General features: G+C 61.0%; 58 protein-coding genes (2 of these 58 running past the window's edge). 35 read left to right on the top strand and 23 right to left on the bottom strand.

What is annotated here, in order from left to right; translation table 11 throughout:
• The 6 genes from kdpF to PMI20_RS24500 all read left to right on the top strand — a co-directional run.
• Positions 1–53, top strand: the 3' portion of a protein-coding gene (gene kdpF / locus PMI20_RS24525) for a K(+)-transporting ATPase subunit F (RefSeq protein ID WP_007899818.1). The gene continues 37 nt to the left of window position 1, outside the view; 53 of the gene's 90 nt are visible here — the last part of the coding sequence; its start codon lies off the left edge, out of view; it ends in the stop codon at positions 51–53.
• Between the two features lie 8 nt (positions 54–61).
• Positions 62–1,771 (top strand): potassium-transporting ATPase subunit KdpA, encoded by a 1,710-nt coding sequence (kdpA, locus tag PMI20_RS24520; RefSeq protein WP_007931354.1) that lies wholly within the window; start codon positions 62–64, stop codon positions 1,769–1,771.
• Between the two features lie 10 nt (positions 1,772–1,781).
• Entirely contained in the window at positions 1,782–3,881 is a 2,100-nt protein-coding gene (gene kdpB / locus PMI20_RS24515; RefSeq protein ID WP_037035951.1) for a potassium-transporting ATPase subunit KdpB, read from the top strand.
• Between the two features lie 129 nt (positions 3,882–4,010).
• Positions 4,011–4,562, top strand: a complete 552-nt coding sequence (gene kdpC, locus PMI20_RS24510; RefSeq protein WP_037035953.1) for a potassium-transporting ATPase subunit KdpC — start codon at positions 4,011–4,013, stop codon at positions 4,560–4,562.
• A 52-nt stretch (positions 4,563–4,614) separates the two neighbouring features.
• Positions 4,615–7,266, top strand: coding sequence for a DUF4118 domain-containing protein (locus tag PMI20_RS24505; RefSeq protein ID WP_007931357.1), 2,652 nt, complete (start codon positions 4,615–4,617; stop codon positions 7,264–7,266).
• 114 nt (positions 7,267–7,380) lie between these two features.
• The gene (locus tag PMI20_RS24500; RefSeq protein ID WP_007931358.1) at positions 7,381–8,076 is read left to right on the top strand and encodes a response regulator; all 696 of its coding nucleotides are present in this window, start codon (positions 7,381–7,383) and stop codon (positions 8,074–8,076) included.
• Between the two features lie 19 nt (positions 8,077–8,095).
• Here the strand turns inward: PMI20_RS24500 and PMI20_RS24495 are convergent, their stop codons facing one another.
• On the bottom strand, positions 8,096–9,136 hold the full coding sequence (locus PMI20_RS24495; RefSeq protein WP_007931359.1) for a patatin-like phospholipase family protein: 1,041 nt from the start codon (positions 9,134–9,136) through the stop codon (positions 8,096–8,098).
• A gap of 264 nt (positions 9,137–9,400) precedes the next feature.
• Here PMI20_RS24495 and PMI20_RS24490 point away from each other — a divergent pair, with 264 nt between their 5' ends.
• The 3 genes from PMI20_RS24490 to PMI20_RS24480 all read left to right on the top strand — a co-directional run bounded on the left by PMI20_RS24490 (position 9,401) and on the right by PMI20_RS24480 (position 11,496).
• The gene (locus PMI20_RS24490; RefSeq protein WP_007931360.1) at positions 9,401–9,679 is read left to right on the top strand and encodes a hypothetical protein; all 279 of its coding nucleotides are present in this window, start codon (positions 9,401–9,403) and stop codon (positions 9,677–9,679) included.
• A gap of 144 nt (positions 9,680–9,823) precedes the next feature.
• Positions 9,824–10,591 (top strand): CHAD domain-containing protein, encoded by a 768-nt coding sequence (locus PMI20_RS24485; protein ID WP_007931361.1) that lies wholly within the window; start codon positions 9,824–9,826, stop codon positions 10,589–10,591.
• Positions 10,592–10,698: 107 nt separating this feature from the next.
• On the top strand, positions 10,699–11,496 hold the full coding sequence (locus tag PMI20_RS24480) for an acyl-CoA thioesterase (RefSeq protein ID WP_007931362.1): 798 nt from the start codon (positions 10,699–10,701) through the stop codon (positions 11,494–11,496).
• Positions 11,497–11,503: 7 nt separating this feature from the next.
• Here PMI20_RS24480 and PMI20_RS24475 read toward each other — a convergent pair whose 3' ends face one another.
• From PMI20_RS24475 to PMI20_RS24465, 3 genes are all read right to left on the bottom strand, one after another.
• On the bottom strand, positions 11,504–11,866 hold the full coding sequence (locus tag PMI20_RS24475; protein ID WP_007931363.1) for an Mpo1-like protein: 363 nt from the start codon (positions 11,864–11,866) through the stop codon (positions 11,504–11,506).
• 151 nt (positions 11,867–12,017) lie between these two features.
• Positions 12,018–13,499 carry a methyl-accepting chemotaxis protein gene (locus PMI20_RS24470; RefSeq protein WP_007931365.1) on the bottom strand — a complete coding sequence of 494 codons (1,482 nt, stop codon included), beginning with the start codon at positions 13,497–13,499 and terminating at the stop codon, positions 12,018–12,020.
• An 85-nt stretch (positions 13,500–13,584) separates the two neighbouring features.
• Complete coding sequence (locus PMI20_RS24465; RefSeq protein WP_007931367.1) at positions 13,585–14,391, bottom strand: TatD family hydrolase; 807 nt, start codon at positions 14,389–14,391, stop codon at positions 13,585–13,587.
• A gap of 236 nt (positions 14,392–14,627) precedes the next feature.
• Between PMI20_RS24465 and PMI20_RS24460 the strand changes: the two genes are divergently transcribed.
• The 3 genes from PMI20_RS24460 (at position 14,628) to PMI20_RS24450 (ending at position 17,152) form a co-directional block, all read left to right on the top strand.
• Positions 14,628–16,049, top strand: a complete 1,422-nt coding sequence (locus PMI20_RS24460; protein ID WP_007931369.1) for an MltF family protein — start codon at positions 14,628–14,630, stop codon at positions 16,047–16,049.
• Positions 16,050–16,151: 102 nt separating this feature from the next.
• Positions 16,152–16,586: a DoxX family protein gene (locus PMI20_RS24455; RefSeq protein WP_007931371.1), complete on the top strand. Its 435-nt coding sequence runs from the start codon at positions 16,152–16,154 to the stop codon at positions 16,584–16,586.
• Between the two features lie 257 nt (positions 16,587–16,843).
• Positions 16,844–17,152: a hypothetical protein gene (locus tag PMI20_RS24450; RefSeq protein WP_037035956.1), complete on the top strand. Its 309-nt coding sequence runs from the start codon at positions 16,844–16,846 to the stop codon at positions 17,150–17,152.
• An 81-nt stretch (positions 17,153–17,233) separates the two neighbouring features.
• On the opposite strand, the gene PMI20_RS24445 is transcribed toward PMI20_RS24450, so the two are convergent.
• A complete protein-coding gene (locus PMI20_RS24445) occupies positions 17,234–17,863 on the bottom strand; it encodes a response regulator transcription factor (RefSeq protein WP_007931372.1) in 630 nt (209 codons plus the stop codon).
• A 146-nt stretch (positions 17,864–18,009) separates the two neighbouring features.
• Between PMI20_RS24445 and PMI20_RS24440 the strand changes: the two genes are divergently transcribed.
• The 3 genes from PMI20_RS24440 (at position 18,010) to greB (ending at position 21,071) form a co-directional block, all read left to right on the top strand.
• Positions 18,010–18,303, top strand: coding sequence for a hypothetical protein (locus PMI20_RS24440; RefSeq protein ID WP_037035922.1), 294 nt, complete (start codon positions 18,010–18,012; stop codon positions 18,301–18,303).
• A 186-nt stretch (positions 18,304–18,489) separates the two neighbouring features.
• On the top strand, positions 18,490–20,232 hold the full coding sequence (locus PMI20_RS24435; protein WP_007931373.1) for a hypothetical protein: 1,743 nt from the start codon (positions 18,490–18,492) through the stop codon (positions 20,230–20,232).
• Between the two features lie 365 nt (positions 20,233–20,597).
• On the top strand, positions 20,598–21,071 hold the full coding sequence (gene greB, locus PMI20_RS24430) for a transcription elongation factor GreB (protein ID WP_007931374.1): 474 nt from the start codon (positions 20,598–20,600) through the stop codon (positions 21,069–21,071).
• A gap of 16 nt (positions 21,072–21,087) precedes the next feature.
• Here greB and PMI20_RS24425 read toward each other — a convergent pair whose 3' ends face one another.
• Both PMI20_RS24425 and PMI20_RS24420 read right to left on the bottom strand, forming a co-directional pair.
• Positions 21,088–23,592 carry an ABC transporter permease gene (locus PMI20_RS24425; protein ID WP_007931375.1) on the bottom strand — a complete coding sequence of 835 codons (2,505 nt, stop codon included), beginning with the start codon at positions 23,590–23,592 and terminating at the stop codon, positions 21,088–21,090.
• Positions 23,592–24,275: an ABC transporter ATP-binding protein gene (locus tag PMI20_RS24420; protein ID WP_007931376.1), complete on the bottom strand. Its 684-nt coding sequence runs from the start codon at positions 24,273–24,275 to the stop codon at positions 23,592–23,594. Before PMI20_RS24420 ends, PMI20_RS24425 begins: the two co-directional genes overlap by 1 nt.
• Before the next feature lie 10 nt (positions 24,276–24,285).
• On the opposite strand from PMI20_RS24420, the gene PMI20_RS24415 reads away from it, so the two are divergent.
• The 3 genes from PMI20_RS24415 to PMI20_RS24405 all read left to right on the top strand — a co-directional run bounded on the left by PMI20_RS24415 (position 24,286) and on the right by PMI20_RS24405 (position 26,326).
• Positions 24,286–24,891 carry an arylesterase gene (locus PMI20_RS24415; RefSeq protein WP_007931377.1) on the top strand — a complete coding sequence of 202 codons (606 nt, stop codon included), beginning with the start codon at positions 24,286–24,288 and terminating at the stop codon, positions 24,889–24,891.
• Between the two features lie 56 nt (positions 24,892–24,947).
• Complete coding sequence (locus PMI20_RS24410; RefSeq protein WP_007931378.1) at positions 24,948–25,241, top strand: hypothetical protein; 294 nt, start codon at positions 24,948–24,950, stop codon at positions 25,239–25,241.
• Positions 25,242–25,357: 116 nt separating this feature from the next.
• Positions 25,358–26,326 (top strand): L,D-transpeptidase family protein, encoded by a 969-nt coding sequence (locus tag PMI20_RS24405; protein WP_007931379.1) that lies wholly within the window; start codon positions 25,358–25,360, stop codon positions 26,324–26,326.
• A gap of 126 nt (positions 26,327–26,452) precedes the next feature.
• On the opposite strand, the gene oprI is transcribed toward PMI20_RS24405, so the two are convergent.
• On the bottom strand, positions 26,453–26,704 hold the full coding sequence (gene oprI / locus PMI20_RS24400; RefSeq protein WP_003448337.1) for an outer membrane lipoprotei OprI: 252 nt from the start codon (positions 26,702–26,704) through the stop codon (positions 26,453–26,455).
• 674 nt (positions 26,705–27,378) lie between these two features.
• Between oprI and PMI20_RS24395 the strand changes: the two genes are divergently transcribed.
• The gene (locus tag PMI20_RS24395; RefSeq protein WP_007931380.1) at positions 27,379–27,660 is read left to right on the top strand and encodes a GNAT family N-acetyltransferase; all 282 of its coding nucleotides are present in this window, start codon (positions 27,379–27,381) and stop codon (positions 27,658–27,660) included.
• Between the two features lie 59 nt (positions 27,661–27,719).
• Here the strand turns inward: PMI20_RS24395 and PMI20_RS24390 are convergent, their stop codons facing one another.
• Positions 27,720–28,796: a 3-deoxy-7-phosphoheptulonate synthase gene (locus PMI20_RS24390; protein WP_007931381.1), complete on the bottom strand. Its 1,077-nt coding sequence runs from the start codon at positions 28,794–28,796 to the stop codon at positions 27,720–27,722.
• A 131-nt stretch (positions 28,797–28,927) separates the two neighbouring features.
• Positions 28,928–29,371: a PilZ domain-containing protein gene (locus PMI20_RS24385; protein ID WP_007931382.1), complete on the bottom strand. Its 444-nt coding sequence runs from the start codon at positions 29,369–29,371 to the stop codon at positions 28,928–28,930.
• Between PMI20_RS24385 and PMI20_RS24380 the strand changes: the two genes are divergently transcribed.
• The 5 genes from PMI20_RS24380 (at position 29,370) to cysB (ending at position 33,322) form a co-directional block, all read left to right on the top strand.
• Positions 29,370–29,756, top strand: coding sequence for a thioredoxin family protein (locus tag PMI20_RS24380; RefSeq protein ID WP_037035927.1), 387 nt, complete (start codon positions 29,370–29,372; stop codon positions 29,754–29,756). The two genes, PMI20_RS24385 and PMI20_RS24380, sit on opposite strands and share 2 nt — an antisense overlap.
• Entirely contained in the window at positions 29,756–30,712 is a 957-nt protein-coding gene (locus tag PMI20_RS24375) for a putative 2-dehydropantoate 2-reductase (RefSeq protein WP_007931384.1), read from the top strand. Before PMI20_RS24380 ends, PMI20_RS24375 begins: the two co-directional genes overlap by 1 nt.
• A 23-nt stretch (positions 30,713–30,735) precedes the next feature.
• Complete coding sequence (locus PMI20_RS24370; protein ID WP_007931385.1) at positions 30,736–31,641, top strand: 5'-nucleotidase; 906 nt, start codon at positions 30,736–30,738, stop codon at positions 31,639–31,641.
• A gap of 93 nt (positions 31,642–31,734) precedes the next feature.
• Positions 31,735–32,235 carry a universal stress protein gene (locus PMI20_RS24365; protein ID WP_007931386.1) on the top strand — a complete coding sequence of 167 codons (501 nt, stop codon included), beginning with the start codon at positions 31,735–31,737 and terminating at the stop codon, positions 32,233–32,235.
• 112 nt (positions 32,236–32,347) lie between these two features.
• Entirely contained in the window at positions 32,348–33,322 is a 975-nt protein-coding gene (cysB, locus tag PMI20_RS24360) for an HTH-type transcriptional regulator CysB (RefSeq protein ID WP_007931387.1), read from the top strand.
• 7 nt (positions 33,323–33,329) lie between these two features.
• On the opposite strand, the gene PMI20_RS24355 is transcribed toward cysB, so the two are convergent.
• Positions 33,330–33,812 (bottom strand): GreA/GreB family elongation factor, encoded by a 483-nt coding sequence (locus tag PMI20_RS24355; RefSeq protein ID WP_007931388.1) that lies wholly within the window; start codon positions 33,810–33,812, stop codon positions 33,330–33,332.
• 2 nt (positions 33,813–33,814) lie between these two features.
• On the bottom strand, positions 33,815–34,210 hold the full coding sequence (locus tag PMI20_RS24350) for a hypothetical protein (protein WP_007931389.1): 396 nt from the start codon (positions 34,208–34,210) through the stop codon (positions 33,815–33,817).
• A 122-nt stretch (positions 34,211–34,332) separates the two neighbouring features.
• On the opposite strand from PMI20_RS24350, the gene earP reads away from it, so the two are divergent.
• Together earP and PMI20_RS24340 are read left to right on the top strand one after the other, a co-directional pair.
• Positions 34,333–35,466, top strand: a complete 1,134-nt coding sequence (earP, locus tag PMI20_RS24345) for an elongation factor P maturation arginine rhamnosyltransferase EarP (RefSeq protein ID WP_007931390.1) — start codon at positions 34,333–34,335, stop codon at positions 35,464–35,466.
• Positions 35,467–35,514: 48 nt separating this feature from the next.
• Positions 35,515–36,087: an elongation factor P gene (locus PMI20_RS24340; RefSeq protein WP_007931398.1), complete on the top strand. Its 573-nt coding sequence runs from the start codon at positions 35,515–35,517 to the stop codon at positions 36,085–36,087.
• Between the two features lie 81 nt (positions 36,088–36,168).
• On the opposite strand, the gene PMI20_RS24335 is transcribed toward PMI20_RS24340, so the two are convergent.
• From PMI20_RS24335 to PMI20_RS24320, 4 genes are all read right to left on the bottom strand, one after another.
• Positions 36,169–37,182, bottom strand: a complete 1,014-nt coding sequence (locus PMI20_RS24335) for an alpha/beta hydrolase (protein WP_007931400.1) — start codon at positions 37,180–37,182, stop codon at positions 36,169–36,171.
• A gap of 41 nt (positions 37,183–37,223) precedes the next feature.
• The gene (locus tag PMI20_RS24330) at positions 37,224–37,643 is read right to left on the bottom strand and encodes an organic hydroperoxide resistance protein (protein WP_007931402.1); all 420 of its coding nucleotides are present in this window, start codon (positions 37,641–37,643) and stop codon (positions 37,224–37,226) included.
• A 279-nt stretch (positions 37,644–37,922) separates the two neighbouring features.
• On the bottom strand, positions 37,923–38,384 hold the full coding sequence (locus tag PMI20_RS24325) for a MarR family winged helix-turn-helix transcriptional regulator (protein ID WP_007931403.1): 462 nt from the start codon (positions 38,382–38,384) through the stop codon (positions 37,923–37,925).
• A 75-nt stretch (positions 38,385–38,459) separates the two neighbouring features.
• On the bottom strand, positions 38,460–39,410 hold the full coding sequence (locus tag PMI20_RS24320; RefSeq protein WP_025805488.1) for a LysR family transcriptional regulator: 951 nt from the start codon (positions 39,408–39,410) through the stop codon (positions 38,460–38,462).
• A gap of 107 nt (positions 39,411–39,517) precedes the next feature.
• Here PMI20_RS24320 and PMI20_RS24315 point away from each other — a divergent pair, with 107 nt between their 5' ends.
• Positions 39,518–40,267, top strand: a complete 750-nt coding sequence (locus tag PMI20_RS24315) for a sulfite exporter TauE/SafE family protein (protein ID WP_007931407.1) — start codon at positions 39,518–39,520, stop codon at positions 40,265–40,267.
• On the opposite strand, the gene PMI20_RS24310 is transcribed toward PMI20_RS24315, so the two are convergent.
• Positions 40,257–41,111 carry a LysR substrate-binding domain-containing protein gene (locus PMI20_RS24310; protein WP_162136185.1) on the bottom strand — a complete coding sequence of 285 codons (855 nt, stop codon included), beginning with the start codon at positions 41,109–41,111 and terminating at the stop codon, positions 40,257–40,259. The two genes, PMI20_RS24315 and PMI20_RS24310, sit on opposite strands and share 11 nt — an antisense overlap.
• A 97-nt stretch (positions 41,112–41,208) precedes the next feature.
• Here PMI20_RS24310 and PMI20_RS24305 point away from each other — a divergent pair, with 97 nt between their 5' ends.
• Together PMI20_RS24305 and PMI20_RS24300 are read left to right on the top strand one after the other, a co-directional pair.
• Positions 41,209–41,430 (top strand): DUF1127 domain-containing protein, encoded by a 222-nt coding sequence (locus PMI20_RS24305; RefSeq protein WP_007931409.1) that lies wholly within the window; start codon positions 41,209–41,211, stop codon positions 41,428–41,430.
• A 64-nt stretch (positions 41,431–41,494) separates the two neighbouring features.
• Positions 41,495–42,706: a winged helix-turn-helix domain-containing protein gene (locus PMI20_RS24300; protein ID WP_007931418.1), complete on the top strand. Its 1,212-nt coding sequence runs from the start codon at positions 41,495–41,497 to the stop codon at positions 42,704–42,706.
• Positions 42,707–42,753: 47 nt separating this feature from the next.
• On the opposite strand, the gene PMI20_RS24295 is transcribed toward PMI20_RS24300, so the two are convergent.
• Entirely contained in the window at positions 42,754–44,100 is a 1,347-nt protein-coding gene (locus PMI20_RS24295; protein ID WP_007931431.1) for a class II 3-deoxy-7-phosphoheptulonate synthase, read from the bottom strand.
• A gap of 161 nt (positions 44,101–44,261) precedes the next feature.
• Between PMI20_RS24295 and PMI20_RS24290 the strand changes: the two genes are divergently transcribed.
• Positions 44,262–45,017, top strand: coding sequence for a spermidine synthase (locus PMI20_RS24290; protein WP_007931432.1), 756 nt, complete (start codon positions 44,262–44,264; stop codon positions 45,015–45,017).
• A gap of 77 nt (positions 45,018–45,094) precedes the next feature.
• Here the strand turns inward: PMI20_RS24290 and PMI20_RS24285 are convergent, their stop codons facing one another.
• A complete protein-coding gene (locus PMI20_RS24285) occupies positions 45,095–45,886 on the bottom strand; it encodes a crotonase/enoyl-CoA hydratase family protein (protein WP_007931433.1) in 792 nt (263 codons plus the stop codon).
• Positions 45,852–46,187 (bottom strand): hypothetical protein, encoded by a 336-nt coding sequence (locus PMI20_RS24280; RefSeq protein ID WP_164485202.1) that lies wholly within the window; start codon positions 46,185–46,187, stop codon positions 45,852–45,854. Before PMI20_RS24280 ends, PMI20_RS24285 begins: the two co-directional genes overlap by 35 nt.
• Positions 46,188–46,306: 119 nt before the next feature.
• On the opposite strand from PMI20_RS24280, the gene PMI20_RS24275 reads away from it, so the two are divergent.
• A complete protein-coding gene (locus PMI20_RS24275; RefSeq protein ID WP_007931434.1) occupies positions 46,307–47,980 on the top strand; it encodes a DEAD/DEAH box helicase in 1,674 nt (557 codons plus the stop codon).
• 113 nt (positions 47,981–48,093) lie between these two features.
• Here PMI20_RS24275 and PMI20_RS24270 read toward each other — a convergent pair whose 3' ends face one another.
• Positions 48,094–48,861, bottom strand: a complete 768-nt coding sequence (locus tag PMI20_RS24270) for a DODA-type extradiol aromatic ring-opening family dioxygenase (RefSeq protein WP_007931435.1) — start codon at positions 48,859–48,861, stop codon at positions 48,094–48,096.
• Between the two features lie 101 nt (positions 48,862–48,962).
• On the opposite strand from PMI20_RS24270, the gene PMI20_RS24265 reads away from it, so the two are divergent.
• Positions 48,963–49,619, top strand: a complete 657-nt coding sequence (locus PMI20_RS24265; protein ID WP_007931436.1) for a thiopurine S-methyltransferase — start codon at positions 48,963–48,965, stop codon at positions 49,617–49,619.
• Positions 49,620–49,688: 69 nt separating this feature from the next.
• Here the strand turns inward: PMI20_RS24265 and htpX are convergent, their stop codons facing one another.
• Together htpX and PMI20_RS24255 are read right to left on the bottom strand one after the other, a co-directional pair.
• Positions 49,689–50,579: a protease HtpX gene (gene htpX, locus PMI20_RS24260; protein WP_007931437.1), complete on the bottom strand. Its 891-nt coding sequence runs from the start codon at positions 50,577–50,579 to the stop codon at positions 49,689–49,691.
• Positions 50,580–50,885: 306 nt separating this feature from the next.
• Entirely contained in the window at positions 50,886–52,097 is a 1,212-nt protein-coding gene (locus PMI20_RS24255; protein ID WP_007931438.1) for a pyridoxal phosphate-dependent aminotransferase, read from the bottom strand.
• A 224-nt stretch (positions 52,098–52,321) separates the two neighbouring features.
• On the opposite strand from PMI20_RS24255, the gene msrB reads away from it, so the two are divergent.
• The 3 genes from msrB to PMI20_RS24240 form a co-directional block, all read left to right on the top strand.
• The gene (gene msrB, locus PMI20_RS24250; RefSeq protein WP_007931439.1) at positions 52,322–52,714 is read left to right on the top strand and encodes a peptide-methionine (R)-S-oxide reductase MsrB; all 393 of its coding nucleotides are present in this window, start codon (positions 52,322–52,324) and stop codon (positions 52,712–52,714) included.
• Positions 52,715–52,826: 112 nt separating this feature from the next.
• Positions 52,827–53,312 carry a glutathione peroxidase gene (locus PMI20_RS24245; protein ID WP_007931440.1) on the top strand — a complete coding sequence of 162 codons (486 nt, stop codon included), beginning with the start codon at positions 52,827–52,829 and terminating at the stop codon, positions 53,310–53,312.
• Positions 53,309–53,445: the 5' end (the start) of a MarR family winged helix-turn-helix transcriptional regulator gene (locus PMI20_RS24240; protein WP_007931441.1), read on the top strand. It continues 325 nt past the right edge of the window; 137 of the gene's 462 nt are visible here — the first part of the coding sequence; the start codon lies at positions 53,309–53,311; the stop codon falls past the right edge of the window. Before PMI20_RS24245 ends, PMI20_RS24240 begins: the two co-directional genes overlap by 4 nt.

Here is a 53,445-nt window from a genome sequence, read left to right as displayed (position 1 = left end):
TGGGGCTGTTCATCTATCTACTGGTTGCGCTGTTGCGCGCGGATCGGAACTAGGAGCGGCTATGCACAGTTATGACTATTGGCTGATCCTCGGCTTCTTTGCCTTGGTGCTGCTGCCCGCGCCTTTCCTGGGGCGGTTCTACTACAAGGTAATGGAGGGCCAGCGCACCTGGTTGACGCCGCTGTTGGGGCCGGTCGAACGCGCTTGTTACCGGCTTTCGGGCGTCGATGCGCAAAGCGAACAGAGCTGGCAGAAATACACCCTGGCCCTGCTTGCGTTCAACCTGGCCGGCTTCCTGTTGCTGTTCACGATTCTGTTGTTCCAGGACCATCTGCCGCTCAACCCGCAGAACCTGCCGGGGCAGGAGTGGACGCTGGCATTCAACACCGCGGTCAGTTTCATGACCAACACCAACTGGCAGTCCTACAGCGGTGAAGCCTCCCTGAGCTACCTGAGCCAGATGATCGGTCTGACTGTGCAGAACTTCGTCAGCGCCGCCACCGGTTTGGCGGTGCTGGTTGCACTGTGTCGTGGCATCGGCCGCAAGTCGACCAAGACCCTGGGCAACTTCTGGGTCGACATGACCCGTGCCACCCTCTACGGCCTGCTGCCGCTGTGCCTGCTGCTGGCATTGTTCCTGGTCTGGCAGGGCGTCCCGCAAACCTTCGCCCAGTATGTCCACGCCGTGACCCTGCAAGGCGTCGATCAGGTGATTCCATTGGGCCCGGCCGCCAGCCAGATCGCCATCAAGCAACTGGGCACCAACGGCGGGGGCTTCTTTGGCGTCAACTCGGCGCATCCGTTCGAGAACCCGACGGCCTGGAGCAACCTGTTCGAGGTGGCCTCGATCATCCTGATCCCGGTGGCCCTGGTGTTCACTTTCGGCCACTACGTCAAGGATCTGCGCCAGAGCCGGGCGATCATCGCCTGCATGCTGGCGCTGTTCCTGATCGGTGGCGCGACCTCGCTGTGGGCCGAGTACCAGCCCAACCCGACCCTGAACAACGTTGCGGTCGAGCAGACCGCACCGCTCGAGGGCAAGGAAGTGCGTTTCGGGACCACCGCCACCGTGCTCTGGTCGGTGACCACCACCGCGGCCTCCAACGGTTCGGTCAACGGCATGCATGACAGCCTCAGTCCGCTGAGCGGCATGGTCGCGCTGATCAACATGATGGTCGGCGAGGTGATCTTCGGCGGCGTCGGCGCGGGCCTCTACGGCATGTTGCTGAACGTGCTGATCGCGGTCTTCCTCGCCGGCCTGATGATCGGGCGCACCCCGGAATACCTGGGCAAGAAGCTGCAGGCCAAGGAAGTGCAGTTGCTGGTGGTGACGCTGATGGTGATGCCGGTCGGCGTGCTGGTACTGAGCGCCATCGCCGCGAGCCTGCCGGGGCCGGTGGCGGCGGTGAGCAACCCTGGCGCCCACGGTTTCAGCCAGTTGCTGTACGCCTACACCTCGGCCAGCGCCAACAACGGTTCGGCCTTCGCCGGCCTGGGCGCCAACACCCCGTTCCACAACCTGATGCTGGGCCTGGGCATGTTGATCGGCCGCTTCGGCTACATCCTGCCGGTGCTGGCCCTGGCTGGCAGCCTGGCGCTGAAAAAGACCGCGCCGGTCGGCCAGAACAGCTTCCCGACCCATGGTCCGCTGTTCGTCACGCTGCTGACCATGACCATCTTGCTGGTGGGCGGACTGACCTTTTTGCCGACCCTGGCGCTGGGCCCGATTGCCGACCACTTGAGCTTGGCTGCCTTTGGAATGAAGGGCTGAGGACTTAATGATGAATATGCATGTTCCTGCTTCCAAGAAGGCTGTAACCGAAATGCCCGGCGCTAAAACCGCGGCTTCGAAACACACTGCTGCCGAACAACAGAAAACCTCGATCGCAGCCCTGTGGCGTCCGGCGCTGGTACAGGCCTTCGTCAAGCTCGACCCACGCCAGTTGCAACGTTCGCCGGTGATGCTGGTGGTCGAGCTGACTGCGATCCTGACCACGGTACTGTGCCTGGTGCCGGATACCGCGGTGCCGACCTTCGTCGCCGCGCAGATCGCCCTCTGGCTGTGGTTCACCGTGCTGTTCGCCAACTTCGCCGAAGCCCTGGCCGAAGGCCGTGGCAAGGCCCGCGCCGACAGTCTCAAGGCTGGCAGCGAAGGCCTGAGTGCACGCCTGAAAAAGGCCAATGGCAGCTTCCAGGTGATCCCTGCCGCCAATCTGCGCAAAGGCGACGTGGTGCGGGTCGAGGCCGGCGAGATGATCCCCGGTGACGGCGAAGTCATCGAAGGCATTGCCGCAGTCAACGAAGCGGCGATCACCGGCGAGTCGGCACCGGTCATCCGCGAGTCTGGCGGCGATCGCTCGGCGGTGACCGGCAATACCCGGCTGGTGTCCGACTGGTTGCTGGTGCGTATTACCAGCAATCCGGGCGAGTCGACCCTCGATCGCATGATCGCCCTGGTGGAAGGCGCCAAGCGCCAGAAGACCCCGAACGAAGTGGCCCTGGATATCCTGCTGATCGGCCTGACCCTGATCTTCCTGATCGTGGTCGTGACCCTGCAGCCGTTCGCCCACTTTGCCAATGGCAGCCTGCCGCTGGTGTTCCTGGTGGCATTGTTGGTGACGCTGATTCCGACCACCATCGGTGGCCTGCTGTCGGCCATCGGGATCGCCGGGATGGACCGCCTGGTGCGGCTGAACGTGATCGCCAAATCCGGTCGTGCGGTGGAAGCGGCGGGTGACGTGCATGTCCTGCTGCTGGACAAGACCGGCACCATCACCTTCGGTAACCGTCGTTGCGCGGCCATCCACGCAGCGCCTGGGGTCAATCACCAGGAAATGGCCGAGGCCACCTTGCTGGCCTCGCTGGCGGACGACACGGCGGAAGGCAAATCCATCGTCGAATACCTGCGCGGGCTTTATCCACAGCCCGAGCCGGGCGCCGAAATGCTGACCGCCGTGCCGTTCAGTGCCGAGACCCGGCTGTCCGGTGTCGACTATCAGGGGCGGGTCTATCGCAAGGGCGCGGTGGATTCGGTGCTGGCCTTCGTCGGTCTGCAACGGGGCGACCTGGCCCCGGCGCTGTCCCGGGAGATTGACAAGATTGCCCAGAGTGGCGGCACGCCGCTGCTGGTGTGCGCCAAGGGCAAACTGCTGGGGGCAATCCACCTCAAGGACGTGGTCAAGCCCGGTATCCGCGAGCGTTTCGCCGAGTTGCGCAAGCTGGGGATCCGCACCGTGATGGTGACCGGCGACAACCCGCTGACCGCCGCCGCCATTGCCGCGGAGGCCGGGGTGGATGACGTGCTGGCCGAAGCCACGCCGGAGAAAAAGCTGGCGCGCATTCGCCACGAGCAGAATGACGGTCGCCTGGTCGCCATGTGCGGTGACGGCGCCAACGACGCCCCGGCGCTGGCCCAGGCCGACGTCGGCATGGCGATGAACGATGGCACCCAGGCGGCGCGCGAAGCGGCGAACATGGTCGACCTCGACAGCGATCCGACTAAGCTGCTGGACGTGGTGCAGATCGGCAAGGAGCTGCTGGTGACCCGTGGCGCCCTGACCACCTTTTCCATTGCCAACGACATCGCCAAGTACTTCGCGATCTTGCCGGCGCTGTTCGCGGCGATTTATCCACAGCTCGGCGTGCTCAATGTCATGCAACTGAGCAGCCCGCAGAGCGCGATCCTTTCGGCGATCGTGTTCAACGCCCTGATCATCGTCGTGCTGATTCCGCTGGCCCTGCGCGGGGTGCGGGTGCAGGCGGCCAGCGCGGCCCATCTGCTGCGCCGCAACCTGCTGATCTATGGCCTGGGCGGGATCCTGGTGCCGTTCCTGGGCATCAAGCTGATCGACATGCTGCTGACGGCTTTGCATCTGGTGTAACCCCGCGACCCTGTAGGAGCCAGCTTGCTGGCGATGGCGTCAACCCAGTGCGCCAGACGCACCGCATCGCTAGCAAGCGGGTTCCTACGGAGTCCGGGTAAACCCGTTAACCGAATCGAGGATTTGATGATGTCCACAGTATTGCGTCCGGCCTTGAGCCTGATTGTGTTGATGACCCTGATCACTGGTGTGGCCTATCCGCTGGTGGTCACCGGCGTGGCCCAGGTGGCGTTCCCGAAACAGGCCAATGGCAGCCTGGTGCTCGATGGCGTGGGCCAGGTCCGTGGTTCGGCCCTGATCGCCCAGGATTTCAGCGGCGACAGCTGGTTCCACCCGCGTCCATCGGCCGGGGCCTTTGCCACGGTGTCCAGCAGCGCGAGTAACCTGGCACCGAGCAACCCGGCCCTGGCCACCCGCGTGATCGTCGATGCCAACAAGCTGGCGGTGCCAGGGCAGGGGCCGGTACCGCTGGCGTTGCTGACAACTTCGGGCAGCGGCCTGGATCCGCACTTGCCACCGGCGGCGATTAACTATCAACTGGCGCGGGTCGCGGCGGCGCGCAACCTGCCGGTCGCCACGTTGCAGCAACTGGTGGATGCTCATGTCGAGCAGCCTCTGGTCGGCCCGCCGGTGGTGAATGTGCTGGCCTTGAACATGGCGCTGGAAAAGCTCGCCCTGTAGCCAGCTGCTACAAGTTTGTATGTCGATGATTTGAGTCCAGAGAGAACAATGCATGAGTGATTCCGGCCGCGCCGACGCCCTGTTAGCCGATCTGTCCCATGACGGCCGCGGCCGCCTCAAGGTCTTCCTTGGCGCCGCCCCGGGCGTCGGCAAGACCTACGCCATGTTGCAGGCGGCGCACACGCAATTGCGTCAGGGGGTGACGGTCCTGGCCGGGGTGGTGGAAACCCATGGCCGGGCGGAAACCGAAGCCTTGCTCGGTGGTTTGCCGCAACAGCCGCTGGTGCGTTCCGAATACCGCGGGGTCATGCTCGAAGAGATGGACCTCGACGGCCTGCTCAAGGCCAAGCCCAAGCTGGTATTGGTGGATGAACTGGCCCATACCAACGCCCCCGGCAGCCGGCACGCCAAGCGCTGGCAAGATGTTCAGGAACTGCTGGCGGCCGGTATCGACATTTTCACTACGGTCAACGTGCAGCATCTGGAAAGCCTCAACGATCAGGTCCGCGGCATTACCGGGGTGCAGGTCCGCGAGACCCTGCCCGACTGGGTACTGCAGGAAGCCTACGAGTTGCTGCTGGTGGACCTGCCGCCGCGAGAACTGCTGGAGCGCCTGCGCGAAGGCAAGGTGTATGTGCCGGAGCAGGCCCGGGCGGCGATCGATGCGTTCTTCACCCAGACCAACCTCACCGCGCTGCGCGAGCTGGCGATGCAGGCCGCGGCGGCGCAGGTCGACGACGATCTGGCCCAGGGGTATCGCAAGCTCGGGCAGGCCGCGCCGGCGGTGCGCGGACGCTTGCTGGTAGGGGTCGATGGCGATGCCCAGGCCGAGCGCCTGGTGCGTCATGCCAGCCATGTCGCCCGGCGGCGGCATCTGCCCTGGAGCCTGGTGCATGTGGATGACGGCCGGGTGCCTGACGAGCAAGCTCGCCAGCGCCTGCAAAGTGCCCAGCAACTGGCCGAGCGCCTGGGCGGCGAGGTGGTCCTGCTGCGGGCCGGCGAGGTGGCCAAGACCCTGATCCAGCATGCCGCGGAGCGGCGCGCCAGCCTGGTGCTGGTGGGGCAGTCACGCAAACGCCTGCGCCGCCGTTTGTTCGGCGGCGGCCTGGCGGCGCGCCTGCTGCGCAACGCCCAGGGCCTGGAAATCAACGTGCTCGACAGCGAGGACGAACCCGGCCAGCCGCGCCTGCGGGTGGAGCGTTCGCTGGTCTGGTTCGACTACGCCCTGGCGGTCCTGGCGACGGTCCTGGCTTCGGGGCTGTCGTGGGCGGTGGCGAGCGTGCTGGCGTTGCCGAACATCTCCCTGGTGTTCCTCGCCGCGGTGCTGCTGGTGGCAGTGCGCAGCAGTCTCGGGCCGGCACTGGTGTGCGCGGCGTTGTCGTTCCTGACCTACGATTTCCTGTTCATTCCGCCGACGTTCTCCTTCGCCATCCAGCGCGAGGAAGACGTGCTGACGCTGCTGTTCTTCCTGTTGATGGCGGCCCTGACCGGCAACCTGGCGGCGCGCCAGCGTCGGCAGTTGCAGGCATTGCGCGACACCCAGGAAGAAACCAGCGAGCTGCTGGACCTGTCGCGCAAGCTCACCGCCGCCACCGACCGGCAGGCGGTGATCAGTGCCGCGGCGCAGCACCTCAATGGCTGGAAGGAACTGCAACTGTGCCTGCTCAATCGCGACGGGCAGGGTGGCTGGAAGGTCGAGACGGGTGGGCCCTTGCAGTTTTCCGAGTCCGAACGGGCTGCCGCCGACTGGGCCTGGCAACACGATCAACCGGCCGGGATGGGCACCGGAACCCTGCCTTTCGGGCGCTGGTGGTGGTGGCCGTTATCCGTCGACGAGGGCCCGCTGGGCTTGCTTGGAGTCTGTCCGAAAGAAGGCGAGGAGCTCAACGCCCAGCGTCGGCGCCTGTTGAGTGCCTTGAGCCAGCCCCTGGCCCAGGCTTTGGCCCGGGCACAGTTGGCCGAGGATCTGGAAGCGGCGCGTCTGCACGGCGAAACCGAACAATTGCGCAGTGCGCTGCTGGCCTCGGTGTCCCATGACCTGCGCACCCCCTTGACCTCGATGCGCGGCAGCATCGACAGCCTGCTGGCGCTGGGGGAGGCGATCCCCCTGGAAGACCGTCGTGAACTGCTCGAAGGCACGCGGGATGAGGCCGAGCGCCTGGATCGCTACATTCAGAATCTGCTGGACATGACTCGTCTTGGCCATGGCTCGTTGAAGCTGGCGCGAGACTGGGTGGCGCCGGCCGATATCGTTGGCAGCGCGCTGAATCGCCTGCGGGTGGTGCTGGCGCCGCTGCGGGTCAGCACCGAATTGCCGGCCGAACTGCCGTTGCTGTTCGTGCATGCGGCGCTGATCGAACAGGCGCTGATCAATGTCCTGGAAAACGCCGCGCGCTTTTCACCGGCCAACGGCCGTTTGCAACTGAGTGTCGGGACCCGCGATACCGAGCTGCTGTTTGCCGTGAGCGACGAGGGGCCGGGAATTCCAGTGGAAGACCGGCCGCGGATTTTCGACATGTTCTACACCGCGGCTCGGGGTGATCGCGGCGGGCAGGGCACCGGCCTGGGGCTGGCGATCTGTCAGGGCATGGTCGGTGCCCATGGCGGGCGCATCACGGTGGGCGAGGGGATCGATGGGCGTGGTACCTGCATCACCTTGTGCCTGCCGCTGCAGGCGCAACCCGAGTTTGAAGGAGAGGCCTGAGTGCCGGTAAAAAAGCGTCAATCCAACGAGGCCAGGAGGGCCGCATATGTTCTTTACGATCCAGAGCCACGCCTGCGCTACTCTTGCGCCACTTATTTGTCTTGAAGCGAAACCATGAGCCAGACCGCGACCATCCTGGTCATCGATGACGAGCCGCAGATCCGTAAATTCCTGCGCATCAGCCTGGTGTCCCAGGGCTACAAAGTGCTCGAAGCCGGCACCGGCAACGAAGGCCTGGCCCAGGCGGCGCTGAACAAGCCGGACCTGCTGGTGCTCGACCTCGGCCTGCCGGATATGGACGGCCAACAGGTGTTGCGCGAGTTTCGCGAGTGGTCGGGCGTACCGGTGCTGGTGTTGTCGGTGCGGGCCAGCGAGGGGCAGAAGGTCGAAGCGCTGGACGGTGGCGCCAACGACTACGTGACCAAGCCCTTTGGCATCCAGGAGTTCCTGGCGCGTATTCGTGCGCTGTTGCGCCAGGCGCCCGTCGGCGAAGCGCAGGAAGCAGCCCTGGATTTCGGCCCGCTGACCGTGGACCTGGCGTATCGCCGGGTACTGCTCGACGGTGCCGAAGTGGCGTTGACGCGCAAGGAATACGCCGTGCTGGCGCAACTGGCGCGGCACCCGGGGCGGGTGATCACCCAGCAGCAACTGCTCAAGGATATCTGGGGGCCGACGCACACCGAGGACAGTCATTACCTGCGTATCGTGGTCGGGCATCTGCGGCAGAAGCTGGCGGACGATCCGACCCGGCCACGCTTTATCGTGACCGAGGCCGGGGTGGGGTACCGTTTGCTGGGGGCGGAGGAGTGAGCGGGCTCGCGGCCCTCTTTCAGTTCAGTTCGTTCTCGTAGCGGTCCAGGGTGTCGCTGGCAATTTCCCGTCCCAGTGCGATCAGCTCCGGAGCCTTGTAGAACTCGAAGAAGCGGCACACCCGCTTGGGTACGTTGATCAGGATGTCCGGCGGGTAGCCGGCGATCTTGTACTGGGCCAGCGAGGTCTGCATGACCTCGAAGCTCTGGTTGATCAGGTCCAGCAGGGAAGCGGGGCCGACGTTATCGATAATAAACGAGCCGGTGGCCGATTTCGGGGCGCCATCGGTTTCCGGAGCCGCGGCCGGTTGCTGCGCTTCAGGCTCGGCGGATTCGATCCAGGGGTTGCCGATGTCGGCTGCCTCGCTGCGCAGTGCTTCCTGTTCGAGCAGCAGCAGTTGTTCGGCTTGCTTGCGGCGAAAGGGCAGGTGCGAGCCCAGGGAGTTGATCAGGCTGTCGAAGCGGCTCTTGAAGGCGGCGGGGCGCTGGATCACCGGCAACTGGTAACGACGCTGGTTGGTCGAGTTGAGGTTGACGGCGATGATCAGGTCGCAGTGGCTGGAGACCACCGGCACGATGGGCAGCGGGTTGAGCAGGCCGCCGTCCACCAGCATGCGATTGCCTTGCATGACCGGGGTGAACAGGCTGGGGATCGCCGCCGAAGCCCGCATGGCCTGGTGCAGACAGCCTTCCTGGAACCAGATTTCCTGCTGGTTGGTCAGGTCGGTGGCCACTGCGGTGTAAGGGATGCGCAGGTCTTCGATGTTGATTTCGCCGACGATCTTGCGGATCTGGCCGAATACTTTCTCCCCGCGTATCGCCCCCAGGCGAAAGCTGACATCCACCAGCCGCAGCACATCCAGATAGTCCAGGCTTTCGATCCAGCTGCGGTAGTCGTCCAGTTTGCCGGCGGCGTAGATACCACCGACCACCGCTCCCATGGAACAGCCCGCGACACAGGCAATGTCGTAACCACGTCTTTCGATTTCCTCAATCACCCCGATGTGGGCGTAACCCCGGGCACCACCAGAGCCCAGGACCAGTGCGACACGTTTCTTCATGACTCGATCCTTCGCCAGACAGGTTTCCACAATGCACCCATCGAGGGTCTCGGTTCAATCACTGACGGCCTCTGCGGGCCCTGGATAGAGGGATTTTTTCCAGTGTTTTGCCGCATGGGGTTATGCTCGCGCGGCTATATTTTCCCTGACGAGCCAAGGCACTTTTAGTGGCGGCGATCGTCTTACGTTCACGATTGTTTTTATTGTTCGCAATTGCTTCTTATCGTTCACGACTGTTTCCCCCCCTACTTTGAGGTGTCATTGATGAAAGCCTGGATCTGTCTACCGTTGATTGCATTGGTACTCGGTGGTTGTGCTGGCAAGACCGCCTATCGCGACAGCTGCGGTACGCAACTGGATGCGGCCTGGCATGAACTGGACCTGGCCAAGGCCGAAGGTTTCGCTGGCACAGTCAGCTATTCCAAGGCCCTGTCGCTGCTGACCGGGGCCAAGACCCAGCAGCAATTCGAAGCCTTCGAGGGCTGCACCAAAAAAGCCGAGAAAGCCCGTTTCTATATTCGTGAGTCGCGCGCCGGCCGCTGATCGCAAGGCTGTCGTTTGCCGCTAGACTGAAGAGCGCTCTTCAGTTTCCGTCTCGCAGGCGTCGTGAGCGCGCCTGCCAGTCATGCCAGGGCCCGGCCGCAGTCTTTGTGCTGCGAGCCGGGTCATTCGTTTCGGGAGTCAATGATGTCTGCCTTGGTTGATCGGTTGGTGGCGCAGGTGTTGGGGCTGGAGGTGCGCTTGCTGGCGTGCCAGGCGCGTTTGCAGGCGGTGACCGACCCCGAGGCGCTGCACGATCTGCGTACCACGGTGCGCCGCTTGCGCAGCCTGTTGCGAGCGTTGCGCGGCTTGCCTGGTGTCGAGCAACTGGAAGCGGCGGCTTCGGCGGTCGGGCAACTGACGACGCCGTTACGCGACCGTGAGGTCCTGGCTGCGTACCTGCATCAGCATGACTACCATCAGGCCGCGGAACGCCGTACCGCGGGGTTGGCGGATGAATACCGGACAGTGGCGACGGGCTCCGAACTCCAGCAACTGCTGCTGGTGCTGGATGCCTTCCCGCGTTTCCTGCGGGCGGCGCAACGTCAGGAGCTGTTGCGCGGCTTGCGCAAACGCATCGAAAAGCGCCTGTCCAAGCAATGGAAGGCACTGGACGAGGCCCTGCACGATCCGGCTCACGATCGGCACCGTTTGCGCCTGCTGATCAAGCGTGTGCGCTACGCCGCCGAGGCTTATCCCGAACTGGCCGAACTGTCGCCCAAGGCGGTCTCTCGCTTGAAGGCTGCTCAGGGCGCACTGGGCGACTGGCATGATTGCTGGCAATGGCTGGCCCAGGCCGAACGGCAGGCGGACCTGTTGCCTTGTGTTCCGGTCTGGCACACCACCATGCACAAGGCCGAGGGGCGTGCCGATCGGGTGCTCGACAAGCTGAGCGCTACCTGTTTCCGTAGCTGACTCCCGGCTGGCGGCTTATCTGTCAGTCTTTTTGGCGGGAACAAGTGCTTTACGCGTGTGCGCTGCTGGTTAAGATCCTCGAACCCTTTTCTTGATCAGAGGTGCTCATGCGCTTTTGCGATTTGCTCGATGCCGTCCGCCACCATCCGTTGGAACTGTCGATTCCAACCGAGTGGGCGCAGGGGCGGGCCAGTTTCGGCGGATTGGTGGCGGCTTTGCAGTATGAAGCCATGCGCGCAAAAGTCCCCGCCGAACGTCCGGTGCGTTCACTGGCGATCACCTTTGTCGGTCCGGTCACCCCCGATGTGCCGGTCAGCTTTGAAGTCGAGGTGCTGCGCGAAGGCAAGGCCGTCAGCCAGGTGCTGGGGCGTGCGGTGCAGAACGGTCAGGTAGTGACCCTGGTACAGGGCAGTTTTGGTGCCTCTCGGCCGTCCGAGGTGACGGTTGTCGCCGAGGAAGCGCCCAGCATGAAACATTGGGACGAGTGCCCGGAACTGCCTTACGTCAAGGGCGTGACGCCGGAGTTCATGCGCCATCTGGCAATGCGCTGGAGCATCGGTGGCATGCCGTTCACCGGCAACAAGTCGCGGGACATGGGCGGTTGGGTGCGCCTGCGGGGCGACGTCAAGGAAGAGCCCATGACTGAGGCGCATATCCTCGCACTGGTGGACGCCTGGCCGCCGGCCTTGTTACCACACCTGACCAGCCCGGCACCCGGCAGTACCCTGACCTGGACCATTGAATTCGTGCAGCCGCTGCTGGCGTTGAGCACCCTGGACTGGTGCAAGTACCGGGTGAATATCGAACATGCCCGTGACGGTTACGGGCATGCGGCCGCGGCACTCTGGAGTGCCGAAGGCCGGTTGATTGCGCTCAGCCGGCAGACGGTCACCATCTTCGGTTGAACCCCTCTCAATGCCGGTGGCGCTTGCGCCATGCACGCCACCAGGCGCCGCTGAGGACGAAGCGTGGAAAGGTCACGAATTGTTCTACCAGCAGGCGCTGGACTGCATCTTTACGGTCACTGAACGGCTCGGCGGCTTGGGCCTCCAGGCTATGGCCGTGACGCTGCAGGCCCAAAGCGGCGAGCAGGCCGACCACGCCGATGGCGACGTTGGTGAAGCTCAAGCCGAATACTCCTGAAACCAGCAACAGAAAGCCGACGATGAACAGCGGCACTGCAATCAGGTGCAACACCAGGTTGGTCGGGTTGCGGTGGTTATGCGGGTAGGAGCGCCATTGCCAGGCGGGGAGGTTGGGGTGACGTTTACCCATGACAGTGATCCTTGATTCGTAGAAGCCTATGTATCAAAGGATAGGCCCCACGCGAGGGGGCGGCGAATCAAGGCTGGCTATGGGGGCGATAGCTTGGCAAGGGTTTCGCCGCGGCAGGGAGGCTGATCCTGCTGCAACGAAACTCGCGTTTTTAAAGCTTTAATTGACCGATGGCCTTGCTCAGTTCCCCAGCCAGGGTCGCCAGTTCGTTGCTGGTGGTCGCCGAGTCGACAGTCTGTTGCACCGTGTTTTCGGTGACGTCGCGAATACTCACCACGGCGCGATTCATTTCTTCCGCCACCTGGCTTTGCTGCTCGGCGGCCACTGCAATCTGGGTATTGCTTTCACGCATCTGCGCCACGGCCGTGGTGATTTCCGCCAGCGCTGCGCCGGCTTCCTGTGCCTGCTGCACGCAATCGTCTGCCTTGAACGAGCTTTCCTGCATGAAGTCCACCGCGTCGCGGGTACCTGCCTGCAGGGCGGAGACCATCCGGGTGATTTCGTCGGTGGAGGTCTGCACCCGTTTGGCGAGGTTGCGTACTTCATCGGCGACCACCGCGAACCCCCGGCCCATTTCACCGGCGCGCGCCGCTTCGATTGCGGCATTGAGCGCCAGCAGGTTGGTTTGCTCGGCAATGCTGTGGATCACGTTGACCACGCCATTGATCTTCTGACTGTCCTCGGCCAGGCGCTGGATCATCTCGGCGGTCTGTTGCACGCCGCTGGAGAGCCCGGAGATGGACTTCTGCACGCGGCTGACCACTTCCTGGCCGCTGCCGGCGAGGACATCGGCGGCCTGGGAGCGATCCCGGGTGGCGCCGGCGTGCTGGGCGATGTGATAGACGGTGGCGGACATTTCGTTGATCGCTGTCGCGGCCTGATCGGTTTCGCTTTGCTGGCCCAGCATGCCGTGACGCACGTCGTTCATGCTCGATGCCAGGCGTGCGGCGCCGATATCCAGTTGCCGGGCGGTATTGGCGACGGTGTTGACCACCCGCTGGTAACCCGCCTGCATCGCATTGAAGGCGCTGGCCATCTGGCCGACCTCGTCCGTGCACGACAGAGGCACGCGGGCCGACAGGTCGCCGGTCTTCTCCACATGCAGCATCACATCCTTGAGGGTGTTCAGTTGGCTGAGCAGGAAACGGATCAACAGTTGCGAAGCACCGAGCATCGCCAGCATCAGAATGAACACGGCCACCGCGTACTGGCTGAAGCGTTCGCTGAACACCTGACGCAGGCTTGGCCCATGGGCAAGCACCGCAATCCGTTGGCCATCGGCCCGGGGCAGCACTTGCGCGCCGATCAGAGGGTTTTCGCCGAACAGCGGCATTTCATCGAAGGCCACCCATCCATTGGCATTGCTCAACTGCGGCAGGGAGCGCTGATCGAGGCTGGGGGTCTGGCCGGCCGCGAAGCTCAGCAGATTCTCGGCATTGGGCAGCGCTTGCCTGGAGGGCCATGCGCCGAGCAGGCTCGCCTGGGCCCTGGCGTTGTTTTGTGAGGCCTGGCTACGCGCTTGCTGCTCCAGCTGGACGGCGTACAGGACCAGTAGCAGGGTGGTCACGAAGGCGACCGCATTGACCGCCCAGAACTTGTATTTCAATGAGATATTGCTGAGCCAGGCACCCATGGAAGGTCTTCTCTGATTAAGCGGAACAGTATTGGCAAGGTGCCATTATTGTGCCGCTATGCAGAGAGTCAAATCTTGATATGCGTCAAGCAATCTCGGGCAAGGCGAAGAAGGCTCGGGCGCTGGCGGTACTGTGGGCCGCCAGCTCTTCCTGGCTCTCGCCGCGATGCAGGGCCACCTCGCGCAACACTTCGGTCAGGTAGGCCGGTTCGTTGCGACCGTTCTTCGGCTTGGGGCGCAGGCTGCGGGGTAACAGATAGGGGGCGTCGCTTTCGAGCATCAGGCGACCGCGGGGAATCTCTCGTACCAGCGGGTGCAAGTGAGTGCCACGGCGCTCGTCGCAGATCCACCCGGTGATGCCAATGTGCAGGTCAAGGTCCAGATAGTTGAACAGCGCGCGCTGTTCGCCGGTGAAGCAATGCACCACCGCGGCCGGCAAGCGGTCACGAAAGTCGCGGACTATTTCCAGCAGGCGCTGGCTGGCGTCGCGTTCGTGGAGGAAGACCGGCAGTTGCAGTTCAACGGCCAGGGCCAGGTGTTCCTCCAGCACTTTTTCCTGTTGCCCTCGGGGGGAGAAGTCCCGATTGAAGTCCAGGCCGCATTCGCCCACGGCCTTGACGCTGCTTTCCTTGAGCAGGCTGCGCAAGCGCTGTGCGCTGTCGGCATTCCAGTCGCTGGCGCAATGTGGATGAATCCCGGCGGTAGAGAACAGTTGGCGGCCACTTTCATCCAGTTGCCGCGACAGCTCGAGTGCCTGTTCGCTGCCCTCGACACTGGTGCCAGTGAGCACCAGTTGGCAGACGCCGGCGGCATAGGCACGGTCCAGTACTGCGCGATGTTTTTCGGCGAAACTTGGATTGGTCAGGTTGACGCCGATATCGATGAGTTGCATGGTGCTATCTCCGCCTGCGGCCGGAAAGCATATCAGAGCTGTAGATTTATAAGAAAAGCCAAGAACTACAACGAGTTGAAGCTGTCTCTTGATGCCGGAAGAAAGGCTGCGGTTGGTTTGCCAGCCGTGGTTGTGCCAGTCTTTCACATCTTGTCAGCGCTCTAGGCGCTCTGTTTCTGTCGCCCGCGTTTTCGCCATTGCTCGAAAACCCGGACAGTATTCTTCCCGGAGAGCGGATGACGCGACCCTCGGTTTTGCTAGCGTTGTGCTTGTCGTTGCTGCTGCCCCTGCCGGCGGTAGCACGCTTGGCTGGCCCTCCGGAAGCGGCCGTAGCGGGCAAGGTTCGCGACCTGGCGGACATTCGCAGCAGCCGGGTCTTGCGCGTGCTGGTCAACCAGAGTCGCAATAGCTCCGGTGAAGTCCAGGGCCAGGCCATCGGTGTCGAATATCACCGTCTGCGCGCCTTTGAGCAGTACCTCAATGGTCACGCTCGCGACGGTCAGGAAATCAGTCTCAAGATCATTCCCAAAGCCAAGGATCAATTGCTCGGTGCGCTGCAGCGTGGCGAGGGGGATCTGGTCGCTCCAGGAGAGTTGTTGGAGGCGCTACCGGGGCAAGCGGTAAGCCCCAGTGAACCGGTCGCCAGCAACGTGCCGTTGCTGCTGGTGGGAATCAAGGGCGAGCGGCGCTACACCCGGCCTGAACAGCTCTCCGGCAAGACCCTGGCGCTGACCACAGGCAGCGCTGCCGGGGATGCGGTGAGCCAGATCAATCAGAAGCTGGCGCTGCATAAGCTGGCGCCGGTCAAGGTCGAGTGGGTCGATCCGAGCCTGGCAGTCGAAGATGTCCTGGAAATGGTCCAGGGCGGGATCTTTCACCTGACCATCGTCGAGAAGCCCATTGCCGAGCGCTGGGGCAAAGTCCTGCCGAAGCTGCGTTTTGATCGGCAACTGGTCATCAGCGAGCCTGGCGAGGAGCACTGGTTCGTGCGGCGGGATGCCTCGATGCTGCGGGCGAGCATCGATCGTTTCCTGAAGGTCTATAAGGCTCCGGCGGATCAGGACGTTGCGTTCTTGCGCATCTATCGACGCCTGTATCAGGTGCATAACCCTTTGACCCGGGCCGATCGCCAGCGCCTGGAAAAATTGCGCCCGGTATTACAGAAGCATGCCGATGCCCAGAACATGGACTGGTTGAACCTGGCGGCGCTGGCCTTCAAGGAGTCGTCGTTGCAGCCCTCTGCCAGGAGCGGCAGCGGCCCGACCGGCCTGATGCAGATCACCCCGTCAGCCGCCCAGCGGGTAGGGGTCAATAACATCCAGACCCTCGATAACAATGTGCTGGCCGGAGCCAAGTACCTGGCGTTGATCCGGCGCAAGTTCTTTTCCAGTCCCAAGCTCAACGAGCGCGAGCGTATGGCATTTGTCCTGGCGGCCTACAACATGGGGCCGGAGCGAGTACAGGGTATGCGGACCGAAGCCCGGCGACGCGGGTTGAACCCCAATCAGTGGTTTTTCCAGGTCGAGCGCATTGCCATGGAACAGGTCGGAATGGGCGCCGTCAGCTATGTTAATAGCGTCAACAAATACTATTTGGCCTTTGACCGGGAACGCGAATCGTTGGAGCCGCAAGCGCGTAAGGTCGTCTCAAGGAAGTAATCGATAAAGTTGATTGTTATCTTGCTATTTTTGCACTTTTAACATGAGATTTTGTGATTAATATAGCGACCCATTACCCAACACTACAAAGGACTACACAGCATGAGCACACTGATCAAAACCGTACTGAACACTCGTGCAGGCTACGGCCTGACCGTCCTGCGAGTTTTTGTCGGCATCATTTTCGCCGCTCACGGCGCGCAAAAGCTTTTCGGCTTGTTTGGTGGTTACGGATTGGCAGGTACGGCACAGTGGATGGAGAGCATCGGCTTGGCACCAGGACATTTGATGGCGCTGTTGGCGGGCGGTACCGAGTTCTTTGGCGGTCTGGCGCTGATTATCGGTCTGTTGGCACGTCCTGCCGCGTTGGGGTTGAGCTTCACCTTGCTGGTGGCGATTTTCTCCGTGCACATCAGCAATGGCCTGTTCATGGCGAACAATGGTTATGAGTTCGCCCTGGCTCTGCTCGGCGGCACCATTGCGGTTCTGATCGAAGGCGCGGGCAAATTGTCACTCGATGCGGCGATTGCCAAGTAACTTCCGGAAAACACCCAAGGCCCGCTTGTAGCGGGCCTTTTTCGTTGCTGATTTCGTTATTGGGGATTCTTGACACTACCCCGTCGGCTTCTCTAGGATTGTTGCCCATGCGCCGATTTAAACAGCTACTTGCGGGGCGCCAGGTGATTCGGAATATCACCGACAGAAGCTCTACCGGCTTCGAAATACCGCTAAAGCGCTGGTTCGGTGTTGCCTCTCACCTGCCCGGCAGAAAATTGAGGCAGAGACACGACACGATGAATGCACTCCACCCTCCTGTACGTCTTGCGCCAATCACGGCGAATCTTGTTCAGCGCAATCCAAAAATTCTTCTTGGCGGCACACACCAGCCGACATTGCTGCGTTATCTCGATGGCTGGCCACGTCGCAGCACAGGCCCTTCGGCCTTTCTGATCCAGTTCATCGAAGACGGCGAGTCCTTGGCACGTTTTGCCAACGACAGTTTTGACCTTGCGGTGATACAGGCGCCCAGCTCGGAAAATGCTGCGGAAGTCATCCGGCATCTGACCCGTGTGGCTCGACAGGGGTTGATCACCCGTAGGTAAGTACCGTAGGTGATCAACCTGGCTGTCGAGGTGGGGCGATGTTTCTGAATCCCAGCTAAAGGCTGCATCGATATCGGGGGTTCAAACTACGGAGTTGCGTTTGGCCAGCTCCGCCAGCGCTACCAGATTGGAAACATTGAACCGTTTTAGCAGCCTGACCTTATAGGTGCTCACCGTCTTGTGGCTGATCAGCAACGCATCCGCGATTTTCTGATTATTCAGACCGCTTGCCAGCAGTTTCAGGACGGTGATTTCCCGGTCGGTCAGTTGGGCAATCAAGACACTCTCTTGGCAGGCGGCGTTTGTATTCTGTTGCAAGGTGCTGATTGTATCCTCGGGGAAATAGCTATACCCCGACAATATGGCTTTTACCGCATTAGCCAGTTCGTTCAGATTATCGTTCTTGCACAGAAACCCGGCCGCACCGGCCTGCAAACAGCGCAAGGCGAAGTTCTTGGAGTTGCTGGAAGTCAGCACCAGTGTCTTTATTGGCAGTCCAGCGGACTTTATATGGGAGATAACGGAAAAACCGTCGAGGTTGGGTATGTTCAAGTCCAGGATGAGCAGGTCTGGAAGATGCTTGCGTACCAGCTGGACGGCGTCGGCCCCGTTGTCCGCCTCCGCGACGATGTTGTGTTCGTGAGGTTCCAGAACGGTTCTTATGGCGAGTCGAATCAACGGATGGTCGTCGACGATGATGATACTTCCCATGCAAGGCATCTCGATATTTAGGGGGAGGGTGCCCTGCGTATGTTATCCGAGCACTCTGAAAACTAAATCAGACGAATCTGATAGTTGTCATTGTGTGGCTAAGTTATGGTTGAGCTCCGTTTTTATCTGGCCAAGCCACGCTCGCTATGCATATTATTATCTTTAGACCGACCTCTCATCTGAAAGGCTCTTGGTTATTCAACACTCTTTTGCGTCTTGATCGTTTTATCTACTGGTTTGCTCCTTCTCTAGCGATGTTGATGGGGGTGGCTGGTGTCGCGCTGTGTTTTTTTAGCTGGCAGCAACGACTGATATTGACAGGAGGGGCCGGGCTAGTACTGCTACTGCTGGCGGGAGGGTTAGTCATGCTATGGTCGAATTATGATTGGTGGCTGTTCAAGCTCAGTCCGCAGAAGGGCTTGAATATTCCTCTTAAGTGAGATCGGAGTTGCCAAGGCTGTCAGCCATAACATGGTAAATCGAAAGCGTTGACTTTTCTGGTAGTGAGTTGTCGGATAGTTCTACCTGAAGAATGGGAATTGTCCGGTTGCTGGCATGTGTTGTTAGGAGGTATTTTTTACTCCGTGTGATATGTTTTTAGATATATGACGGAGCCTAAGTCAGCGATGCTGCTACGAACTATTTCCATCGAAAACGCAGAGCAAGAAGTGCTGAATGGTGCGGTGCTCTGCAGTTTTGCAATTCCTATGCTGAGGCGTAATTTTCTTGCCTATAGCTTAAATGAGGGCGCTGAAGTCGGAGAGTCGCGAGTTTATATTGCGATGTTGCATAAAAAGGGGGGAGAGTATGCGCTGAGTTCGATTGAAAGCGAACGCGATTGGCGTCTGGTTATTCAGGTCTTCAAAGAGATAGTTACTCATGCAACGCGGCTTGAGATTCGACAACAAGGTGCTGCTGGCAGTGTTGGCACTCCCTACCATCTGATTGACCTTAAAGGCTGTGTGATACCGACGGGGAACCTTTCCGAGCATCGTTCACTCACCATCAAGAAAAATTTGGTGGTGAAACTCATATCATCAGAAGCTTCGACAGTTTGTCTGCCTGCAATTGATGACACCGAACTCAGCGTTCCAGCCCTTGATGTTTCTATTGAGACGACCTCTCAAAATCCCCCTGCTGCAAAAGATGCCACAGAGTGTGTGGACGAGGTTCCTGACTCGAACGAGTATGGTTCGCCAGAAACTGTTGAGGACCTTGAAGGGGACCTGCCTGATGATGCCCCGTCCAGATCTGAGCCGATTGGAGAACCATATGAATTATGCCAAAAGGACGCTGAAACCGAGGCTTATGTAAGGGAGGGCTCTACTGAGATCTCGTTATTGGCCGAGGATCTTCAACAGGGTATTGCTGGCTTAGCTATCACCAATGTCGAAAGTCATGTCGACTCATCCAGGAATGATGCTCTCCTGTCAGGTGTTACAACACATAGAGTAGATGCTGACCAGTCTGCTGATCCGGAGGTCGATGCCGTACGTCTGCATCAAGGTATACAGAACACACTGGCTGACTTGGCGGAGGTGGTTCGCGATTTGACTTCGGAGGATGATGTGGAATTAACCCAGGGAAATGAGTACGACCTGTCGATGTCTGACAGAGTTCCGACTTTGGTAGACAGGCAGCTTCAAACCATCCCTGATATCGATCAGTCCGGTGAAAATGCTGTGGATGCAATGCCGGATGAGTCGGACGGTTGTGAAGCCTCACTAGAGCATTCGCTGGATAAGGATCAGTTCCTGATGGATACGGCTCCCGATACCGAAGTTGTATCTCAGGGGGCGGATACCGATCATCTGCTTTTTGATGTAGAGAACACGTTGTCGAATCTTGCACATATGGCGCAGGAACTGGCACAACAAAAACTGATTGCAGTGAAGCAGCAGGAGGCCTTGGAGCTTTTAAAGGAGCAATTGCAGGAGCGAGAACGCAAGCTTCAGGAAAAGGATGAATACTTGCGCCAGTTACAAAGCCAGCTTCAACAAGAGAGGATCGCTATCGATAAATCCGCAGAGCACAACTCCAGGGTGATTGCCGAACGCAGCGTTGCGCTACAGCAGTTGGCTGAAAGTGTGGAGTCCCGAGAGCGAAGTGTTGCGCGGCGCTCTGAGCTATTGCAGTTGGAGCAACAACGTCTTGAAGAAATTTCTGTAAAACAAAGTGTTCGTGCATCCGAGCTTGAAAAACGGGACATCGGGATCCAGCAAAAAAATGCCGAGCTTGTGGAAAGATTAGCGCAGCTATCCAGTACCCGTAAAAAACTGAGCAATATTGTAAAAGGCTTCAATGAGACAGTGACCTTCAATAATAGTCTGCATAGCATATCTAGTACCTTATTCAACGACGACGAGTAAGGCGCCTCAGTTGAAATCGCAAGTGTCTATTTTAGTCCCTGGGTGTTTTTTCATGTAAGGCAATATGTGATCTGTATGAAATAGTCGGCTAGTAATGGTTGGGCAGGAGACGGGAGAAATGGGGGGCATGCATGTTCTTTGATGAGCGTTCTGATCGGACTTGCACATGAGCTTGTTTTTACCTCGCATGACCAAGGCAGTCGCTTTTCATACAGAGCCTAGAGATCGATTCATTCTAGATGGTGGATGTTCCGATGGCATGCGTCTTACTGGAAGATTTATTTTGCTCAATATTGGTTCTCAGTGCTCCGGTTGACCCATAATGCTGAACGGCTCATAAGGCTCTGCATGGGGAATTTAACCAATTGAGTACCAAACTCATTACGCAGGAAGGTTTCGAGGCTCTGAAAAGCGAGCTGGATTACCTATGGCGGGAGAAGCGTCCGGATGTGACGCAGAAAGTCACTTGGGCGGCCTCCCTGGGGGACAGAAGTGAAAACGCCGATTATCAATACAACAAGAAACTCCTGAGGGAAATTGATCGCCGGGTTCGCTACTTGCGCAAGCGACTCGAAGACATGAAGGTCGTGTCTTATTCGCCGGAACAGGAGGGTCGGGTTTTCTTCGGCGCCTGGGTCGATATCGAGAATGAAGAGGGTGAAACCAAGCGTTTCCGTATCGTCGGTTATGACGAGATATACGGGCAGAAGGATTACATCTCTATCGATTCACCCATGGCCCGGGCGCTCTTGAAGAAAGAAGTCGGCGACGAGGCGATAGTGCAGACGCCTGGTGGAGAAATGTGCTGGTGGATCAATCAGATCGAATACGTGAAATGAACTGCCTGCGAGGGGCTTACCCCTCGCGCAGTACTGTCAGTGGGCTGGCATTCAATGCCCGGCGTGTCCCGTAGACACCGGCACCGCCGATCAGCAGGGCACCGATAACAGGCAGGAGCAACAGCCAAGGATGTGGATGCCAGGGTAGGTCGAAGGCAAACCGATACAGCACCAGGCTCACCAGTTCCGATCCCAATGCCGCCAGTAGCCCGCTGACGGCTCCCAGCAGCCCGAACTCGATACGCCGGGCCTTGACCAGTAATTGTCGTTCCGCACCCAGCGCCCGTAGCAGGGCGCCCTGACGAATACGCTCGTCCAGGGTGGCCTGCAGTCCGGAAAACAGCACGGCCATGCCGGCGGCGAGTACAAACAGCAGCACGTATTCCACGGCCAGGGTGACCTGGGCCAGGATGCTGCGCAGTTGTTCGAGCAGAGCCTCCACTTGCAGGATGGTCACTGCCGGAAACGCCCTGGACAACTCGACCACCTGCTGGTCATGACCCGCAGCCAGATAGAAGCTGGTCAGGTAAGTGGCGGGTAGATCCCGCAGCGTGCCCGGCTGAAAGATCATGAAGAAGTTGGGCTGGAAGTTGTCCCAGTTGATTTCCCGCAGGCTGGTCACCCTGGCCTCGCGATTGACCCCTCCGACGCTGAATGTCATCTGGTCGCCGAGTTTGAGTTTCAAGCTTTCGGCCACCTGGGCCTCGACCGAGACGCCAGGTAAATCCCCTTCGGGCTGTTGTGCCCACCACGAGCCGCTGGTGATCTTATTGCCCGCTGGCAGATCCGCGGCCCAGGTCAGGCTCAAATCGCGCTGCACGGCGCGATCGCCACTGGAGTCCTTGCTGACGATTTCCCGGACCGGTTCGCCGTTGATGCTGATCAGCCGCCCTGGCACTACCGGATACAGCGGCGCGGAAGGGGCGGAAAGCGCCACCAGCTTGTCGGTGAAAGCTTGTTTGTCCGCGGGCAGGATATTCAGCGCGAAATAGTTTGGTGCGTTCTTGGGCAACTGGTTTTGCCAGGTGTCGAGCAATTCTCCACGTAACAGCGCAATCAAGGCCATCGACAGCAGAATCAAGCCGAAGGCCAGGGATTGCCCGGCAGCGGCCAAAGGATGCCGCAGCAGTTGGCCCAGCCCCAGGCGCCATGGCAGCGATGCCTTGGCCAGCAAGCGACGCAGACTCTGCAGGGCCAGCAGCAGTAATCCGCCCAGAACCAGGGCAGCAATGACGCCGCCGCCGAGCAAGGCAAAGGTCAACAGCAGATCCAGGCTCAGGCGCCACATGATCAAGCCCAGGGCCAGCAAGGCGGCGCCATACACCATCCAGGTGCTTGGGGGGATCGGCAGCAGGTCACGGCGCAACACCCGCAAGGGTGGGACACGCCCCAGCGCCGCCAGTGGCGGCAAGGCGAAACCGCCAAGTGCCACCAGGCCGGTGCCGATACCGGCGACAGCGGGAAGCAGCCCGCCAGGAGGCACATCGGTGGGTAGCAGGTCATGCAGCAGGTAAAACAGCCCAAGCTGGGCGAGCCAGCCGAGCAGCGCGCCGACGATGCTGGCCAGGATGCCGAGCAGGGCCAGTTGCAGGGTGAACAGCAGCATGGTTTCCCGGCGGGACAGGCCCAGGCAGCGCAGCAGCGCGCTGGCGTCGAAACGGCGGGAAGCGAAGCGCGCAGCGGACAGGGCAACCGCCACGCCTGCCAGCAGCACCGCCACCAGGCTGGCCATGTTCAAGTAGCGCTCGGCCTTGCCCAGGGCTCCGCCGATCTGGCGGTTGCCATCTCGGGCATCCTGCAGGCGCTGATTGGCCGCCAGGCCTGGCTTGATCAATTGGCGATAGGTTTCCAGGGCGCTTCCCGGACCGCGCCAGAGCTCCTTGTAACTGACCCGGCTGCCCGGTTGCACCACGCCGGTGGCGTTCAGGTCGCTCAGGTTGATCAGGACCCTGGGGGTCAGGCTATAGAAGTTGCCGGCGCGATCCGGTTCGTAAGTCAGTACCCGGCTCAGGCGCAGGGTTTTCATCCCGACGTCGATGCTGTCGCCGATTTTCAGGTCCAGCGCGGTCAATAGTCGAGCTTCGACCCAGGCTTCACCCGGTTGTGGACCACCGCCGGTTTCTTCCGTCGCGTAAGGGGCCGGGGCGCTTTTCAGTTCGCCGCGCAGCGGGTAGGCGTCGTCCGCGGCCTTGATACTGGAAAGCTGGATGCCATTGTCGGTGGCGATCACACTGGAGAACTCCACCACCTGCGCATGTTGCAGGCCCAGTTCCCGGCCGCTTTGTATCTGCTCTGGCCTTGCTGGAGAGCTGCTTTCAAGCAGCAGGTCCGCGCCGAGAAACTCCGTGGCGCGCAGCAGCATCGCGCCGTTGAGGCGCGCACCGAAATAGCCTATGGCGGTGCTGGCGGCTACAGCCACCACCAGGGCGAAGAACAATACCCGCAGTTCTCCGGCGCGGGCGTCGCGCAGAAGTTGGCGAACGGCAAGGCTGAACAGGCGCAACAGCGGCAGGCGTGCCATCAAGGCTCCAGGGGGGCGACCAGCAGGCCGGCTTCAAGGCGGATCAGGCGCCGGCAACGATGGGCCAGGCGTTCATCGTGAGTGACCAGGACCAGCGTCGTACCGCTTTCCTTGTTCAGATCGAACAGCAGGTCGCTGATGCGCTCGCCGGTGTGGCTGTCGAGGTTGCCGGTCGGCTCATCGGCGAACAGCACGTCAGGTTCGGCGGCGAAGGCGCGGGCGATGGCCACCCGCTGTTGTTCGCCGCCGGAGAGCTGGCGAGGCGAGTGACTCAGGCGCTGCCCGAGACCGACGCGCTGGAGCAGTTCGGTCGCACGCTCGCGGGCATCCCGACGGCCGTCCAGCTCCATGGGCAACATGACGTTCTCCAGGGCATTGAGGCTGTCGAGCAGTTGGAACGACTGGAAGACAAAGCCCACATGCTCGGCCCTGATTCGGGCGCGCTGGTCTTCGTCCAATGTGCCGAGGCTGCGACCTGCCAGGGTAACCTCGCCGCTGCTGGGCAGGTCGAGCCCGGCCAGCAGGCCGAGCAGGGTGGATTTTCCGGAGCCGGAACTGCCGACGATGGCCAGGCTGTCGCCTTTGTTCAGTTCCAGGCTGAGTTCGTGCAGGATGGTCAGTTCACCTTCCGCGCTGGGAACCACTTTGCTAAGGTTCCGCGCAGTGAGAATGCTTGCGCCCATGGAGAATCCGATGCGTGTGTGGTTTTTGAGTGCTGGCCTGGCCTTGATATGCATGGCCCAGAACGCAGCGGCGGGTACAGTCCTGATCGTTGGCGATAGTATCAGCGCGGCTTTCGGCCTGGATACCCGGCAGGGGTGGGTGGCGCTGCTCGAGCAACGGCTCAAGAGCGAAGGTTTCAACGATAAGGTGGTCAATGCTTCCATCAGTGGAGACACCAGCGCAGGTGGCCAGGCGCGGCTGCCGGCGCTGCTTGCAGAGCACAAGCCAGAGCTGGTGATTCTCGAGTTGGGCGGCAACGATGGCCTGCGTGGGCAACAGCCCACGCAATTGCAACAAAATCTTGCTTCGATGATCGACAGTTCCAAGGCCAGTGGTGCCAAGGTGCTGTTGCTTGGCATGCAGCTGCCACCCAATTACGGCGTGCGTTATACCCAGGCGTTTGCCGAGGTGTACAGCAAGCTCGCGAATGAAAAAAACGTAGCGCTGGTGCCATTTTTTCTGGAAGGAGTCGGCGGCAATCCCGAGCTGATGCAGGCCGATGGCATCCACCCTGCGGTCACCGCTCAGGGCAAGTTGCTGGAAAATGTCTGGCCGACGCTAAAACCGCTGCTTTGACGCTTTTCTACCGGCAGTGTTTCGGCTAATGTGGCGCCCCCGATTTGGAGCCCCCGATGCCGCGTCCCGCCTGGTCCCTGTTTGCCTACCAACTGATCGAGCCTGACGAACAGCTCGACCTGTTCGCCTGCCAGGAAGTCCGGGTGCACCTGGTGACGCGTCAGCTGGAGCTGGGCGGCTCTGCCGATCGCACGTTGTGCGGCACCTTGCTGCCCGCGCAACCGCGCTGGTCGAGTGTCGACCGGACCATTTTCCAGGACCAGCGCCTGTGTCCGTTGTGCCGGGCGATCCTCGAATCGCAAAAGCGCGGCACGCCACCGATCTGGCCAGAGTTGCGTTTCGAGCTGTAAGGCAGCAAGTTCTCGCCCGGCTCCCTTCTTGCGCTGATGCAACTGTCGCTCCCGCAGCCACGGGGGCGGGTGTACAATCACTTTTTTACTCGTTGATCATGCGAAGGATTTTCCGGATGTTGCCGCGCTTTCCTGTCGTCACCCGTTGCCTGACGCTTGCCGCCTTCTGTGTGGCCGGCCCCGTTGCCGCATTGGAACTGCCTCTACCTCCACCGGGCGAAGATATCGTCGGTCAGGTACAGGTGATCAAGGCCAAGTACGAAGACACCTTTGCCGACCTGGGCACGACCTACGACCTGGGCTATTACGAGATGGTCGCGGCCAACCCGGGAGTGGATCCCTGGTTGCCGGGCGCGGGCACCGAAGTGGTGTTGCCTACGCGTTTCATCCTGCCGCCGGGACCTCGTGAAGGCATCGTGATCAACCTGGCTGAATATCGCCTGTACTACTACCCGAAAGGGCGGAACGTGGTGTACACCTTCCCCCTGGGTATCGGCCGGGAAGGTTGGGGGTCGCCGATCGCCCATACCAGCATTGTCGCGAAGACGCCGAATCCGACCTGGACTCCGCCAGCCTCGATCAAGGCCGAGCACGCCGCCGACGGTGACCCGCTGCCAAACGTGGTGCCGGCGGGTCCGGACAATCCGTTGGGGCCATTCAAGTTCACCCTGGGCACGCCGGGCTACCTGATCCACGGTTCGAACAAGAAGTTCGGGATCGGCATGCGCACCAGCCACGGCTGCTTCCGGATGTTCAACAACAACGTCCTGGAAATGGCGAGCATGGTGCCAGTGGGGACATCGGTGCGCATTCTCAACGATCCGTACAAGTTTGGTATCAGCGCTGGCAAAGTCTATCTGGAAGCTCACACGCCGCTGGATGACAAGGGCAATCCGTCGGTCGTGGACAAGCACACCGCGGTGATCAACGCCTTGCTCAAGCGTGAAGACCTGGCCAATAACTTGCGGATGAACTGGGATGTGGTGCGCGACGTGGTGGCGGCCGAAGATGGTTTACCGGTAGAGATCGCCGTACCGACCACTGCGCCCGTAGTATCGGCGCTGCCTATCGATATGCAGCAGTAACGGCTGGAACAGTAACCCGTCGATGCCTCCGGGCGTCGACGGGTTTTTTATTGCCGCAAGAAAACCCGGGCAATAAAAAAGCCGACCCAATAAATGGGTCGGCTCGATAATAATCCCGAGGGATTATTACTTGCGGCTAGCTTTTTCCAGCATACGCAGAGCGCGCTCGTTAGCTTCGTCAGCAGTCTGTTGTGCTTTTTGAGCAGCAGCCAGAGCTTCATCAGCTTTACGGTAGGCTTCGTCTGCACGAGCCTGGGCACGAGCTGCTGCGTCTTCAGTTGCAGTCAGACGAGCTTCGGTTTCTTTGGATACGCTGCTGCAACCGGTAGCCAGAACTGCGGCCAGAGCCAGAGCAGAGAATTTCAGAACGTTGTTCATCGTGTTCCCCTTCAAGGACTTTCTATTAAGTAGCTATCTCATCCGAGTGATGAAATGGCCGGCGTACATACTACCCATTACTTGTAGTAAGTAAACTGACGTAGCGCAAGAAGCAAAAAAAATTCTAGGCGTTGAATCTTTTTCGAGCAACTTTTTATTGATCTGTATAAAAAATACGCAACCTTGTCACCCTGTTGGGAGGTTGCGCTTGTTGACCGTATCTGCCGTAGAACCCCTTTGCACGGCGCTTGCGGAGTGTAGGCTAAAGTCTATCTATATCGACTCGTCTACACTTTTGTTCAGAATCTGTGGGGCGCCTCACGCATCTTTGTCCATGTTGAGGTGACTTTAAATGGGTGGGTTCGTCTTAAATCTCAACATCCGGCGATGTTCAGGTTGTTGATCCTCAGGCGGTTTGATCGAGCGTTTTGCATGTATCTGGGAACAGGTCTGAGGACGCATCGACAGCAAACTGGCCTGATGCCAGTAGCTTGAACGCAAGCGTCCCTTGAGCATTGGTGCCAATGGTGCCTACTATTTGAAACGTGCTCGGTCATGCGAGAGCGGCAAGCTCTCCTCGGTGTCCAGACAGGCACGGGGTGGCGTAGTTGTTCCTTCGCCGGAAAAACATCGGTAAGGTAGGGGTCAGAATCCAAGACCCGCGAGGAGTAGTGATGAGCGAGGCGTTGTCCATCCACCATGACCAGGCTGGTCATCAATTCGAGACCAATGTGGACGGTCATCGTGCCTACCTGACCTATATGGACCTGGGTAAGCAGACCCTGGATATTTATCGGACGTTCGTGCCTAACGCGCTGCGTGGTCGTGGTATTGCCGCAGCACTGACCGAGCAGGCGTTGGAATATGCTGACCGCATGGGTTACACGGTAATTCCGTCGTGCTCATATGTGGAGCGCTATATGGAGCGCCATCAGCGCCACGCCGCGAAACTCTGAGCGGGGACGCCAAAAAAACGCCGGGCTTGGCCCGGCGTTTTTGTGTCTGCGATACGGGGTCAGGTACGAACCCGTTTTGGCAGGACGTCCTTGAGCTTGGCGTGCATGCTGCGCAAGGTTTTCTCGGTGCTTTCCCAATCGATGCAGGCATCGGTGATCGACACGCCGTATTGCAGTTCGGCCAGGTCCTTGGGAATTGCCTGGCAGCCCCAGTTCAGGTGGCTTTCGACCATCAGGCCGATGATCGACTGGTTGCCTTCTAGAATCTGGTTGGCCACGTTCTCCATTACCAGCGGCTGCAAGGCCGGGTCCTTGTTGGAGTTGGCGTGACTGCAGTCGACCATGATGTTCGGCTTGATCTTCGCCTTATTCAGCGCCTGCTCGCAGAGGGCCACGCTGACCGAATCATAGTTCGGCTTGCCATTGCCGCCGCGCAGAACCACGTGACCGTAGGCATTGCCCTTGGTGGTGACGATGGATACGCCGCCTTCCTGGTTGATGCCGAGGAAGCGGTGAGGGCTGGAAACCGATTGCAGGGCGTTGATGGCAACGGTCAGGCCACCGTCGGTGCCGTTCTTGAAACCTACCGCCGAGGACAGGCCGGAAGCCATCTCGCGGTGGGTCTGGGATTCGGTGGTACGTGCACCGATCGCCGACCAGCTGATCAGGTCCTGCAGGTATTGCGGGGAGATCGGGTCCAGCGCTTCGGTGGCGGTCGGCAGGCCCATCTCGGCCAGGTCCAGCAGCAGCTGGCGACCGATGTGCAGGCCGTCCTGGATCTTGAACGAGTCGTCCAGGTACGGGTCGTTGATCAAGCCTTTCCAGCCAACGGTGGTCCGTGGTTTCTCGAAGTACACGCGCATCACCAGATAAAGGGTGTCGCGGACTTCGGCGGCCAGGACTTTCAGGCGCTCGGCATATTCGTGAGCCGCCTTGATGTCGTGGATCGAGCACGGGCCGATGACGACGAACAGGCGGTGGTCGGTGCCGTCGAGAATATTGCGGATCACTTCGCGACCCTTGGTCACGGTGCGCAGGGCGGCGTCGCTCAGCGGGATGTCACGCTTGAGCTGGTCGGGAGTGATCAGGGTTTCGTTGGAGGCGACGTTAAGGTCGTTGATCGGTAAATCAGCCATCGTGTTACTCGTCAGGTCACGGGTGCCGGCCGCCAGCGATCCCCGCGCGGCGGTGCACAGCGGATTTAAGCGCGTCGGGGAGCCGAACCTTAGCGCGTTACACCGGGGCTCGACAATGGGCAGAGGCGGGTTTAATCCAGCGCTGGCTGCATAAAAGCCTGGTGAACCCGGTCATGGGAGAACTCGGCGGCATGCTGTTCGACCCATTGCTGGGCCAGGGCTTCGATCTGTCGCTGCTCAGCCTGGGGCTCATGCAGGTGGCAGTAGTGGGTGATCTGGCACACCTGCTCACTCATCCGGGCATGAAACAGGGTCTGCTCGTCGATGAAGGCGATCCCCACCAGATAGCCATGCTTGCGTCGCAGGCACCAGGCCACATAGCCGTTGTAGCGGGCGTTTTCACCCAGAGTGGGGATGCAGATTTCCAGTGCGGTGCCGCGGCGCCAGGCGCGGTGATAATTGCAAGCCATGCCGCCGAGGCTGATAGTGTGCAACCGTTGCCGCGAAATACATGCGTGCTCGCGTAAGGTCATCTCAACCGGAACATCGTCAGGATGAGGAATGAAACGTCCCATGAACGCAGACTCCGAGTGTCGGCTATGTGACATTGTTTCCCCCAGTATAGTGGTCGAATTGGAGCTGACTGATTTCGATATCGATCAGCGGCTGTTGGCGATGAGCGGTGTTTCAATGGTGATATTCACCAGTGTCGGCTGCGCCAGTTGTCGCTGGGCCCGGCAGCAGTTGCCCGGCTTCGATCTGCCGATCGAGCGGTTGTGCTGGATCGATGCGGGAAACAATGGCGGCGCGGTCGAGCGTTATCAGGTGTTTCACTTGCCGGCACTGTTCGTGGTACGCGACGGTGAGTTTTATGGGGCTTTGCAGTCGCGCCTGACACCCGGCGAGCTCAGCGAGCGACTGGCACAGGCGCTGAATCGAATTCCAGAGGAGTTGCCTTGATGGAAGCAGTCCACACGCCGCGAATCGGCATTATCGGTACCGGAGCGATCGGTGGTTTCTACGGGGTGTTGCTGGCGCGAGCCGGCCTGGATGTGCATTTCCTGCTGCGCAGCGAATTCGCCGCGGTCACCGAGCGGGGGTTGCAACTGCATAGCGCGGTGCATGGTGAGCTGACCCTGAACCCGGTCCAGGCCTATGCCAGTGCCGAAGATATGCCGCCCTGCGATTGGCTGCTGGTGGGGGCCAAGACCACCAGCAACGCCGAGCTGGCTCCGGCGATTCTTCGCGCGGCGGCTCCCGGCGCCAAGGTGCTGTTGCTGCAGAATGGCCTGGATGTGGAAGATGGCCTGCGCGACCTGCTTCCCGACTCGCTGCATCTGTTGGGCGGCCTGTGTTTTATCTGCGTGCACCGTGCCGGCCCCGGGGTGATCGAGCATCAGGCGCTGGGCGCGGTGAACCTGGGGTATCACAGTGGCCCGGCAGCGCAGGACGAGTCGCAGCGCCAGGCGATAGTGGAGGAGGGGGCGGCACTGTTCCGCAAGGCCGGTATCGGCTCCCAGGCCATGGCCAACCTGCAGCAGGCGCGCTGGCAGAAACTGGTGTGGAACGTGCCCTATAACGGTTTGTCGGTATTGCTCAACGCCAGCACCACGCCGCTGATGGCCGATGCCGACAGCCGCGAGCTGATTCAGGCCTTGATGCGTGAAGTGGTGCAAGGCGCCCTGGCCTGTGGTCACAGCATGCCGGACGGCTATGCTGAGCACTTGTTCAAGGTGACCGAAGGCATGCCGGACTATTGGCCGAGCATGTACCACGACTACCAGCACAAGCGTGCGCTGGAGTTGTCGGCCATCTATGCCGCGCCATTGGCCGCGGCCAAGGCGGCGGGATGCGAGCTGCCGAAAATGGAAGCCTTGTATCAGGCGTTGAGTTTTATCGACCGGCATAACGGTTGATCGCAGCATCGGGGGGAAGGGATATGGCAAAGGGCTTGGGCGGTAAACTGGTGGTGGCGATTTCATCGCGGGCCCTGTTCGATCTCAGCGAGAGCCATAAGGTCTATCTGGCCGAGGGGGTCGAGGCCTACCGCAAGTATCAGATCGATCACGAGGAGGAGTCCCTCGAACCGGGCGATGCTTTTCCCCTGGTGAAAAAACTCTTGAGCCTCAATGCCAGCCTCGGCCGGGCGCGGGTCGAGGTGGTGCTGGTGTCGCGTAACAGTGCCGACACCGGCCTGCGGGTCTTCAACTCGATTCAGCATTACGGCCTGGATATTTCCCGGGCCGCGTTTGTTGGTGGGCGCAGCCCTTATCCCTACCTAGCGGCCTTTGGCTGCGACCTGTTTCTTTCCACCCACGCCGAAGATGTGCGCAGCGCACTGGACGCCGGGTTCGCCGCGGCGACCATTCTTTCCGGTGGCGCCCGACGCGCCGCCAGCGCCGAACTGCGGATCGCCTTCGACGGTGACGCCGTGCTGTTTTCCGATGAGTCGGAACGGGTCTATCAGCTCGGTGGCCTGGAAGCCTTTCAGGCCAAGGAGCGCGAGTCCGCCCGCGAGCCGTTGCGTGGGGGGCCGTTCAAAGGCTTCCTCGCCGCGCTCAATCTGTTGCAGCGCGAATTCCCCGACGATGGTTGTCCGATCCGCACCGCCCTGGTGACGGCGCGTTCGGCCCCGGCCCATGAGCGAGTGATCCGCACCCTGCGCGAATGGGATATCCGCCTGGACGAGTCGTTGTTCCTGGGCGGCCTGGAGAAGGCCGCCTTTCTCGAAGCCTTCGCCGCCGATGTGTTCTTCGACGATCAGGCGGGTCATTGCGAACTGGCCCGCGAAGTGGTCGCCACCGGTCATGTACCCCACGGTATCAGCAACGAAACCAAGGTTTAGCTCAATGTTCACGGGCTTGCGCGGGACGTCGTAGTCGCCTTGGCACTGCTAAGCTGAATCAATCTCCGCCATATTGGCAGTCGAGGAGGTCATATGATTCGTTCGATGCTGTATGCCACTGACCTCGGTCTGTATGCGCCCTACGTGATGCAACATGCCCTGGAGCTGGCTCGAACATTCAATGCCGAATTGCACGTGGTTCATGCGGTGGAGCCCATGGGACTGTTTGCCGAGTCGGTGTTGCAGAGTTATCTCGACGAACAGGCCCTGAATGAGTTTCACAGCCAGGGTCTGAGCACGGTGATGGCGAATATCGAACAACGGGTACTCGACAGCTTTCGCGAAGAGTTGGGGGAGGGCATGCAGGATCTCGCGCTGATTCAGTCGGTCAGGGTCTTCCAGGGGGACCCCTCGCACGTCATTCTCGAGCAGGCGTCGAAACTCTCTGTGGATTTGTTGATCGTAGGAAGTCACAGCCATGGGGCGGGCGGTGAAACTCCATTGGGCAGGACGGCAGCCAGGGTACTGCAACTGGCCAAGGTTCCGGTTTACCTGGTGCCCTTGGTACAGCGTCGGCGGCTCGGAGATATCTGACGCGCTTGTTGGAATTTTCTGAAGAAAAGTTCTAGATTTATTCTTCGAACCATTAATATAGTTATATACCGTCGCTGATGCCCGTGGCGTCTACCTGCTTTGAGGGATTCATATGAAGCTTCAACAATTGCGCTACATCTGGGAAGTGGCGCACCACGACCTCAACGTCTCTGCTACAGCCCAAAGCCTTTATACCTCGCAACCGGGTATCAGCAAGCAGATCCGCCTGCTCGAGGACGAGTTGGGGGTCGAGGTATTCGCTCGTAGCGGCAAGCACCTGACTCGCGTCACCCCGGCTGGCGAACGCATCATCACCACCGCTGGCGAGATCCTGCGCAAGGTCGAAAGCATCAAGCAGATCGCCCAGGAATTCTCCAACGAGAAGAAAGGCACCCTGTCGATCGCCACCACCCATACCCAGGCCCGTTATGCCTTGCCGCCGGTGATCAGCAGCTTTATCAAGCAGTATCCGGATGTGGCGTTGCACATGCATCAGGGCTCGCCGATGCAGATCGCCGAAATGGCTGCCGATGGCACCGTCGACTTCGCCATCGCCACCGAAGCGCTGGAGCTGTTCGGCGATCTGGTGATGATGCCGTGCTACCGCTGGAACCGTTGCGTAGTGGTACCGCAGGGCCACCCGCTGACCAAGCTGCCGAAGCTGACCCTGGAAACCCTCGCCGAATACCCGATCGTGACTTACGTGTTCGGTTTTACCGGCCGCTCCAAGCTCGACGAAGCCTTCAGCCATCGAGGCTTGACGCCGAAGGTGGTGTTCACCGCCGCCGACGCCGACGTGATCAAGACTTACGTACGCCTGGGCCTGGGTGTGGGCATCGTTGCCAAGATGGCGGTCGATACCAAGCTTGATAGCGATCTGGTGGTACTGGATGCCAGCGAACTGTTCGAGTCGAGCATCACCAAGATCGGGTTCCGTCGCGGCACTTTCCTGCGTGGCTTCATGTGCGACTTCATCGAGAAGTTCGCGCCGCACCTGACGCGCGAAGTGATGGCCAAGGCCATTCAGTGCCACAACAAGCAGGAACTCGAAGAGCTGTTCGACGGCGTCGAACTGCCTGTCCACTAAGTCGGGCTTACTTGACCTCGGTGACAGCGAACTGTTGCCGAGCGCCCGCGACGACGATCTCCAGTTCATCCCCCTCGAACTTGCCCAGCAGGCCTTTGCCCAACGGTGAACGAGGGGTGATGACAGTCACCGGTTGCCCCACCACCTCTACCTTCAGTCCCGCCCCATCCGGCGCCAGGAACAGCCATTGTTCGTGGCCGTTTTCGTCTTCGAGGCCCAGCAGCGCGCCGACCTGGATACCAACCTGCTCGTCGTACGGGCGCAGGGTCAGGTTCTGGCAGAGCGCCAGCGCCTGCCGGATTTCCTCGACGCGCCTGGCCTGGCCGGCGGCGAGATAGGAGGCCTCGAGCCCCAGGGTGTCGTATTTGTTTTCGGCAATGTTCTCTTCGTGGGTCGCCGTCTCATAGGCGGTCTGCGCCGCACGCTGAGCGATCTCCAGATCGCCACGGAGTTTGTCGAGAATCAGTTGGTGGACCGTAGGTTTGTTCATGATCAATCGCAGAATTGCAGGACGTTGGCCCGGCTCTTTTCGCTCGGCGCCGTCTGGTCCTGTTGCAACCAGAACTGGCATTTCGGGTTGGACTGGTTGCGCAGGTTGCTGCGCGCATTATCCAGGGCCTGCTGTTGTTCGTTTTTACGCAGGTTTTCCTGGTACTGCTCGAACATGCGGTTGGACGCCGCCGATTCCGCGCTGGGCGGTTTTGCCAGCTGTTGCACGGCCTGGGCGACGGGCGCCAATTGCTGGTCGAACAGAAAACGCCAGGCCAGCCAGCAGGTCAGGGCGATCGCCAGAAAACCCAGCCACAATCCCAGGGCAATACTGCCGCTGAGTTGAAGTGCGTTTACGCTGATACGTAATGATCGACGGGATGTCGGGCGATAGGGCATGGCAGCCTCCTGGCAGGCGGTGTCGGCAAGCTGCGATTGTCGCACGAAGATTATCGGCGTTGGCTCTTCTGTCTGTGACCATTTATGCGGACAATCGGCGCCTTTGCCAAATGGAGCCCGGAATGAAAGCCTCCTGGGATATTTTCTGCAGCGTCGTCGACAACTACGGCGATATCGGCGTGACCTGGCGGCTGGCCCGGCAACTGGTGGCCGAGCATCAGTGCGCGGTGCGGCTGTGGGTGGATGACCTGCGGGCCTTCGAGCGTTTGTGTCCGTCCATCGATATCACCTTGCCTCAGCAATGGCAGGAAGGTGTCGATGTGCGTCACTGGCCAACCGAGTGGTCGCCGGTGGCGGCTGCCGATGTGGTGATCGCGGCCTTTGCCTGCCAGTTGCCAGCGGCTTATATGGAGGCGATGGCCGAGCGTGAACATACCCCTTTGTGGTTGAACCTCGATTACCTCAGCGCCGAGACCTGGGTGACCGGCTGCCACGGCCTGCCCTCGGTGAAGTTCAAGGGCGTGCAGAAGTACTTCTTTTTCCCCGGGTTTCAAGCCGGCACCGGTGGGCTGCTACGCGAGGCTGGATTGCTGGAGCGGCGCAGGGCATTTCAGCAAGACCCCCTGGCCCGGCAACGTTTCCTGGAAGGGCTCGGCGTATTTGCAGCACCTGGCGCGCGATTGATGTCGCTGTTCGCCTATGAGAACGCCGGCCTGGCCAGTTGGCTGCAAGCGCTGGCTGCCGACTCGCGGGCTACCCATCTGCTGGTTCCCGAAGGGCGGATCCTCGGTGACGTACAACACTGGCTGGGTGTCGAGGCGCTGGCGGCGGGTGCGGTGCAGGTCCGTGGGGCCTTGACGGTACAGGTGCTGCCGTTCGTCCGACAGGAGGAATACGACCAGCTCCTGTGGTCCTGCGATTTCAACGCGGTACGCGGTGAGGACTCGTTCGTGCGTGCGCAATGGGCCGGCCGGCCGATGCTCTGGCACATTTATCAACAGGACGAAGACATTCACCTGGACAAGCTCGACGCCTTTCTCGAGCTTTATACGCAGGGGCTGTCGCCAGAGGCCAAGGCGGCGCTGATCGACCTGTGGCGGGCCTGGAATGCCGGAGGCGAGATGGCGCAAGGCTGGAAAAAGCTGCTCGAACACTGGCCGGAAGTGGCTGTTCACGCCGAAAAGTGGTGTCTGGAACAGGGCTCGCAGCCCGATCTTGCTGCGGCGCTGGTGCAGTTTTACCTAAATTGGATATGATACGCGGCCTAGATTTTTGTAAATCCCATCCAAATTCGGATATTCGCAATGAAAACTGGTAAAGAACTCAAACCCGGTACCGTGATCCGTATCGACAACGATCCTTGGCTGGTTCAGAAAGCTGAATTCACCAAGTCCGGTCGTAACAGCGCGATCATGAAGACCAAGCTGAAGAACCTGCTGACCGGTTACAAGACCGAAACCGTTTACGGTGCGGACGACAAACTGGACGACGTGATCCTGGATCGCAAAGAAGCGACCCTGTCGTTCATCAGCGGCGACACCTACACGTTCATGGACACCACCGACTACACCATGTACGAGCTGAACGCTGAAGACATCGAAGCCGTTCTGCCGTTCATCGAAGAAGGCATGACCGACGTTTGCGAAGCCGTGTTCTTCGAAGACCGTCTGGTTTCCGTTGACCTGCCGACCACCATCGTGCGCCAGGTTGACTACACCGAAGGCTCCGCTCGCGGCGACACTTCCGGCAAGGTGATGAAGCCTGCCAAACTGAAGAACGGTACCGAGCTGTCGGTTGCTGACTTCATCGAAATCGGCGACATGATCGAGATCGATACTCGCGAAGGCGGCTCCTACAAAGGCCGCGCCAAGGTTTAAGCCCCTGCTTGAATCCTTAGCCACGAAAAAGCCCGACCATTGAGTCGGGCTTTTTTGTGGCCGAAGGCCTGGGTGGCAAACTTACTTCAGATGTTGCTTGAGCTCATCGGATGCCTGCAGCAGTGCCGAACGCACCGCGGGTACCTGGCTGACCACGTTGAGCAGGCCGTAGTCATGGATCATCCCGTTGTAGCGCACCGAGGTCACGGTCACGCCGGCTTCGTCCAGCTTACGGGCATAGGCTTCGCCTTCGTCGCGCAGTACGTCGGCGCCGGCCGTCTGGATCAGCGCGGGTGGCAGGCCCTTGAGCTGGGCGCTGGTGGCGCGCAGCGGTGAAGCGTAGATCTCGTTACGCTGCCGGGCATCGGTGGTGTAGTTGTCCCAGAACCACTTCATCATGTTTTTGCTGAGAAAGTGCCCCTCGGCATATTGGTTATACGACGCCGTTTCGAAATTCGCGTCGGTCACCGGCCACAACAACAGCTGGAACCGGATCGCCGGCGTGCCCTTGTCCTTGGCCATCAGGCTGACCACGGCGGCCATGTTGCCGCCGACGCTGTTGCCGGCAACCGCCAGGCGCTTGCCGTCGACGTTGATTTCCCGGCCATGCTCGGCCACCCATTGGGTGGCCGCGTAAGCCTGATTGATCGCCACCGGGTAATGAGCTTCCGGGGACGGCGTGTAATTGACGAATACCGCCGCCGCCCCTGACCCCACCACCAGGTCCCGCACCAGCCGTTCGTGGGTCGGGAAGTCTCCCAGCACCCAGCCGCCGCCGTGGAAAAACATGAACACTGGCAACGTGCCTTTCACCCCGGCCGGCCTGACGACGGTCAGGCTGATGGCCTGGCCGTCGACGTCGATGGTCTTCTGGCTGACATCCGCCTTGGGCAGCGTCAGCTTGACCCCGGCCTGGGCGCCGACCAGCACGGCTCGGGCCTCTTTGGGTGTCATCTGTTCCATCGGCTTGCCGCTGCCGGCGTTCAAGGCGTCGAGGAACGCCTGGGTGTTGTGTTCGACCCCGCCTTCGGCGAACGCCGTGTTGATGGACAGGGCGAGAAGGCTACCGGTCAAGACCTTGCTGAAAGTGTTCATGTTCGTCTCCTGGGCGGTGCGGGCGCTGGCGCGCAGCTGGGTTAGACAGTCACGTGCAGACGTACGTCGACGTTGCCGCGGGTGGCGTTGGAGTAAGGGCAGACCTGGTGAGCCGCTTCGACCAGGGACTGCGCGTCGTTCTGTTCAAGACCTGGCAGGCTGATATGCAGGTCGATGTCCAGGCCGAAGCCGCCAGGAATCTGGCCGATGCCGACGTGCGCAGTGATCGACGCGTTGTCCGGGATCTTGCGCTTGCTTTGGCTGGCGACGAATTTCAGGGCGCCGATAAAGCAGGCGGAGTAGCCGGCGGCGAAGAGTTGCTCAGGGTTGGTCGCCTGGCCGCCGGCACCACCGAGTTCTTTGGGGGTGGAGAGTTTGACGTCGAGGATGTTGTCGCTGGAGACGGCGCGACCATCACGGCCACCGGTTGCGGTTGCGACTGCGGTATAGAGAGTTTGCATGGTGTGAGCCTCTTGGGTTTCGAAGTTTTGCACTAAATATTTGCGCGCTAAGTAAGTGCGAAATAAATGTATCGCTCAAATATTTAGTGCGCAATATAAATTTTTGAAAAAAACTCGAAAACGCTTGCCAGCAGTCCATGTTTTTTGGCTAAGAGAATGATTTAAATAATATTTTTATCGAGAAATTTTTTCGTCGATACGCTATTAGCGGCATCGAAACAGAGAGAATCGCGAGCAAGCGCTCCTGGAGAGGGGCGGGGTGTGCTCGCGAGAGCGCCGTTAAAGACTGTCTTGCAGATGGCCACGCAGGTTCAGCAGGTCGGCCTGCAGTTTGCGCAGTTGCTCCAGGGTCAGGCCGCTGGCGCCGAGGATGCATTGGGGAACGCCGCGCGCCCGGTCATACAGGGCCCGCCCTTGCTCGGTCAGCTCGATGATCACCACCCGTTCGTCTTCGCGGCTGCGGGTCCGGCTCAGCAATCCCTCGGCTTCCAGGCGCTTGAGCAAGGGCGTCAATGAACCGGGATCGGTCAGCAGGCGACTGCTGATCTCGCCGACGGTCAGTCCGTCCTGCTCCCAGAGCACCATCATTGCCAGGTACTGGGGATACGTCAGGCCCAGCTCCTGCAGCAGTGGTTTATAGACTTTGGTCATCAGCAACGAAGTCGAGTGAAGGGCGAAACACAGCTGGTTATCCAGCAGCAGATCGTCACATTTTTCCGGGGTGGAGCCTTTGGTGTTCATGGTCGGGCCTTGATCGATACTCGCCCTGAATCTAGCGGGCGAATCTTTAATGCGCCAGATAATTCTCACGAGTGCTCAGCCCATGGCGCTCTGCAGGGCCAGATCCCAGGGCGGAATCGGACTGAAGCGAGTCTTCAGGTATTCCAGCAACAGGCGGCTGCGAGCGTTGGTGTGCTGTTCCAGGCGCAAGGCGTAGATACCGGCGCTTTCCGGTTTGGGCAGGCCGGTTTCGCAGAACAGCGGCAACAGTTCCCCACGCAGCAGGTATTCGCTGGCCAGCCAGGTCGGCAGGTGGGCGATGCCCAGCCCGGCCAGGGCTCCGGATAGCAGGGCCTCGGCATTGTTGGCGCTCATGCGGATGCGTTGTGGGCGATGAGTCTGCAACTGCCCGTCCAGTTCGAAGCGCCAGGCGAACAGCGGAGCCAGGCCGTCCCAGTCCAGGCCGTCGTGCTGGCTCAGTTCGGCGGGATGCACCGGGGTGCCGCGCAGCTTGAGGTAGGCCGGGCTGGCGCAGGCGATGCGCACGATGCTTGCCAGCGAGGTCGCCACCATCCGGGTATCGACCCTTTGTCCGGCGCGTAGTACCAGATCGACCTTGCCCAGGTGCGAGCCCTGCATGTCGACGAAGCTGTCGATCAGGTGCAACTGCACATCGAGCCCCGGATAGAGCATCAGGAAATCGGCGATCGCCGGCGCCAGGTGTCGCCGGCCGAACGCCGCGGGAGCGTCGATGCGGATCAGGCCCTCCGGTGCGTGGCTCAAGGACACGGCTTCCGCCCGCGCCAGTTGCAGTTCGGCGACGATGCGCCGGGCGCGTTCGGCAAAGGCCTGGCCAGCCGCCGTCGCCACCACCGCGTGGGTGGTGCGCATGAACAGCTTGCTGCCGACGGCGTTTTCCAGGCTGTCGATACGCCGGGCCACCGCCGAAGGGGTCAAGGGATGCCGGCGGGCGGCGGCGGAAAAACTCCCGGCTTCCAGCACATCGAGGAACAGACCGAGCTGATCGGTGAGGGCATTGGGGTTCATGGCGGACATTTGCTTGTGCGAAGTTGGCAAAGCCATTGTGCGTTGCTGTGCGTTTCCGCACCAGAGCCGACTGCGTAGCATGCAAGGCCTGAGTGAGGAGAGCGGCGGTGATCGATTTAGCGATGTATGTGGTATTGGGCGCGGCGCTGGGCACGGTGGGTGGCTTGTTCGGGATCGGTGGAGGGCTGATTGCGATTCCGGTGCTGGGCGTGCTGTTCGGGCTGGACCAGCAGATCGCCCAGGGCACGGCGTTGGTGATGGTGGTGCCGAACGTGATGCTCGCGCTGTGGCGTTATCACCAGCGCAACCGGATCGAGGCGCGCCATGCGTTGCCGTTGGCCCTGATGGGCTTCAGTTTTGCCTGGCTTGGTTCGATCTGGGCGGTGGGCATCGATGCCCAAGTCATGCGGATCGGCTTCGTCGCGTTCCTGGTGGCCTTGTCGGCCTACAACCTGTTGCGCATGTTCCTGGCCAATGCCCCGGCTTCGGCGCAGATGCGCTATCCCTGGCCGTGGCTCGGTGTGCTGGGTGCGGCTTCCGGGGCCATGGGCGGGCTGTTCGGCGTCGGCGGCGCGGTGGTTGCCACCCCGGTGCTGACCAGCGTGTTCGGCACCACCCAGGTGGTCGCCCAGGGGCTGTCGCTGGCCCTGGCCCTGCCCAGCACCGGGGTGACCCTGGTGACCTACGGGGTGCATCAGGAAGTGGACTGGATGATCGGCCTGCCGCTGGCGGCGGGTGGGCTGTTGAGCATCAGTTGGGGCGTGAAAATCGCCCATGCGCTGCCCGAGCGAATGCTGCGCGGGCTGTTCTGCAGCTTCCTGGTGGTCTGCGCGGTGATGCTCGCCTTTAAAGTTTGAAGCCTTCGACTATGTGCTCGGCCAGGCATTCGGTGATGGGTGAAGGCGTGTTGAGGTTGCGCACCAGCATGATGCTGGCCTCGGGCAGCAGGGGCAGATCCTCGGCGGCGCCCAGGATGCGCATGTCCGGGGTGATCAGGCTTTCCAGCTGAGCGGTGATCGCCAGGCCGGCGCTGACCACGGCCATCAGTGCCGACAGGCTGGAGCTGTTATAGGCGATGCGATAGTCGCGCCCGGCGGCGTCCAGCGCATTGCAGGCCCACTGCCTGCAGAAGCAATCACTGTTGAACATCGCCAGAGGCAGCGGCGTCTGTTCGTGGGGGCAGAACCCCTGGGCCTCGGCCCAGACGAAACGTTCCTTGCGCAGCAACTGGCCGATTTCGCTGCCCGGCTCGCGGGTGACGATAGACAGATCCAGATCCTGGCGCAGCAGCAGTTGCTTGGACGACTCGCAATGCACCTCGATCTGGATCAAGGGATAGGCCTGGGCAAAACGCGACAGGATCCCCGGTAGAAAGCGCATCACATAATCGTCCGGCGTACCGATGCGCACGGTGCCGACCATGTGCGGCTCGCGCAGAGTGTTGAATACCTCGCTGTGCAGTTTCAGGATGCGCCGTGCGTAACCCAGCAGCACTTGGCCTTCGGCGGTCAGGCGTACCTGCCGGCCCTCCCGCTGGAACAATTGGCGTTGCAGCACATCTTCCTCGAGCCGCTTCATCTGCATGCTCACCGCGGACTGGGTGCGATTGACCTGCTCCCCGGCCTTGGTGAAACCGCCCTGGTCGGCGATGGCGACGAAGGTGCGCAGGACCTCGGTATCAATGCTTGGGTAGCTGGACAATTCATCAAACTCCGAGATGTATTGCATAAGAAACATTCGTTGGATTGATCTTAGCCCTGGGTGGAGACTTGAGCCATCCCCACTGGAGGGCAAGACGATGAAAGGTCAAAAAGGTTTTGTACTGGCTCACCGGTTTGCATGGCATGGCGTTTCCTTGCGGCACCTGCTGCAGAGGATTGTCCGTTGGCATGAGCTGCACCGTGAACGCAACATGCTGGCCGGCATGAGTGACGAGGCGCTGAAGGATATCGGCCTCAGTCGCGCGGATGTGGAGCGGGAGACCGTGCGACCGTTCTGGGACGATCCGATGCACAAATGAGCGTCAAAGCGCTACACAAGCCACTTCTCACTGAGGTAGTTTGCGGGCAGACAAGGAGATTGCCATGCCCGCAGAACTGTCCTTTTCCCTCAAGCAGGCTCGGCGTCTGGCGCTGGCCGCCCAGGGTTTTTCCGGGCGGCCGCTGCCTGCGACGATCAGGCCCGCACAGCTCAATCGCCTGATCGCGCGCCTGGGTATCCTGCAGATCGATTCGGTCAACGCCCTGGTGCGTTCGCACTACCTGCCGCTGTTTTCCCGCCTTGGCGACTATCCCGCGCAACTGCTGGACCAGGCTGCCTGGAGTCAGGGCCGGCAACGCACGCTGTTCGAATACTGGGGCCACGAAGCCTCGTTGCTGCCGCTGTCGCTGTACCCACTGATGCGTTGGCGCATGCAGCGGGCCAGCCAGGGGCAGGGGATCTACCAGCAGTTGGCGCGTTTTGGCCAGGAGCAGCAGGCGACTATTCGCCGGGTGCTGGCCGCGGTCGAGGAACAGGGCGCCCTCGGGGCGGGCAGCCTGTCGACCCGCGAGGAACGCGCCGGCCCCTGGTGGGACTGGAGTGCGGAGAAGCATGCGCTGGAATGGCTGTTCGCCGCCGGTGAGGTGACGGTCGCTGGCCGGCGTGGATTCGAGCGCTTGTACGACTTGCCGGAGCGGGTGATTCCTTCGAGCATCCTGCAGCATTCGCCGCTCAGCGAGGCCGATGCCCAGCGCGGTTTGCTACTGCATGCCGCCAGCGCCCTGGGCGTGGCCACCGAGAAGGATCTGCGCGACTATTTTCGCCTGGAGCTGGCAGACAGCCGGGCGCGCCTGGCGGAACTGCTGGAGGGCGGCGAACTGCTGGCCTGCGAGGTGGCGGGCTGGAAGCAAGCGGCGTATTGCCTGCCAGAGGCCAAGGTGCCGCGCAGCGTGCCGGCCAGCGCCTTGCTTTCTCCCTTCGATTCGCTGATCTGGGAACGCAGTCGCACCGAGCGCCTGTTCGATTTCCGCTATCGCCTGGAGATCTACACCCCGCAGCACAAGCGGGTGTACGGCTATTACGTGTTGCCGTTTCTGCACCACGAACGGATCGCCGCGCGGGTCGACCTGCGGGCAGAAAGGGCGCAGGGGCGCCTGGCGGTGCATGCCGTGCATGAGGAGGATCTGGGGTTGGACGAGCAGGGGATGCAGGCGCTGGCGAGCAGCTTGCGGAGCATGGCCAACTGGCTGGGGCTGGCCGACGTCCAGCTCAATTGCCCAAGGGCCAGCGCCCAGCGCTTGCGTGCGTTTCTTTGACCAGTATCAATCATCCAGCTTCCCCTGGATGATCGAATGCTAGGAGTTCAACGCTTGACCTGTTTCAAGGTCTCGGCAATCAGGAACGCCAGCTCCAGCGACTGATCGGCGTTCATCCGCGGGTCGCAATGGGTGTGGTAGCGATCCGACAAAGCATCTTCGGTAATCGGCCGCGCGCCACCGATGCACTCGGTGACGTTCTGCCCGGTCATCTCGATGTGGATACCGCCGGCATAACTGCCCTCGGCTTCGTGGACCTGGAAGAACTGCTTCACCTCATTGAGGATCTGCGCGAAATCGCGGGTCTTGTAACCGCTGCTGGCCTTGATGGTGTTGCCATGCATCGGGTCGGAACTCCACAGCACCTTCTTGCCTTCGCCTTCCACCGCGCGGATCAGCTGCGGCAGGTGGTCGCCGACCTTGTTCACGCCCATGCGCACGATCAGGTTCAGGCGGCCTGGATCGTTGTCCGGGTTGAGGATGTCGATCAGGCGGATCAGCTCCTCGGTGTTCATGCTCGGGCCCACCTTGACCCCGATCGGGTTATTCACCCCGCGCAGGAATTCGACGTGGGCGCCGTCGAGCTGGCGGGTGCGATCGCCGATCCACAGCATGTGCGCCGAGCAGTCGTAATAGTCGTTGGTCAGGCTGTCGCGACGGACGAAGGCTTCCTCATAGTTCAGCAGCAGCGCCTCGTGGGCGGTAAAGAAGCTGGTCTCGCGCAGCTGCGGCGAGCTGTCCATGCCGCAGGCGCGCATGAAGGCCAGGGTTTCGTCGATGCGGTCGGCCAACTGGCTGTACTTCTCGGCCAGGGCGGAGTTGGCGATGAAGTCCAGGTTCCATTTGTGCACCTGGTGCAGGTCGGCAAAACCGCCCTGGGCAAAGGCGCGCAGCAGGTTCAGGGTGGCGGTGGCCTGGTGATAAGACTGCAGCAGGCGGTCCGGGTCCGGCACCCGGCTTTTCGCATCGAAACCTATGCCGTTGACGATATCGCCGCGGTAGGCCGGCAGGGTCACGCCATTGATGGTTTCGTCATTGGCCGAGCGCGGCTTGGCGAACTGGCCGGCCATGCGCCCGACCTTGACCACTGGGCAACCGGCGGCGAAGGTCATGACGATCGCCATCTGCAGCAGGACCTTGAAGGTGTCGCGGATCTTCGCCGCCGAGAACTCGGCGAAGCTCTCGGCGCAATCGCCACCCTGCAACAGAAAGGCACGACCCTGGGTCACTTCGGCAAACTGGCGGCGCAACTCCCGGGCTTCGCCGGCAAACACCAGCGGCGGGTAGCTGGCCAGGGTCTGCTCGACCTGCAACAGGTGTGCGGCGTCGGGGTAGACGGGTTGTTGCTGGATCGGCAGGGCGCGCCAGCTGTCAGGGCTCCAGGGTTGGCTCATCACGGACTCGGGTGTTTTTAAGGTCGGACAGGCATGTTATCAGCAATTAGTGCGTGACCTGTTCCCGCCGGTTCGCGGACAATCGCGCCTTTCCCGCTCGGCGCCGAGCGGCTGGTTTATCGCGACGGCGAGGTTGAGCCCCGTCGCGGCTAGGAGAAGAGATGACTGAGGAGCGCGTCGAGCGCCTGCTCGCCGAAGTGCACGATGAGTTCGGCATGATTCGGGTACTGGAAGTGGCGGATTACCGCTTCCTCGAATTTGGCGATGCCATCGAGCAGAGCTGCGTGTTTACCGCCGACCCGAGCTGGCTGGAGTACGACTACACCCGCGCCATGCTGATCGGTGCGCTGTGCCATGAGCAGCCCGAGAGTGCGCTGTTTCTCGGCCTGGGCGCCGGTACCCTGACTCAGGCCTGCCTCAAGTTCCTGCCGCTGGACGATGTCGAGGCCATCGAGCTGCGTCCGGACGTGCCGCGCCTGGCTATCGAGTACCTGGGGCTGGATGACGATCCGCGTCTGTATATCCGGGTGGGCGATGCGCTCGAGCTGCTGGACAGCGCCGAGTCGGCGGACCTGATTTTCGTCGACCTGTACACCGATGTCGGACCGGGCGTCGGGCACCTGGCCTGGGGGTTCCTGGAAAACTGCCAGAAGCGTCTCAACCCGGGCGGCTGGCTGGTGATCAACCAGTGGGCCACCGACGATGGCAAGCCGCTCGGTGCGGCCTTGCTGCGCGGGCTTTACCATCGGCACTACTGGGAGCTGCCGGTGAAGGAGGGCAACGTGATTCTGATCGTGCCGTCCGACCTGGAGCAGGGTCTGGACATGGACGGTCTGAGCGCCCGGGCTGAGGCGCTGGCGCCACGCCTGGGCTATTCGTTGCAGTCGTTGATCAAGTGCATCCGTCCGGCGACCTGAGTTTGCTGGCCGAGCGCATCTGTAGGAGCGAGGCTTGCCCGCGATAGGACCTCACATTCACCACGGGTTCAGGCCGCTCAACACCCCTTGAACACCCCCGGGCGCTTCTCGACCATCGCTCGCACACCTTCCTTGGCGTCCTCGCTGTTCAACAGCACCTTCACCAGCGGCGGCAGCCCCTGCGCTGCCGCGCTTTCTCCTTCGAGCCGCGCTTGTCGGGCCGACATCAGGGTCGCCTGAACCCCCAGCGGCGCCTGACAGGCGATCCGTTCGGCGAGGGCCAGAGCGCGGGGCAGCAGGTCTTCGCTGGCCATCACCTCCTGCACCAGCCCCAGGCGCAGGGCTTCATGGGCGTCGAATTCGTCGCCGGTGAGCAACCAGCGCATGGCATTGCCCCAGCCGGCGATCTGATGCAGGCGCAGGGTGGCGCCGCCAAAGGGAAAGATGCCGCGTTGCACTTCCAGTTGGGCGAAGCGGGTATTGCTGGCGCACAGGTTGATATCCGCCGCCAGCATCAGCTCGATGCCTATGGTCAGGCAGTAGCCCTGCACCGCGACTATCACCGGTTTGCTGACCCGTGGCCCGGCGAAGACGCCCCAGGGATCGCAACCGCCGGCCGGTGCCTGCCAGCCTTCGGCGAGTTTCGCCCCGACGTTGGCCAGGTCCAGCCCCGCGGTGAAGTGCTCGCCATGGCCGAACACCACGGCGACCCGGGCCTCGCTGCTGGCCTCGAACTCGCCGTAGGCCAGGCTGAGTTGATCGAGCAACTGCAGGTCGAAGGCATTGCGCTTGGCGACCCGGTCCAGGCCGATGAGGAAGAGATGACCACGTTGTTCACGGCTGACGCGACTGCAACTGGGCTGGCTCATGGGGCATTTCCTCGGACGGTAAAGAGTGTCTCGGACCGACGGTATCGGCCGGCAAGATGAACCGTTTAAGCGTCATCCCCCGACAGGCGTGGGCCTGTGCAAAATAGACCTTTGCCGGATTATCCGCAAAGCCTGTGACAACTAGGTATTCAGCGGGTTTTTCCGATAAAAAAAACTCCCTTTTTTGAGTAATTCCGGTATAGTGCGCGCCGGCCTTTAACCGGGCCTCGTTTAGGTGATGCAATTCCCCGAAGTCAGCTTCGGCTGCTTGTCCGCTGCGCGGACTATCCTTGACGTTCATTTCTTTCAATCGTTTTCGCAAATCCCCGCCGACAAAGCTGCCAGGGTGACTCTTGAGTCTTACACGGCATGCGCAGCTTTGGAGCATGGGTCTTTGCGGATGCACTTAGAGGCAGACCCATGACCCAGGAAATCGGCGGCTTCGCCGCTCTTGAACTTCATCCCAATATTGTCGCTGCAGTAGTCGCTACCGGCTATGAAGAGCCTTCGGCCATTCAGCAGCAGTCGATCCCGATCATCCTCGCCGGTCACGATATGATTGGTCAGGCGCAAACCGGTACCGGTAAGACCGCCGCGTTCGCCCTGCCTATCCTGCACCGCATTGATCCGTCCAAGCGCGAGCCGCAAGCTCTGATCCTGGCCCCAACCCGTGAGTTGGCGCTGCAAGTTGCAACCGCTTTCGAAACCTACGCCAAGCAAATGCCGGGCGTAACTGTTGTGGCTGTCTACGGCGGCGCGCCGATGGGCCCACAACTGAAAGCAATCCGTAATGGCGCACAGATCGTTGTCGCCACTCCGGGCCGTCTGTGCGACCACCTGCGTCGCGACGAAAAAGTCCTGGCTACCGTGAACCACCTGGTTCTCGACGAAGCCGACGAAATGCTGAAACTGGGCTTCATGGATGACCTGGAAGTCATCTTCAAGGCCATGCCGGAAACCCGTCAGACCGTACTGTTCTCGGCCACCCTGCCGCAGTCGATCCGTGCGATCGCCGAGCGTCACCTGAAGGACCCGAAACACGTCAAGATCCAGAGCAAGACTCAGACCGTCACCGCGATCGAACAGGCTCACCTGTTGGTTCACGCTGACCAGAAGACTTCTGCTGTTCTCAGCCTGCTGGAAGTGGAAGATTTCGACGCCCTGATCATGTTCGTGCGCACCAAGCAAGCGACCCTGGACCTGGCCAGTGCCCTGGAAGCCAAAGGCTACAAGGCCGCTGCGCTGAACGGCGACATCGCCCAGAACCAGCGTGAGCGTGTGATCGACTCCCTCAAGGATGGCCGCCTGGACATCGTTGTGGCGACCGACGTTGCTGCCCGTGGCCTGGACGTACCACGCATCACCCACGTATTCAACGTGGACATGCCGTACGACCCGGAATCCTACGTGCACCGTATCGGCCGTACCGGCCGTGCCGGTCGCGAAGGTCGTGCGCTGCTGCTGGTGACTCCACGTGAGCGCCGCATGCTGCAAGTGATCGAGCGTGTAACCGGTCAGAAGGTTGCCGAGGTTCGTCTGCCGGACGCTCAAGCCGTTCTCGACGCGCGCATCAAGAAGCTGACCAACAGCCTGTCGCCGCTGGTCGCTGACGCTGAATCGACCCACGGTGATCTGCTGGATCGCCTGACCGCCGATATCGGTTGCAGCCCGCGTGCCCTGGCCGCGGCCCTGCTGCGCAAGGCCACCAACGGTCAGGCGCTGAACCTGGCAGCGATCGAGAAGGAACGCCCACTGGTGCCGAACAGCGCGCCACGTGGCGACCGTCCTGAGCGTTCCGGCGATCGTCCTGATCGCGGCGAGCGTGAGCGTCGCGCACCGATGCCTCTGGCTGAAGGTCGTGCCCGTTGCCGTACCGCGCTGGGCGCGCGTGACGGTATCGCGGCCAAGAACCTGCTGGGCGCCATCCTCAACGAAGGCGGCCTGGCCCGCGAAGCCATCGGTCGCATCCAGGTGCGTGACAGCTTCAGCCTGGTCGAGCTGCCGGAGGAAGGTCTGGAGCGTCTGCTGACCAAGCTGAAGGACACTCGCGTGGCCGGCAAGCAGTTGAAGCTGCGTCGCTATCGCGAAGACTGATCAGTGCTGAGCTGATTGGTTGAACGAAAAAATCCCCGCCTGGTGCGGGGATTTTTTTTGCCTGGGGGTTGGATCAGTTGTCGCATCGTGATGCGCCAGGCCCGGCAAGGGCATCAACCGAAGCGATAGATATCCATGCCCAGCGCGCCCATGGTGAAGCCTTGATGGGCGATGCTGAATTCGCCACCGGCGCCTCTGGCGAAGTACAGCGGCAGCAGGTGTTCATCGCTGGGGTGGCTACGTACGGCATTCGGCGCCTGGCGACGGTAGTCATGCAACGCGGCTTCATCATTGGCGGCGAGTTTCTCGATTATCCAGTCGCGGAACGCCTTGGCCCACGGCTCGACGCTTTCCGGGCCGGCGTGCCAATCCAGTTCGCGCAGGTTGTGGGTAATACTGCCCGAGCCGATCAACAACACCCCCTGTTGCCGCAGGCTGGACAGGGCATGCCCGACCTGAGTCTGCAGGGCTGGTCCAAGGCGACTGGGCAGAGACACCTGGACCACCGGAATATCCGCCTGTGGGTACATCAGCGACAGCGGCACCCAGACCCCGTGGTCGAACGGGCGCTGGTCGTCGAGCTGCGCCGGCAGGCCATCGGCCCTGAGCAACTGCGCCACCTGTTCCGCCAGTTCAGGCTGGCCGGGGGCGGGGTATTGCACGGCGAACAGCGCGGCGGGAAAGCCGCCGAAGTCATGCCAGGTTTGCGGTTGCGGGTTGCTGCTGACCCGCAGGTCCTGGCTTTCCCAGTGGGCCGACACCACCACTATGGCCTTGGGGCGCGGTAGCTCGGCGGCCAGGCGGGCGAGGGCCGGGCCGCTGGCGCCGGGTTCCAGGGCGAGCATCGGTGATCCGTGGGAGATGAACAGGCTAGGGAGCATGAATAAGGTCCTGAGCGTTAAGATGCACCATCTTCAATCAGATCATTGATCTGAATCTAATATAAGTTTTTGTGGTTTTTGATCGAATTTCAGGGTGATTTATGCAGCCGGAGTTTTGGCACAAACGGTGGGAACAGAATCAGATCGGCTTCCATTTGTCCGAGGTTAATCCTTACCTGCAACGCTACTGGCCCCAGCTGGAGCTGGCACCGGGTTCGCGGGTACTGGTGCCGCTGTGCGGCAAGAGCCTGGACCTGAGCTGGCTGGCCAGCCAGGGTCATCAGGTGCTGGGTATCGAGTTGTCGGAGAAGGCCATCCAGGACTTTTTCAGCGAGCAGCAGGTGCAGCCGCAGGTTGAGCTTCGAGGTGGATTCAAAGTCTATGAGTACGGCCCGATCCAGCTCTGGTGCGGCGACTTTTTTGCCCTGCAGGCCACGGATGTCGCCGGCTGCCAGGCGTTGTACGACCGCGCGGCGTTGATTGCCTTGCCGCCGCAGATGCGTGAGCGGTATGCGGCGCATCTGCAGTCGGTCCTGCCTCAGGGCTGCCAGGGGCTGCTGATCACCCTGGATTACGACCAGGCGCTGATGGCGGGGCCGCCTTTCGCCGTGCTCGATGACGAGGTCAAGGTCTTGCTCGGTAAGCGCTGGCAGCTGCAGGTCGAGGAGGTGCGGGACATTCTTGGCGAGAGCTGGAAGTTTCTCCAGGGCGGCGTGACCCGCCTCGAAGAACGGGTCTATCGCTTGCTGGCGCGCTGAGCCCCGGCCTTTTTCCAGACCATGAAAAAGGGCGACTTGCGTCGCCCTTTTTTGTGTTTGCCAGCGTTATCAGCCGCGACGACGGCTCAGGGCGTCGATACGCTCTTCCAGCGGAGGGTGGCTCATGAACATGCGAGCCAGGCCTTGTTTGAGGCCACCGTTGATGCCGAAGGCATTCAGGGTGTCGGGCATGTGCACCGGCAGGCCCTGTTCCGAGCGCAAGCGTTGCAGGGCGCCGATCATGGCCGCGGTACCGGCCAGTTGTGCGCCGGCTTCGTCGGCACGGAATTCGCGCTTGCGCGAGAACCACATGACGATGGCGCTGGCCAGGATACCCAGGACCAGTTCGGCGAAGATGGTCGCGATGTAGTAGGCGATACCCTGGCCTTCTTCGTTCTTGAAGATCACCTTGTCGACGAAGTTGCCGATGATGCGCGCGAAGAACATCACGAAGGTGTTTACCACGCCCTGGATCAGCGCCAGGGTGACCATGTCGCCGTTGGCCACGTGACCGATCTCGTGGGCCAGCACGGCTTTCACTTCATCGGGCGAGAAACGCTCGAGCAGGCCCTGGCTGACCGCAACCAGCGCGTCGTTCTTGTTCCAGCCGGTGGCGAAGGCGTTGGCCTCGTAGGCCGGGAAAATACCGACTTCGGGCATCTTGATCCCGGCTTCGCGGGACAGTTGCTCGACGGTTTGCAGCAGCCATTGCTCATGACGAGTACGAGGCTGGGTAATGATCTGGGTGCTGGTGCTCATTTTCGCCATCCACTTGGAGATGAACAGCGAGAACAGGGAACCGGCGAAACCAAAGACCGCACAGAAAACCAGCAGCTGATTGAGGTTGAGATCAACCCCATTGGCCGCCATGAACCCGTTGAAGCCGAAAAGGCTCAGGGTGATGCTGGCAATCAGCACGACCGCCAGGTTAGTGGCCAAGAACAGCAGGATGCGCATCATGGTTGTAGAAATCTCCTCATGCTAAAGATGTAGCGTTCTGCGGGGTATATAAGGTGCGGCACCGGCCTATTCAACCGGGTGACTATTTCAAACTGTGTCCTGCAGGCTGATTTTAGACGCTTGCATGAGCTTTCTGTCGCAGTTGGGCAGCCACCGGAAGCCGAGCCGCACTTCAGAGGCATGCAACCACTGGGCACAAGGCGCAAGGCAAAGATACAGAAGGGTAGGCGTAGCAGGGAGTACAGAAGTGTTGCTGAATTAATCGCAGTGCGACCGTGGCGGCCGCACTGCGTCGCAAGGCTTACTTTACTGGCGATACGACTTGAGGAAGCTGCCGATACGGCCGATCGCCTGTTCCAGGTCATCGACCCGTGGCAGGGTCACGACGCGGAAGTGGTCCGGCCATGGCCAGTTGAAGGCGGTGCCCTGAACCACCAGCAGTTTCTCCGAGAGCAGCAGGTCCAGGACGAACTTCTCGTCGTTGTGGATCGGGCAGACTTTCGGGTCGATTTTCGGGAAGGCGTACAGCGCGCCCATAGGCTTGACGCAACTGACGCCGGGGATGTCGTTGAGCAGTTCCCAAGTGCGGTTGCGCTGTTCCAGCAAGCGGCCCGGTGGCAGCACCAGATCGTTGATGCTCTGATAGCCGCCCAGCGCCGTTTGAATGGCGTGCTGGCTCGGCACGTTGGCGCACAGGCGCATGTTGGCCAGCATGTCGATGCCTTCGATGTAGCTCTGGGCGTGGTGCTTGGGACCGGAAATGGCCACCCAGCCGGAACGGAAACCGGCCACCCGGTAGGACTTGGACAGGCCGTTGAAGGTCAGGCACAGCAGGTCCGGCGCCAGGGAGGCGGTGCAGACGTGCACGGCATCATCGTAGAGGATCTTGTCGTAGATCTCGTCGGAGAACACCACCAGGTTGTGCTGGCGTGCCAGTTCGAGCATGTCCAGCAACACTGCCTTGGGGTACACCGCGCCGGTCGGGTTGTTCGGGTTGATGATCACCAGGGCCTTGGTGTTCGGGGTGATCTTGGCCTTGATGTCGGCGATGTCCGGCCACCAGTTGGCCTGCTCGTCGCACAGGTAGTGCACCGGGTTGCCGCCGGCCAGGCTCACGGCCGCGGTCCACAGCGGATAGTCCGGGGCCGGGACCAGCACTTCGTCACCGTTGTTGAGCAGGGCCTGCATGGCCATGACGATCAGTTCGGAAACGCCGTTGCCCAGGTAGATGTCTTCGATGCCGACGCCTTCCACCTGCTTTTGCTGGTAGTACTGCATGACGGCCTTGCGTGCGCTGAACAGGCCCTTGGAGTCGCTGTAGCCCTGTGCGGTCGGCAGGTTGCGGATCACGTCCTGGAGGATTTCGTCCGGCGCTTCGAAACCAAAAGGCGCCGGGTTGCCGATGTTCAGCTTGAGGATGCGATGGCCTTCCTCTTCCAGGCGTTTGGCGTGCTTGAGCACTGGGCCGCGAATGTCATAACAGACGTTGGCGAGCTTGTTCGATTTGCTGACCTGCATGGCGATGTGTTCCCGAAAATGAACGATCCAGACGGTGAGTGAGCTACCGTACTGGGAATCCTGCGTTTGCACACAGGCCTGAAGCCTGGGTTCGCGGCGGCAAAATCCGTTTGAACCCGTGTAACACGGCTGCCAGACTGGCGTCTAACGAGGCGCAATCATACGTGCCGCCCGATCCGTGGAAAAGATACAGATCGGGCTTTTTCAGTTGCAGAGGAAGGACCATGGAAAAGCTGGAAAAAACCCTTGAAGAATGGCGTGCCATGCTCGATCCGGAGCAGTACAACGTCTGTCGTCTCAAAGGCACCGAACGACCGTTCTCGGGCAAGTACAACGCCACCAAGACCGACGGTGTGTATCACTGCATCTGCTGCAATGCGCCGTTATTCGACTCCAGGGCCAAATTCGATTCCGGTTGCGGCTGGCCGAGCTTCTACGAGCCGATCGGCGAGAGCGCCATGGTCGAGATCCGTGATCTGAGCCACGGCATGATCCGTACCGAAGTGGTCTGCGCCAAATGCGATGCGCACCTGGGGCATGTGTTCCCGGACGGTCCGCCGCCGACCGGCCTGCGCTACTGCATCAACTCGGTGTGCCTGGACCTGGTTCCACGCTGACCGGAGCGAGCGGCCAAGGCGATTTTTCGGAATCGCTTTTCGATTTATTAAATTGCGCACAATTTAATTGAGTACTACTTTTATCGGACCTTTCATTTCTGGAGTCCGCACCATGAGTGACACATTGCTGAACATCCCGTGCACCACCATCAAGGGCGAGCAAAAGACCCTGGCCGACTTCGCCGGCAAGGCCGTGCTGGTGGTCAACACTGCGAGCAAGTGCGGTTTCACCCCGCAGTACAAGGGCCTGGAAGAACTGTGGCAGACCTACAAGGACCGGGGCCTGGTGGTGCTGGGCTTTCCCTGCAACCAGTTCGGCAAGCAGGAGCCGGGCAACGAAGGGGCCATTTCCGAGTTCTGCGAGCTGAACTACGGCGTCAGCTTTCCGCTGTTCAAGAAAATCGACGTCAATGGCGCCGAGGCGCATCCGCTGTTCGTGCAGTTGAAAAAACGCGCGCCGGGGGTATTGGGTTCCCAGGGCATCAAGTGGAACTTCACCAAGTTCCTGATCGGCAAGGACGGCGCGCTGGTCAAGCGTTTCGCCCCGGCCACCAAGCCTCAGGACCTGACCGGCGAGATCGAAGCCCTGCTCAAATGACCGACCTGTTCGCCGATTCGCTGAAACTCGACAGCCAGCTGTGCTTCAAGCTGTACGCCGCCTCGCGGGCCGTGGTGCGGGGCTACAAACCGATGCTCGACCAGTTGGGGCTGACCTACCCGCAGTACCTGGT

Source organism: Pseudomonas sp. GM17, assembly GCF_000282175.2.
Classification (GTDB): Bacteria; Pseudomonadota; Gammaproteobacteria; order Pseudomonadales; family Pseudomonadaceae; genus Aquipseudomonas; species Aquipseudomonas chlororaphis.
The sequence above is the reverse complement of the archived record's forward strand: the minus strand, read 5'-3'. Positions and strand labels throughout refer to the sequence as shown.

Excerpts from the sequence above, each read along its gene's own strand:
- kdpA (WP_007931354.1), top strand. The coding sequence starts at position 62 with ATGCACAGTTATGACTATTGGCTGATCCTCGGCTTCTTTGCCTTGGTG.
- kdpB (WP_037035951.1), top strand. The coding sequence starts at position 1,782 with ATGAATATGCATGTTCCTGCTTCCAAGAAGGCTGTAACCGAAATGCCC.
- kdpC (WP_037035953.1), top strand. The coding sequence starts at position 4,011 with ATGTCCACAGTATTGCGTCCGGCCTTGAGCCTGATTGTGTTGATGACC.
- PMI20_RS24505 (WP_007931357.1), top strand. The coding sequence starts at position 4,615 with ATGAGTGATTCCGGCCGCGCCGACGCCCTGTTAGCCGATCTGTCCCAT.
- PMI20_RS24500 (WP_007931358.1), top strand. The coding sequence starts at position 7,381 with ATGAGCCAGACCGCGACCATCCTGGTCATCGATGACGAGCCGCAGATC.
- PMI20_RS24495 (WP_007931359.1), bottom strand. The coding sequence starts at position 9,136 with ATGAAGAAACGTGTCGCACTGGTCCTGGGCTCTGGTGGTGCCCGGGGT.
- PMI20_RS24490 (WP_007931360.1), top strand. The coding sequence starts at position 9,401 with ATGAAAGCCTGGATCTGTCTACCGTTGATTGCATTGGTACTCGGTGGT.
- PMI20_RS24485 (WP_007931361.1), top strand. The coding sequence starts at position 9,824 with ATGTCTGCCTTGGTTGATCGGTTGGTGGCGCAGGTGTTGGGGCTGGAG.
- PMI20_RS24480 (WP_007931362.1), top strand. The coding sequence starts at position 10,699 with ATGCGCTTTTGCGATTTGCTCGATGCCGTCCGCCACCATCCGTTGGAA.
- PMI20_RS24475 (WP_007931363.1), bottom strand. The coding sequence starts at position 11,866 with ATGGGTAAACGTCACCCCAACCTCCCCGCCTGGCAATGGCGCTCCTAC.
- PMI20_RS24470 (WP_007931365.1), bottom strand. The coding sequence starts at position 13,499 with ATGGGTGCCTGGCTCAGCAATATCTCATTGAAATACAAGTTCTGGGCG.
- PMI20_RS24465 (WP_007931367.1), bottom strand. The coding sequence starts at position 14,391 with ATGCAACTCATCGATATCGGCGTCAACCTGACCAATCCAAGTTTCGCC.
- PMI20_RS24460 (WP_007931369.1), top strand. The coding sequence starts at position 14,628 with ATGACGCGACCCTCGGTTTTGCTAGCGTTGTGCTTGTCGTTGCTGCTG.
- PMI20_RS24455 (WP_007931371.1), top strand. The coding sequence starts at position 16,152 with ATGAGCACACTGATCAAAACCGTACTGAACACTCGTGCAGGCTACGGC.
- PMI20_RS24450 (WP_037035956.1), top strand. The coding sequence starts at position 16,844 with ATGAATGCACTCCACCCTCCTGTACGTCTTGCGCCAATCACGGCGAAT.
- PMI20_RS24445 (WP_007931372.1), bottom strand. The coding sequence starts at position 17,863 with ATGGGAAGTATCATCATCGTCGACGACCATCCGTTGATTCGACTCGCC.
- PMI20_RS24440 (WP_037035922.1), top strand. The coding sequence starts at position 18,010 with ATGCATATTATTATCTTTAGACCGACCTCTCATCTGAAAGGCTCTTGG.
- PMI20_RS24435 (WP_007931373.1), top strand. The coding sequence starts at position 18,490 with ATGCTGCTACGAACTATTTCCATCGAAAACGCAGAGCAAGAAGTGCTG.
- PMI20_RS24425 (WP_007931375.1), bottom strand. The coding sequence starts at position 23,592 with ATGGCACGCCTGCCGCTGTTGCGCCTGTTCAGCCTTGCCGTTCGCCAA.
- PMI20_RS24420 (WP_007931376.1), bottom strand. The coding sequence starts at position 24,275 with ATGGGCGCAAGCATTCTCACTGCGCGGAACCTTAGCAAAGTGGTTCCC.
- PMI20_RS24415 (WP_007931377.1), top strand. The coding sequence starts at position 24,286 with ATGCGTGTGTGGTTTTTGAGTGCTGGCCTGGCCTTGATATGCATGGCC.
- PMI20_RS24410 (WP_007931378.1), top strand. The coding sequence starts at position 24,948 with ATGCCGCGTCCCGCCTGGTCCCTGTTTGCCTACCAACTGATCGAGCCT.
- PMI20_RS24405 (WP_007931379.1), top strand. The coding sequence starts at position 25,358 with ATGTTGCCGCGCTTTCCTGTCGTCACCCGTTGCCTGACGCTTGCCGCC.
- oprI (WP_003448337.1), bottom strand. The coding sequence starts at position 26,704 with ATGAACAACGTTCTGAAATTCTCTGCTCTGGCTCTGGCCGCAGTTCTG.
- PMI20_RS24395 (WP_007931380.1), top strand. The coding sequence starts at position 27,379 with ATGAGCGAGGCGTTGTCCATCCACCATGACCAGGCTGGTCATCAATTC.
- PMI20_RS24390 (WP_007931381.1), bottom strand. The coding sequence starts at position 28,796 with ATGGCTGATTTACCGATCAACGACCTTAACGTCGCCTCCAACGAAACC.
- PMI20_RS24380 (WP_037035927.1), top strand. The coding sequence starts at position 29,370 with ATGAACGCAGACTCCGAGTGTCGGCTATGTGACATTGTTTCCCCCAGT.
- PMI20_RS24385 (WP_007931382.1), bottom strand. The coding sequence starts at position 29,371 with ATGGGACGTTTCATTCCTCATCCTGACGATGTTCCGGTTGAGATGACC.
- PMI20_RS24375 (WP_007931384.1), top strand. The coding sequence starts at position 29,756 with ATGGAAGCAGTCCACACGCCGCGAATCGGCATTATCGGTACCGGAGCG.
- PMI20_RS24370 (WP_007931385.1), top strand. The coding sequence starts at position 30,736 with ATGGCAAAGGGCTTGGGCGGTAAACTGGTGGTGGCGATTTCATCGCGG.
- PMI20_RS24365 (WP_007931386.1), top strand. The coding sequence starts at position 31,735 with ATGATTCGTTCGATGCTGTATGCCACTGACCTCGGTCTGTATGCGCCC.
- cysB (WP_007931387.1), top strand. The coding sequence starts at position 32,348 with ATGAAGCTTCAACAATTGCGCTACATCTGGGAAGTGGCGCACCACGAC.
- PMI20_RS24355 (WP_007931388.1), bottom strand. The coding sequence starts at position 33,812 with ATGAACAAACCTACGGTCCACCAACTGATTCTCGACAAACTCCGTGGC.
- PMI20_RS24350 (WP_007931389.1), bottom strand. The coding sequence starts at position 34,210 with ATGCCCTATCGCCCGACATCCCGTCGATCATTACGTATCAGCGTAAAC.
- earP (WP_007931390.1), top strand. The coding sequence starts at position 34,333 with ATGAAAGCCTCCTGGGATATTTTCTGCAGCGTCGTCGACAACTACGGC.
- PMI20_RS24340 (WP_007931398.1), top strand. The coding sequence starts at position 35,515 with ATGAAAACTGGTAAAGAACTCAAACCCGGTACCGTGATCCGTATCGAC.
- PMI20_RS24335 (WP_007931400.1), bottom strand. The coding sequence starts at position 37,182 with ATGAACACTTTCAGCAAGGTCTTGACCGGTAGCCTTCTCGCCCTGTCC.
- PMI20_RS24330 (WP_007931402.1), bottom strand. The coding sequence starts at position 37,643 with ATGCAAACTCTCTATACCGCAGTCGCAACCGCAACCGGTGGCCGTGAT.
- PMI20_RS24325 (WP_007931403.1), bottom strand. The coding sequence starts at position 38,384 with ATGAACACCAAAGGCTCCACCCCGGAAAAATGTGACGATCTGCTGCTG.
- PMI20_RS24320 (WP_025805488.1), bottom strand. The coding sequence starts at position 39,410 with ATGAACCCCAATGCCCTCACCGATCAGCTCGGTCTGTTCCTCGATGTG.
- PMI20_RS24305 (WP_007931409.1), top strand. The coding sequence starts at position 41,209 with ATGAAAGGTCAAAAAGGTTTTGTACTGGCTCACCGGTTTGCATGGCAT.
- PMI20_RS24300 (WP_007931418.1), top strand. The coding sequence starts at position 41,495 with ATGCCCGCAGAACTGTCCTTTTCCCTCAAGCAGGCTCGGCGTCTGGCG.
- PMI20_RS24295 (WP_007931431.1), bottom strand. The coding sequence starts at position 44,100 with ATGAGCCAACCCTGGAGCCCTGACAGCTGGCGCGCCCTGCCGATCCAG.
- PMI20_RS24290 (WP_007931432.1), top strand. The coding sequence starts at position 44,262 with ATGACTGAGGAGCGCGTCGAGCGCCTGCTCGCCGAAGTGCACGATGAG.
- PMI20_RS24285 (WP_007931433.1), bottom strand. The coding sequence starts at position 45,886 with ATGAGCCAGCCCAGTTGCAGTCGCGTCAGCCGTGAACAACGTGGTCAT.
- PMI20_RS24280 (WP_164485202.1), bottom strand. The coding sequence starts at position 46,187 with ATGAACGTCAAGGATAGTCCGCGCAGCGGACAAGCAGCCGAAGCTGAC.
- PMI20_RS24275 (WP_007931434.1), top strand. The coding sequence starts at position 46,307 with ATGACCCAGGAAATCGGCGGCTTCGCCGCTCTTGAACTTCATCCCAAT.
- PMI20_RS24270 (WP_007931435.1), bottom strand. The coding sequence starts at position 48,861 with ATGCTCCCTAGCCTGTTCATCTCCCACGGATCACCGATGCTCGCCCTG.
- PMI20_RS24265 (WP_007931436.1), top strand. The coding sequence starts at position 48,963 with ATGCAGCCGGAGTTTTGGCACAAACGGTGGGAACAGAATCAGATCGGC.
- htpX (WP_007931437.1), bottom strand. The coding sequence starts at position 50,579 with ATGATGCGCATCCTGCTGTTCTTGGCCACTAACCTGGCGGTCGTGCTG.
- PMI20_RS24255 (WP_007931438.1), bottom strand. The coding sequence starts at position 52,097 with ATGCAGGTCAGCAAATCGAACAAGCTCGCCAACGTCTGTTATGACATT.
- msrB (WP_007931439.1), top strand. The coding sequence starts at position 52,322 with ATGGAAAAGCTGGAAAAAACCCTTGAAGAATGGCGTGCCATGCTCGAT.
- PMI20_RS24245 (WP_007931440.1), top strand. The coding sequence starts at position 52,827 with ATGAGTGACACATTGCTGAACATCCCGTGCACCACCATCAAGGGCGAG.